Source organism: Exilispira thermophila, assembly GCF_055389015.1.
This window is the reverse complement of record NZ_AP042476.1, coordinates 576714-634384: the sequence shown is the minus strand read 5'-3', so window position 1 is coordinate 634384 and position 57671 is coordinate 576714. Positions and strand designations below refer to the sequence as shown.

58 protein-coding genes (2 of these 58 cut by a window edge) are annotated in these 57671 nt (G+C 24.0%); 16 read left to right on the top strand and 42 right to left on the bottom strand.

The genetic code is table 11. The features are described from left to right. Positions 1–1004, bottom strand: the 5' portion of a protein-coding gene (gene rfbB, locus ACZ5EC_RS02710; protein WP_464303428.1) for a dTDP-glucose 4,6-dehydratase. Its footprint begins 70 nt before the window's first position; only the first 1004 of its 1074 coding nucleotides appear in the window; its start codon is at positions 1002–1004; its stop codon lies beyond the left edge, outside the window. A gap of 94 nt (positions 1005–1098) precedes the next feature. Then, positions 1099–2025 (bottom strand): dTDP-4-dehydrorhamnose reductase, encoded by a 927-nt coding sequence (gene rfbD, locus ACZ5EC_RS02705; protein WP_464303427.1) that lies wholly within the window; start codon positions 2023–2025, stop codon positions 1099–1101. A 282-nt stretch (positions 2026–2307) separates the two neighbouring features. Between rfbD and ACZ5EC_RS02700 the strand changes: the two genes are divergently transcribed. Further along, on the top strand, positions 2308–3546 hold the full coding sequence (locus tag ACZ5EC_RS02700) for an IS110 family RNA-guided transposase (RefSeq protein ID WP_464303426.1): 1239 nt from the start codon (positions 2308–2310) through the stop codon (positions 3544–3546). Between the two features lie 107 nt (positions 3547–3653). Here the strand turns inward: ACZ5EC_RS02700 and rfbC are convergent, their stop codons facing one another. The 28 genes from rfbC to ACZ5EC_RS02560 all read right to left on the bottom strand — a co-directional run bounded on the left by rfbC (position 3654) and on the right by ACZ5EC_RS02560 (position 29711). Further along, positions 3654–4202 (bottom strand): dTDP-4-dehydrorhamnose 3,5-epimerase, encoded by a 549-nt coding sequence (gene rfbC, locus ACZ5EC_RS02695; RefSeq protein ID WP_464303425.1) that lies wholly within the window; start codon positions 4200–4202, stop codon positions 3654–3656. A 26-nt stretch (positions 4203–4228) separates the two neighbouring features. Then, positions 4229–5101 (bottom strand): glucose-1-phosphate thymidylyltransferase RfbA, encoded by an 873-nt coding sequence (gene rfbA, locus ACZ5EC_RS02690; RefSeq protein WP_464303424.1) that lies wholly within the window; start codon positions 5099–5101, stop codon positions 4229–4231. Between the two features lie 240 nt (positions 5102–5341). Continuing rightward, complete coding sequence (locus tag ACZ5EC_RS02685; protein WP_464303423.1) at positions 5342–5905, bottom strand: D-glycero-alpha-D-manno-heptose-1,7-bisphosphate 7-phosphatase; 564 nt, start codon at positions 5903–5905, stop codon at positions 5342–5344. Continuing rightward, positions 5841–6575: a sugar phosphate nucleotidyltransferase gene (locus tag ACZ5EC_RS02680; protein ID WP_464303422.1), complete on the bottom strand. Its 735-nt coding sequence runs from the start codon at positions 6573–6575 to the stop codon at positions 5841–5843. The genes ACZ5EC_RS02685 and ACZ5EC_RS02680 overlap by 65 nt, the downstream gene beginning before the upstream one ends. Beyond that, positions 6568–7161: a D-sedoheptulose-7-phosphate isomerase gene (locus ACZ5EC_RS02675; protein WP_464303421.1), complete on the bottom strand. Its 594-nt coding sequence runs from the start codon at positions 7159–7161 to the stop codon at positions 6568–6570. Before ACZ5EC_RS02675 ends, ACZ5EC_RS02680 begins: the two co-directional genes overlap by 8 nt. Then, complete coding sequence (locus ACZ5EC_RS02670; RefSeq protein WP_464303420.1) at positions 7149–8171, bottom strand: GHMP family kinase ATP-binding protein; 1023 nt, start codon at positions 8169–8171, stop codon at positions 7149–7151. Before ACZ5EC_RS02670 ends, ACZ5EC_RS02675 begins: the two co-directional genes overlap by 13 nt. 20 nt (positions 8172–8191) lie before the next feature. Then, complete coding sequence (locus ACZ5EC_RS02665; protein WP_464303419.1) at positions 8192–8923, bottom strand: WecB/TagA/CpsF family glycosyltransferase; 732 nt, start codon at positions 8921–8923, stop codon at positions 8192–8194. Next, positions 8898–9956 (bottom strand): glycosyltransferase family 2 protein, encoded by a 1059-nt coding sequence (locus ACZ5EC_RS02660; RefSeq protein WP_464303418.1) that lies wholly within the window; start codon positions 9954–9956, stop codon positions 8898–8900. The genes ACZ5EC_RS02665 and ACZ5EC_RS02660 overlap by 26 nt, the downstream gene beginning before the upstream one ends. Continuing rightward, positions 9943–11220, bottom strand: coding sequence for an O-antigen polymerase (locus ACZ5EC_RS02655; protein WP_464303417.1), 1278 nt, complete (start codon positions 11218–11220; stop codon positions 9943–9945). The genes ACZ5EC_RS02660 and ACZ5EC_RS02655 overlap by 14 nt, the downstream gene beginning before the upstream one ends. A gap of 233 nt (positions 11221–11453) precedes the next feature. Beyond that, complete coding sequence (locus tag ACZ5EC_RS02650) at positions 11454–11618, bottom strand: hypothetical protein (protein ID WP_464303416.1); 165 nt, start codon at positions 11616–11618, stop codon at positions 11454–11456. A gap of 233 nt (positions 11619–11851) precedes the next feature. Beyond that, complete coding sequence (locus ACZ5EC_RS02645) at positions 11852–12055, bottom strand: hypothetical protein (protein ID WP_464303415.1); 204 nt, start codon at positions 12053–12055, stop codon at positions 11852–11854. A 195-nt stretch (positions 12056–12250) separates the two neighbouring features. Continuing rightward, positions 12251–13477, bottom strand: coding sequence for a CDP-glycerol glycerophosphotransferase family protein (locus ACZ5EC_RS02640; protein ID WP_464303414.1), 1227 nt, complete (start codon positions 13475–13477; stop codon positions 12251–12253). Positions 13478–13713: 236 nt separating this feature from the next. Continuing rightward, positions 13714–15078 carry a Gfo/Idh/MocA family oxidoreductase gene (locus tag ACZ5EC_RS02635; protein ID WP_464303413.1) on the bottom strand — a complete coding sequence of 455 codons (1365 nt, stop codon included), beginning with the start codon at positions 15076–15078 and terminating at the stop codon, positions 13714–13716. Continuing rightward, positions 15071–16330: an oligosaccharide flippase family protein gene (gene rfbX / locus ACZ5EC_RS02630; RefSeq protein ID WP_464303412.1), complete on the bottom strand. Its 1260-nt coding sequence runs from the start codon at positions 16328–16330 to the stop codon at positions 15071–15073. The genes ACZ5EC_RS02635 and rfbX overlap by 8 nt, the downstream gene beginning before the upstream one ends. Beyond that, positions 16330–17637 carry a nucleotide sugar dehydrogenase gene (locus ACZ5EC_RS02625; RefSeq protein WP_464303411.1) on the bottom strand — a complete coding sequence of 436 codons (1308 nt, stop codon included), beginning with the start codon at positions 17635–17637 and terminating at the stop codon, positions 16330–16332. The genes rfbX and ACZ5EC_RS02625 overlap by 1 nt, the downstream gene beginning before the upstream one ends. Positions 17638–17798: 161 nt before the next feature. Next, positions 17799–18473 carry a hypothetical protein gene (locus ACZ5EC_RS02620; RefSeq protein WP_464303410.1) on the bottom strand — a complete coding sequence of 225 codons (675 nt, stop codon included), beginning with the start codon at positions 18471–18473 and terminating at the stop codon, positions 17799–17801. A 130-nt stretch (positions 18474–18603) separates the two neighbouring features. After that, positions 18604–19764, bottom strand: coding sequence for a DegT/DnrJ/EryC1/StrS family aminotransferase (locus ACZ5EC_RS02615; protein ID WP_464303409.1), 1161 nt, complete (start codon positions 19762–19764; stop codon positions 18604–18606). A 147-nt stretch (positions 19765–19911) separates the two neighbouring features. Beyond that, positions 19912–20634, bottom strand: coding sequence for a hypothetical protein (locus tag ACZ5EC_RS02610; protein WP_464303408.1), 723 nt, complete (start codon positions 20632–20634; stop codon positions 19912–19914). 77 nt (positions 20635–20711) lie between these two features. After that, positions 20712–21374, bottom strand: a complete 663-nt coding sequence (locus tag ACZ5EC_RS02605) for an acyltransferase (RefSeq protein WP_464303407.1) — start codon at positions 21372–21374, stop codon at positions 20712–20714. Positions 21375–21576: 202 nt separating this feature from the next. Further along, the gene (locus ACZ5EC_RS02600; protein WP_464303406.1) at positions 21577–21963 is read right to left on the bottom strand and encodes an HI0074 family nucleotidyltransferase substrate-binding subunit; all 387 of its coding nucleotides are present in this window, start codon (positions 21961–21963) and stop codon (positions 21577–21579) included. Beyond that, positions 21944–22267, bottom strand: coding sequence for a nucleotidyltransferase domain-containing protein (locus ACZ5EC_RS02595; RefSeq protein WP_464303405.1), 324 nt, complete (start codon positions 22265–22267; stop codon positions 21944–21946). The genes ACZ5EC_RS02600 and ACZ5EC_RS02595 overlap by 20 nt, the downstream gene beginning before the upstream one ends. A gap of 167 nt (positions 22268–22434) precedes the next feature. Next, positions 22435–22686 (bottom strand): hypothetical protein, encoded by a 252-nt coding sequence (locus tag ACZ5EC_RS02590; protein ID WP_464303404.1) that lies wholly within the window; start codon positions 22684–22686, stop codon positions 22435–22437. Positions 22687–22878: 192 nt separating this feature from the next. Continuing rightward, positions 22879–23133: a hypothetical protein gene (locus tag ACZ5EC_RS02585; protein ID WP_464303403.1), complete on the bottom strand. Its 255-nt coding sequence runs from the start codon at positions 23131–23133 to the stop codon at positions 22879–22881. 111 nt (positions 23134–23244) lie between these two features. Next, entirely contained in the window at positions 23245–23562 is a 318-nt protein-coding gene (locus tag ACZ5EC_RS02580) for a nucleotidyl transferase AbiEii/AbiGii toxin family protein (protein WP_464303402.1), read from the bottom strand. A gap of 102 nt (positions 23563–23664) precedes the next feature. Then, entirely contained in the window at positions 23665–23820 is a 156-nt protein-coding gene (locus ACZ5EC_RS02575; protein WP_464303401.1) for a hypothetical protein, read from the bottom strand. A 74-nt stretch (positions 23821–23894) separates the two neighbouring features. Beyond that, complete coding sequence (locus ACZ5EC_RS02570; protein WP_464303400.1) at positions 23895–26591, bottom strand: SIS domain-containing protein; 2697 nt, start codon at positions 26589–26591, stop codon at positions 23895–23897. Positions 26592–26719: 128 nt separating this feature from the next. Next, positions 26720–27955 carry a Wzz/FepE/Etk N-terminal domain-containing protein gene (locus ACZ5EC_RS02565; RefSeq protein ID WP_464303399.1) on the bottom strand — a complete coding sequence of 412 codons (1236 nt, stop codon included), beginning with the start codon at positions 27953–27955 and terminating at the stop codon, positions 26720–26722. Between the two features lie 538 nt (positions 27956–28493). After that, positions 28494–29711 (bottom strand): IS256 family transposase, encoded by a 1218-nt coding sequence (locus ACZ5EC_RS02560; RefSeq protein WP_464302547.1) that lies wholly within the window; start codon positions 29709–29711, stop codon positions 28494–28496. Between the two features lie 195 nt (positions 29712–29906). Between ACZ5EC_RS02560 and ACZ5EC_RS02555 the strand changes: the two genes are divergently transcribed. The 12 genes from ACZ5EC_RS02555 (at position 29907) to nuoF (ACZ5EC_RS02500) (ending at position 42071) form a co-directional block, all read left to right on the top strand. Then, positions 29907–30833 carry an ABC transporter substrate-binding protein gene (locus ACZ5EC_RS02555; RefSeq protein WP_464303398.1) on the top strand — a complete coding sequence of 309 codons (927 nt, stop codon included), beginning with the start codon at positions 29907–29909 and terminating at the stop codon, positions 30831–30833. Next, positions 30799–31560: an ABC transporter permease gene (locus ACZ5EC_RS02550; protein WP_464303397.1), complete on the top strand. Its 762-nt coding sequence runs from the start codon at positions 30799–30801 to the stop codon at positions 31558–31560. Before ACZ5EC_RS02555 ends, ACZ5EC_RS02550 begins: the two co-directional genes overlap by 35 nt. A gap of 450 nt (positions 31561–32010) precedes the next feature. Beyond that, positions 32011–32868, top strand: coding sequence for an ATP-binding cassette domain-containing protein (locus tag ACZ5EC_RS02545; RefSeq protein WP_464303396.1), 858 nt, complete (start codon positions 32011–32013; stop codon positions 32866–32868). A 102-nt stretch (positions 32869–32970) separates the two neighbouring features. Then, entirely contained in the window at positions 32971–34722 is a 1752-nt protein-coding gene (locus ACZ5EC_RS02540) for an NADH-dependent [FeFe] hydrogenase, group A6 (protein ID WP_464303395.1), read from the top strand. A gap of 232 nt (positions 34723–34954) precedes the next feature. Further along, positions 34955–35425, top strand: coding sequence for an NADH-quinone oxidoreductase subunit NuoE family protein (locus ACZ5EC_RS02535; protein ID WP_464303394.1), 471 nt, complete (start codon positions 34955–34957; stop codon positions 35423–35425). 29 nt (positions 35426–35454) lie between these two features. After that, complete coding sequence (nuoF, locus tag ACZ5EC_RS02530; protein WP_464303393.1) at positions 35455–37053, top strand: NADH-quinone oxidoreductase subunit NuoF; 1599 nt, start codon at positions 35455–35457, stop codon at positions 37051–37053. A 26-nt stretch (positions 37054–37079) separates the two neighbouring features. Further along, complete coding sequence (locus ACZ5EC_RS02525) at positions 37080–37433, top strand: iron-sulfur binding hydrogenase (protein ID WP_464303392.1); 354 nt, start codon at positions 37080–37082, stop codon at positions 37431–37433. 303 nt (positions 37434–37736) lie between these two features. Next, positions 37737–38492 carry a PHP domain-containing protein gene (locus ACZ5EC_RS02520; RefSeq protein WP_464303391.1) on the top strand — a complete coding sequence of 252 codons (756 nt, stop codon included), beginning with the start codon at positions 37737–37739 and terminating at the stop codon, positions 38490–38492. A 13-nt stretch (positions 38493–38505) separates the two neighbouring features. Next, positions 38506–39003: an NADH-quinone oxidoreductase subunit NuoE gene (nuoE, locus tag ACZ5EC_RS02515; protein WP_464303390.1), complete on the top strand. Its 498-nt coding sequence runs from the start codon at positions 38506–38508 to the stop codon at positions 39001–39003. A 21-nt stretch (positions 39004–39024) separates the two neighbouring features. Further along, positions 39025–39591, top strand: a complete 567-nt coding sequence (locus ACZ5EC_RS02510) for an ATP-binding protein (protein WP_464303389.1) — start codon at positions 39025–39027, stop codon at positions 39589–39591. Positions 39592–39708: 117 nt separating this feature from the next. Then, positions 39709–40071 carry a (2Fe-2S) ferredoxin domain-containing protein gene (locus tag ACZ5EC_RS02505; protein WP_464303388.1) on the top strand — a complete coding sequence of 121 codons (363 nt, stop codon included), beginning with the start codon at positions 39709–39711 and terminating at the stop codon, positions 40069–40071. 128 nt (positions 40072–40199) lie between these two features. Further along, on the top strand, positions 40200–42071 hold the full coding sequence (nuoF, locus tag ACZ5EC_RS02500; protein ID WP_464303387.1) for an NADH-quinone oxidoreductase subunit NuoF: 1872 nt from the start codon (positions 40200–40202) through the stop codon (positions 42069–42071). Positions 42072–42518: 447 nt separating this feature from the next. On the opposite strand, the gene ACZ5EC_RS02495 is transcribed toward nuoF (ACZ5EC_RS02500), so the two are convergent. Further along, the gene (locus tag ACZ5EC_RS02495) at positions 42519–43448 is read right to left on the bottom strand and encodes a CBS domain-containing protein (protein WP_464303386.1); all 930 of its coding nucleotides are present in this window, start codon (positions 43446–43448) and stop codon (positions 42519–42521) included. 22 nt (positions 43449–43470) lie between these two features. Then, positions 43471–43830 carry a DRTGG domain-containing protein gene (locus ACZ5EC_RS02490; RefSeq protein WP_464303385.1) on the bottom strand — a complete coding sequence of 120 codons (360 nt, stop codon included), beginning with the start codon at positions 43828–43830 and terminating at the stop codon, positions 43471–43473. Between the two features lie 203 nt (positions 43831–44033). Between ACZ5EC_RS02490 and mtnA the strand changes: the two genes are divergently transcribed. Beyond that, positions 44034–45167: an S-methyl-5-thioribose-1-phosphate isomerase gene (gene mtnA / locus ACZ5EC_RS02485; RefSeq protein ID WP_464303384.1), complete on the top strand. Its 1134-nt coding sequence runs from the start codon at positions 44034–44036 to the stop codon at positions 45165–45167. Positions 45168–45442: 275 nt separating this feature from the next. Here mtnA and ACZ5EC_RS02480 read toward each other — a convergent pair whose 3' ends face one another. Next, the gene (locus ACZ5EC_RS02480) at positions 45443–45709 is read right to left on the bottom strand and encodes a co-chaperone GroES (protein ID WP_464303383.1); all 267 of its coding nucleotides are present in this window, start codon (positions 45707–45709) and stop codon (positions 45443–45445) included. 55 nt (positions 45710–45764) lie between these two features. Next, on the bottom strand, positions 45765–47906 hold the full coding sequence (locus ACZ5EC_RS02475; RefSeq protein ID WP_464303382.1) for an ATP-binding protein: 2142 nt from the start codon (positions 47904–47906) through the stop codon (positions 45765–45767). Between the two features lie 236 nt (positions 47907–48142). On the opposite strand from ACZ5EC_RS02475, the gene ACZ5EC_RS02470 reads away from it, so the two are divergent. Further along, positions 48143–49507, top strand: a complete 1365-nt coding sequence (locus tag ACZ5EC_RS02470) for an aspartate-alanine antiporter-like transporter (protein WP_464303381.1) — start codon at positions 48143–48145, stop codon at positions 49505–49507. A gap of 70 nt (positions 49508–49577) precedes the next feature. On the opposite strand, the gene ACZ5EC_RS02465 is transcribed toward ACZ5EC_RS02470, so the two are convergent. From ACZ5EC_RS02465 to ACZ5EC_RS02440, 6 genes are all read right to left on the bottom strand, one after another. Then, on the bottom strand, positions 49578–51095 hold the full coding sequence (locus tag ACZ5EC_RS02465) for an endonuclease Q family protein (protein WP_464303380.1): 1518 nt from the start codon (positions 51093–51095) through the stop codon (positions 49578–49580). Positions 51096–51314: 219 nt separating this feature from the next. Continuing rightward, positions 51315–52346 (bottom strand): Holliday junction branch migration DNA helicase RuvB, encoded by a 1032-nt coding sequence (ruvB, locus tag ACZ5EC_RS02460; RefSeq protein WP_464303379.1) that lies wholly within the window; start codon positions 52344–52346, stop codon positions 51315–51317. 100 nt (positions 52347–52446) lie between these two features. Continuing rightward, the gene (ruvA, locus tag ACZ5EC_RS02455) at positions 52447–53025 is read right to left on the bottom strand and encodes a Holliday junction branch migration protein RuvA (protein ID WP_464303378.1); all 579 of its coding nucleotides are present in this window, start codon (positions 53023–53025) and stop codon (positions 52447–52449) included. Further along, positions 53009–53527, bottom strand: a complete 519-nt coding sequence (gene ruvC / locus ACZ5EC_RS02450; RefSeq protein WP_464303377.1) for a crossover junction endodeoxyribonuclease RuvC — start codon at positions 53525–53527, stop codon at positions 53009–53011. Before ruvC ends, ruvA begins: the two co-directional genes overlap by 17 nt. Further along, positions 53520–54266 carry a YebC/PmpR family DNA-binding transcriptional regulator gene (locus ACZ5EC_RS02445; protein ID WP_464303376.1) on the bottom strand — a complete coding sequence of 249 codons (747 nt, stop codon included), beginning with the start codon at positions 54264–54266 and terminating at the stop codon, positions 53520–53522. Before ACZ5EC_RS02445 ends, ruvC begins: the two co-directional genes overlap by 8 nt. A 100-nt stretch (positions 54267–54366) precedes the next feature. Beyond that, on the bottom strand, positions 54367–54873 hold the full coding sequence (locus ACZ5EC_RS02440; RefSeq protein WP_464303375.1) for a chemotaxis protein CheX: 507 nt from the start codon (positions 54871–54873) through the stop codon (positions 54367–54369). Between the two features lie 576 nt (positions 54874–55449). Here ACZ5EC_RS02440 and ACZ5EC_RS02435 point away from each other — a divergent pair. Then, the gene (locus ACZ5EC_RS02435; RefSeq protein WP_464303374.1) at positions 55450–56688 is read left to right on the top strand and encodes an IS110 family RNA-guided transposase; all 1239 of its coding nucleotides are present in this window, start codon (positions 55450–55452) and stop codon (positions 56686–56688) included. Positions 56689–56795: 107 nt separating this feature from the next. On the opposite strand, the gene coaE is transcribed toward ACZ5EC_RS02435, so the two are convergent. Together coaE and ACZ5EC_RS02425 are read right to left on the bottom strand one after the other, a co-directional pair. Next, complete coding sequence (gene coaE, locus ACZ5EC_RS02430) at positions 56796–57371, bottom strand: dephospho-CoA kinase (protein WP_464303373.1); 576 nt, start codon at positions 57369–57371, stop codon at positions 56796–56798. A 178-nt stretch (positions 57372–57549) separates the two neighbouring features. Continuing rightward, on the bottom strand, positions 57550–57671 hold the 3' portion of the coding sequence (locus ACZ5EC_RS02425; protein WP_464303372.1) for a M24 family metallopeptidase. 1036 nt of this gene lie beyond the right edge of the window; the window shows 122 of its 1158 coding nt (coding positions 1037–1158); the start codon falls outside the window, past its right edge — the gene reads right to left on this strand; it ends in the stop codon at positions 57550–57552.

The following is a 57671-nucleotide window of genomic DNA, read 5'->3' as shown; positions in this document are numbered from 1 at the left end:
TTATTATTTATATACCAATCAACTGTTTTTTCAAGCCCCTTTTCAAAGTCCACGCTTTGTGACCAATTTAATTCATTTTTTATTTTATCACAATTAATTGCATATCGTTTATCATGACCAGGTCTATCCCTAACAAATTTTATTAACTCTTTATATGACTTTAAATTTTTTGAAGGGTATTTTTCATCCATAATTTCGCAAAGTTTATTAACAAGATCAATATTTCTCCACTCATTTTCACCACCAATATTATAAGTTTCACCCTTTTTCCCATTATTTATAATAGCCCAGATTCCAGAACAATGGTCCTCAACAAATAACCAATCTCTAATATTTGAACCATCTCCATAAACTGGTAATTTTTTTTCATTTATCATATTTAATATTATTAAAGGAATCAACTTTTCAGGAAATTGATAAGGTCCATAATTATTTGAACAATTACTAATTGTAACTGGTAAATTAAATGTATGAAAATATGCTTTAACTAAATGATCAGAACCTGCTTTTGAAGCAGAATAAGGACTTCTTGGATCATATTTTGTATCCTCAAAAAAATAACCAGTTTCTCCTAAACTACCATAAACTTCATCAGTCGATACATGATGAAATAAAACATCATTTCTATTTTTCCAGTAATTTTTGGCTACATCCAATAAAACAAATGTACCATAAACATTAGTTAAAACAAAATCACCTGGATTTTTAATTGATCTATCTACATGAGACTCAGCTGCAAAATGGATTACAGTATCAATATCATATTTATAGAAGATATCTTTTACTTTATCTCTATCTTTAATATCAACCTTTTCAAAAAAATATCTAGACTTATACTTTTTTTCAATATCTTTTAAAGATACAGGATTTGCTGCATATGTTAATTTATCAATATTTATAATATTTCCTTCAAAAGATGTTTTTTCAAATACAAACCTTATAAAATTTACACCTATAAATCCATAACCACCTGTAACTAAAATATTTTTCAATTTTCCCTCCATATTAATTTAACATTTTTATAAATTTATAATTATCATTTTATAGAATATTTTATTAAAATTAAAAACCCTTTTATTTTATCTATATATTTTAAATTTATTTAAAATCAATTTGTTTCCACTCTTTAAAATAGTTTTCTAAATTTTTATCCCATTTACAAATATTAAACCCTAAAATTTCTTTAATTTTTGTTTTATCAAAAACTGAATAAGATGGCCTTTTTGCTGGTGTTTGATATTCTGATGTTTTTATAGGATTAATTAATTTTTTTTCATTAATAATTCCAAATTTTAAAGTAAATTCCATTATCTTTTCTGCAAAATTAAACCATGATAAAATACCATCATCAGAATAATGATAGATTCCAAATTTTATTTTATTTTCAATTTTTTTGTTATCATTTGAAATAATATTTTTTACTAAATTAACTATATTTTCTGATAAAACTTTAGAATAAGTAGGGGAACCTATTTGATCATTAACAACATTGATTTCTTCTTTTTCCTTTAATAATCTTACTATAGTTTTAACAAAATTATTTCCATAGATTCCATATAACCAACTGATTCTAAATATAAAATATTTCTCAAGTAATTCTTTAATTACTTCTTCGCCTTTTAATTTTGATAATCCATAAATAGACTCAGGATTTGGTTTACAATCCTCCTTAATAGGAGTATTGTAATTGCTACTAAAAACATAGTCAGTTGAAAAATGTATTAAAGTAGCACCAATTTTATTACTAATTATACTTAAATTTTCAACTCCCTTTTCATTTATTAAAAATGCTTTATCTTTTTCTGTTTCTGCTTTATCAACAGCAGTATAAGCAGAACAATTTATAATAACATTAATTTCATCTCCTTTATCTTTTATGTAATTATCAAGGTTTTTAATATCTGTTATATCAATTTCTTTATCTGTGGCAAAAAATAACAAATTCTCAGTTTCTAATTCCTTTTGTATTTGAGAACCCAACATTCCTTTATTACCTACAAGCCATATTGCTTTGTTTTTTCCCATTTGATCTCCTCGTATAATATATTAAAAATAAAAGTACTATTGACAACCTAATAATATTAGGGATAATAAATATGATATGTGTTTAATGGATAAAATACAAATAAAAATCTCCTTGTCTTTTTAAAGACTTAATAAAGAATTTTGATTTTATCCATCTTAAATCTATATATCAGGCTGTTTAGCAAATATTCAGGATGTTACAGGATTCGAAGTTATTCGTCTCACTGTGTATTCGAGGTTGTGCAAATGCCAGATATTAAAAAAATTAAAAGGAGTTGAATTATGTTTTTTGTAGGTATTGATGTAGCAAAAAAATCTTCTGAAGTTTGTATTATCAATGAAAAAAGAAAGATTGTTAAAAAATTTAAATTAATTCATAATTCTAAGAATTTTAAAAAGTTTTTTGAAATTATTAATAAACTGTCAAATAATAAAAATGATTTTGAATTTGCTTTAGAAGCAACTAATGTTTTCTGGAAACCAGTGTTCTTTAGTATTAGAGAAAAAGGATATAAAATTTCTCTTGTTAATCCTTATTCCTCTTCCTATTTCTCTAAATCCTTTAATAAACATACCAAAACTGATAAACAAGATGCTTTAAATCTTGCTATCCAGTTATCTACTGGATTAATTAAAGAATCACTGGTTCCAGAAAATGATGTCTCTAACTTAAGAGAACTCATAAAGGAATACAATTTCCTTATGAAACAAATATACAATCTCAAAAGAAGAATTTCAAGTATTTTACAAAAAACTTTTTATGAGTATGATATTGTTTTTAGAGACCCTTTTAATGTTACATCAAGAACCATTTTAAAAAAATATCCTTCTGCTTTTGCTTTAGCTAAAGCTAACAAAAACGATATTGTTAAAATTTTTAGATCAATTAAAGGTAACAATAATTCTGAGCATAAAGCTAAAAAAATTATTGAATTTGCTAAAAATTCTATTACTTCAGATAATGGCATTAAAGCTAATGAATTTAATCTAAAAAACCAAATTACTGTGTTAGAACTTTTTCTTGAACAAATAAAAAATATAGAAAAAAATATTAATCTTTTGTTAAAAAATTTAGAATTTGATTATTCTGATAATAATAACAAAAATAATATTAACCCTATAAAAGCTGTTTTATCAATCCCAGGTGTTGGTAAAAAAACAGTTGCAACAATAATTGGTTGTTGTGGTGATTTAAACAAATTTAATAATGTAAATAAATTTTTAGGATACATTGGCCTTTACCCTGGTAAAGATCAAAGTGGTTCTAAAGATAGGGCATATCAAAAATCAAAAGGAATCTCTATTGTTAAAAAACAATTATATTGTTGTGCTGTATCTGCTTTAATGCATAATAATGAATTAAAACAGGTTTACCTTAATGAAATTAATAAAGGAGGTAATTCTAAAAAAGCTATTTTTAAAGTTATGGTTAAACTTGCTAAAATTATCTGGCATTTGTATACTTATTCCTCTATTTATGATCCTGTTAAGGTTTTTGTTGCTAAACCTCATTGTGCCTGATATATATAAATGTCAAAGAACACTAATTATATTAGATTGTCAACATCCTATTTTTTTTATTTTTTTGTTGACATATTATAGGATGTCTTTTAACACAATTATATATATTATTCAAATACTTCTGCATTTTTTAGCAAAGGTAGATTCGAGTCTTTTTCAGATAATATTGGATTTTTTACTCCCCAATTAATACTAATATCAGGATCATTCCATATTATACCTCTATCATGATTTTTAGAATATTCTGAAGTTACTTTATAGAATACTTCTGCTTCATCACTTAAAGTAATAAATCCATGTGCAAAACCTGCTGGAATATATAACATTTTTTTATTTTTATCACTTAAAATTTCACCAATCCACATACCAAAAGTTTTTGAATTTTTTCTTAAATCTACTGCTACATCAAATATTTCACCCTTTAAGCATCTAACTAATTTTGCCTGAGCAAATGGAGGTAATTGATAATGCAATCCTCTTAAAACATTTTTAACTGAATAAGAGTGATTATCCTGAATAAAGTTTTCTTTAATTCCATTTTTAACAAAATCACTCTGTTTATAAGTTTCCATAAAAAAACCTCTACTGTCTTTAAAAATTATAGGTTCAATTAAAATTACATCTTTTATTTCTAATCTCTTAAATTCAAAAGGCATTTTTTACTCCATTAATTATATTTTTATTACTTGATTAAATTTTTTAAATATTTTCCATACCCACTTTTAACCAAAGGTTCAGCAATTTTTAACAATTGTTTTTCATTAATCCAACCGTTTTTGTAAGCAATTTCTTCAATACACCCAATTTTTAACCCCTGTCTTTCTTCAATAACCTTAATAAAATTACTTGCTTCTATCATAGAATAATGAGTTCCTGTATCAAGCCATGCATACCCTCTATTCATTAATTTAACATTTAATTTTTTTCTATTTAAATATTCTTGATTAATTGAAGTAATTTCAAGCTCACCTCTCCATGAAGGTTTAATATTTTTTGCTATTTCAATTACATCATTATCATAAAAATATAACCCAACTACAGCATAATTAGATTTAGGTAGTTTAGGTTTTTCTTCTATACTTAATACATTACCGTTTTTATCAAACTCAACAACACCATATCTTTCTGGGTCATTAACATAATAACCAAAAACTATACCACCACCTCCATTTTCTACCTGCTTAACACTATTTTGTAACATATTGGATAAACCATGTCCATAAAAAATATTATCACCTAATATTAAACATACATTATCATCACCAATAAATTGTTCTCCTATTATGAATGCCTGCGCAAGACCTTCAGGCTTAGGTTGTACAGCATAGCTTAATTTTATACCTATTTCTTCTCCATTTCTTAATAATTGTTGAAATTTTGGTGTATCTTCAGGAGTAGATATTATTAAAATATCTTTAATACCTGCAATCATTAAAGTGGATAAAGGATAGTATATCATAGGTTTATCATATATAGGTAATAATTGTTTACTAATAACTTTAGTTACAGGATACAACCTTGTACCTGAACCACCAGCTAAAATGATACCTTTCATAGCAATTAATCTCCTCTTTTTTTTTTTTTTATTCCACCAATTTATAATATTGAGTTCTTTTGTAAATTCTAAATTCAATTATAATTGATTTTAGTTAAATTTAATATTTTTTAAAAAACAAAACTACTAAAATACATACACAAATTAATTAAAAAAAATTACAAAATTAATTTTAGTGATTTTATTTATATTATTAATTATTTGCTTTATTTTTTTATATTTAATTTTTAATCAAATATTTTATTTATTATAAGTAAATACATATTCAGCAAAATTTTTTAAATTTCTGAATGAGATTTGCTCTGAATAGATTTTATTTCCTACATAAATACCAATAGCACCAATATTTTTAGCAAATTCCATATCAATTAAACTATCACCTATAACTATTGATTTCTTAAAATTTATTTCTGGAAATAATTTTTTTGCATTTAAAGCCATTCCTATATTTGGTTTTCTGCAATTACATTTTTGTTTTTCATAATCATGTGGACAATAAAAAATAGCATCAATTCTACCACCATTAGAAGTTATTTCTTTTAACATATAATCATGAATCTTATTCAAATCCTTCTCACTCATCAATCCTTTACCTATACCCCTTTGATTTGTAACTATTATGATTTTATTAAAAATCTTTGCAAGTAAAGATAAACCTTCCAATACACCATTTAGAAACTTAAACATTTCTATATTTAAAACATAACCATTTTCTATTTTTTTATTTATTACTCCATCCCTATCTAAAAAAAGAGTCCATGTTTTGTCTATATCTTGAAGGAAGTTCAATTTTTGCCTTTTCATAATCGTCTGGTACTCCTATATCTATGAAATATCTATTAAAAATTATTCCATAAAAATTATATGCTTTATAATATTTTTGAAGTAAATCCATCTCAAAAGAAAATTTTTCTGGAAAATTTAAATTTTTAAATATTGATTTAGACACTAAATAAATACCACCATTAATAAAACCTTCTTTTTGTTTTCCTTTTTCAAGAAAATTTATAATTTTTCCATTTTCATTAATTTTTATAATTCCATACCTTAATGCGTTTTCAATAAATTTTAATGCTACTGTAATATCAGCCTTTTTTAATTTATGAAATTCAATAATTTTTCTAATCTCAATATCAAAGAAAGTATCTCCATTAAATACAAAAAATTCTTGTTCTTTAATTAATTTACTTGCTTTAACTATAGCACCACCAGTACCTAAAAGATTACTTTCTTCTTCAACAGAATAAACAATTTCAAGATTAGCAAAACTATTTCCAAAATAATTCTCTATAAATTGATGCTTGTATCCCACAGCAAGAACAACTCTTTTAAGTCCATTATTTGAAAGTAAATTTAATAAATAAGCTAAAAATGGTTTATCCCCAATTAAAGCCATTGGTTTAGGATAATTACCTATCTTAATTCTTAATCTTGTACCCAATCCACCAACTAAAATTATAGCTTCATTAATCATAATTTTTAAAAATCTCCTTTTCTACAATTTCACAAATTATATGTCCTATAGTAATATGAATTTCTTGAATTCTTGGAGTATCAGTTGATGGAACGTTTAATAGATAGTCGGATAATTCTTTTATATTCCCTCCTGATTCTCCAGTCATACCAATAGTTATTAATCCTATTTTTTTTGCTTCTTCAAAAGCTTTTATAATATTTTTAGAGTTACCACTGGTTGATATCCCTACTAATATATCCCCTTTTCTACCTTTAGCCTTTATTAATCTTGCAAAGACTTCATCATAGGAATAATCATTAGCTACTGCAGTAATATATGATGTATTAACATGTAAAGCTTCTGCAAAAAGAGGATCTCTTTCTAAGTAAAATTTCCCTGACAATTCTGCTGCTATATGCTGTGCATCTGCTGCTGACCCACCATTACCACAAATTAAAACTTTTTTATCATTTTTATAAGCAGAAATAATCAAATTGGATATTTTTATTATTCTTTTAATTAAATCATCATTTTTTATAATTGTTTTTTTAATATCAATTGTCTCTTTAAACTTTTTTAATATTAATTCTTTTAATTTATCCATGTCTCGACTCCATATTTAGTAAATTGATATCTTCTAAACTCACCACCAAACTTTTGTAAGGCATCTATAACTTTATATCTTGTATTTTTTGGACAATATAATATCATAAATCCCCCTCCTCCTGCACCTGAAATTTTACCTCCTAAAGCTCCTGATTTTTTAGCTGTTTCATATATCTCTTCAATAACAGGATTGGTGATACCTTCAGCCATTTTTTTCTTGTATTTCCACCCATAATCAAGGATTTCACCAATTTCATCTAAATTCCCCTTTAATAAAGCTTCTTTCATTAAAATAGCTTGTTCCTTTAATTTGTGCATAGCTTCTACAGATTTTTCTTTTTTGGTTTCAACATTTTTTATTTGAATATCTATAATCTTTGATGAAAGTCTACTTGTACCAGTATAATAAAGCAATAGATTAAATTGAAGTTCATTTATTACTTCTCTTTTTATTCTTAAAGGATTTACAATAACTCTATCATTATCATAAAATTCCATAAAATTAAATCCACCAAAAGCTGCAGCATATTGATCTTGTTTACCACCAGACATTTTTAAATCTATTCTTTCTATTTCATAAGCTATATGTGCAATATCATAATCACCTAATGGTATTTTTAACCATTCAGTAAATGCTGATAAAATGGATACCACTAAAGTAGAAGAACTACCAAGTCCTGATCCAGCAGGAGCATCTACATATGTAGAAATTTTAAAACTTAATTTATTTCCAATAAAATCTTTTATTATTTTATTATAAACACTTTTAATTAAATCAAGATTTCCATCTATTTCTAAAATTTTACTTGATTCATATTCAATTTTTTGTTTTCTATCTAAAGATTCTATAATAATTTTACCATCTTCTGTTGGCTCAATTGTGGTATAAGCAAACAAACTAATAGTAGCATTAAGAATAGCTCCTCCATAAATATCCGAATAAGGGCTAACATCTGTTCCTCCTCCTGCTAGGCCTAATCTTAAAGGAGCACGTGAACGAATAATCATTATTTTACCTCCCTACTTTTTTATTTTAAAAAAACATATTTAAAGAATTCGAAATTTCTAAGAAATCTTTTAAATCGTTTTGGATTCTGATATAATCTCCATACACTTTCTAATCCTATCTGTTGAATAAATTTAGGAGCTCTTCTTTCTATACCTGATACTAGTTCAAAAGTTCCTCCAACACCTATTGCTAATCTAATTCCTAGTTTTTCTAATGAAATTCGATTATCTTCTATCCAGTACTCCTGTTTAGGAGCACCGAAGGCTACAAATAAAATATCAGGATAAAAATCTTTTAATATTTCTAAAATTTTTTCATTATGTTGTTTTGGAAAAGGATAAGGATAATAAGAAGGAGAATAACCATTTATAATAAGTTCTGGAAAAAGATTTTTTAACTTTTGTTGAGATAATTTATTAGAAATTTCTAATCCTCCCAAAAGAAAAACTTTTAACTTCAATTCAGAAGCTTTTTTACATATATCGAATATTAGGTCTGATCCTGATATTTTCTCAAATTTTAAACATTTATATTTAAACTTTAAGAAAAAATAAGGTATCTGCCCATCTATAGTTGATATATTTTTATTCAAAATTTTTTTAAATCTTTTGTTCTTATTAGCTAACACTATTAATTCAGTATTTACAGGATAAATAATATTAAGTGTATCTTTATTTTTTAATAGTTCAAAAATAAAATCTTTTCTTAAACCTTTAAAAACAATATTATATGCATTTATGTTTGATTCCATCTATTATGCCTCCAATTGTTGCTTTTATATTTCTAATATTTTTAGTAATTCTTAAAGTATTTATTACAATAAAAGGTATAGCTATTAAACTATAAAGTATACTATAATGCTTCTTTAGATAAATCATATTACTTTTATTAATAAGATAGTAATAAAGCCATTTTTTATCCTTGGTACTTGAACTTTCCTTATGATAAACATAGCTATTAAATGCAATAGCTAACTTCCATCCTTTCTTTTTTCCACGAGTTATTAAATCAAGTTCTTCATCATATAAAAAATAGTTTTCATCAAATATCCCTATATCTTCTAAGACTCTTTTTTTAATTAATAAAGAAGCCCCCATTATATAATCTAAATGCCTATTAACTATTTCAGAATTAAGTTTATTAAGAATCGATATATGCTTATTCTTCATATAAAGTTTTCCCACACCTAAAATTGGGTAAAATTTTCCACCTCCAATAGTCTGTATAAAATCAGGATTCTTATAATATCTAATAATTGATCCAACAAATCCTATTTTATCATCCTTTTCTGCTTCTTTAATCATATTAAAAAGTGCATTTCTTTCTATAACTGTGTCATTGTTTAATAACCACACATATTTAAAATCATTACGACTTAATACAAATTTAAATGCAGTATTATTTCCTTTAGCAAATCCATAATTTCTGTTATTTTTAATAATTATAACAGGATAATTGATTCCCTTAGGTAATTTTAGAAACTTTTCTTTTTTTATATCTCCTCCCTTGATAGTTTCTTCCTCTGAATAAACCACATAAGGAATTTTTTCTTTTAAAAAAGGATAAACTAAATTCTTAAGTGTGTTATCATCTGAAATTTTTGGTAACAACTCACAATTTAAATATTTTTTTATATTTTCAACAGAGTTATCTTGAGAATCATTATCAATAATAATAATCTGAAAATTTTTATAATCAGATTTAAATACAGACTCTAGACATTCAATTGTATCATGCCAAGAATTCCAGTTAAGTATTAAAATGTAAATTTTATTTAATTGCATTATAATATTCCTTTAATAGCGCTGGTAAATAAATAAAAGCAATAACTGATGTCATAGTAATTGATTGTAATATTTGAATATTTATTAATGATATTATTAATACAGCAATAGAAAATGATATTAAATGATAAGCTTTAATTTTATTTAGTTGATATATAAGAAAAATATTAATTACTATATAAATAAATAAAGAAATTATACCTCCTTGTAAAAGTATAGTTAATAAAAAAGATTCGGAGTTATAAGCGAATGATGGAATTGTATTCAATGCTCCAAAATCAGCCTTCCCTATACCTATACCCAAAGGATGATTAAAACAAATTTTTAGTGTTTTCAACATTAATAATTTATGTAAATTTGCTGACCCTGATGGATCAGAAATTTTTATTATTGATATTAACAATGTAAAATAATTTTTATTTAAATAACTAAATATTATTAATATAACTACTAAAACAAATAAAATATATATTAAATAAGAAATGAATTTAATTTTCTTTAACAAAATAAAATAAAATACTAAAGACAATATTAATAATAATATAGAAAATCTAGCTCCTGCTAAAATAGTTGCTAAAATACCTAAAAAAAACAAAATTAAATAAATTTTTTTTCGCAAATTTATCCAATAATACATACTCCAAAAAGTAAAAAAAGATGAAAAAAAAGCATTAATATAAGAATTTAACACAATTGAAACAGGTCGTATAATAAAAAAATAATTAATATTTTTATATCCAGCCTTAGACATTAAAAAATGATGCAATTGAGGAAAAAATATTTCAATAATACTAAAAATTACATTTAATAAACTAAAATAAAAAATTGTTTTCTCTATATAATAATATTGTTTAACATTTCTTAAGAAAAAGTAATACATTAATAAAAATATAAATAATACATTGTTATAAAATAATCCATAGAAAAATTGTTTTAAATTTATATATTCTGGAATAATTGGATCTGAATATATTCCAGTTTTAATCTGTGGTAAATCTATATTTAACAAGGAAATAGAAACAAGTATGCAGTTATAAAATAATATTAGAATAAACAATTGTTTTACTCTACTATTTATATTTAATTTTAAATTTAATGAATATATTACCATCAAAAATAATGAAACTAAAATCAAAGGAATACTAAACAACTTAAAGAAAAAGGGAGAAAACAAAATAAATAAAAATGTTAATTTTTTAATAAAAAGTATATAGTTATTTCTATGCTTAACCATATTTAACCTCGTTAAAAATTTTTTTTCCACATAACAATTTCTCCTTATTTCATTATTGATTTCAATATTTCTTTTAAAATATTCTACAAAATAAAATTACAATTAGTTTTATACAATCAAAATATTTTTATGTATTTTTCAAATATAGTTGAATATTTATACTATTTCTTTTAGTCTTTTTTACATAACAAATAATCTAAATATTATTATCTCTCTAAATTAATATTACTATTTATTTATTTTTTTTATTTATTCTTCTTATATCAAATTATATCGATAAAAATTTTTAAATTAGTTATAATTCTAGAATTATAACTAATTTTACCTCCCAATGAAAAATTGAAATTAATCACAAATTTCTTTTCTTTTAGCAATTTATCAATCTCATATTTTAATTGAACAAACCCTTTTGATATTCTTTTTTCCAATATAATCTCATAATATTTTAATATTAAAAATAATAGTTTTTATTCTGGTTCTATTATTGGAAAACTATTCTTTTCCTTACTTCTTCATTTAACCTCTCTATCTAATTTGTTGTATGGATCAGCTTCTTTATTGCTTTCACCAAAATTTATAAAATGTTGACATATAATTTAATATTTCTTCTAAATTTTTAACTAACTTTTTATACTTACAACTCTACCTCTTTTTAAATTATTCAAAATAAAAAAGTGCTTCTTATTTCAGCTTCTGTTTCATTTTTTATTAAACTTTCATATCCATATTTTAATATAGATAACATTAATTCTTTTACTTTGCTAGGATTTTTAATAAATTCTTCTAAAACCACTTGACTTTCTAAAAATTTAGCTAAGTTTTTTATGTTTTTTTCTCCTGATGATTTGTTTTTTTGTATATACATAGTTTTTCATCGGAAGGCAATATTTTTTATTTATTTAAGCAACTTATTCTTTCTTTTACACACTTTTATTTATATCATGTCTTATCATCTATACATCAATATATTTTACATATTTTTAATATTTCATTTTTTATCAAAAAAATGAAATATATATTAAATAGTATCCATTTACCATTACTATTAAAAACATAAATATTAGGATAGTATTTTGATAATCTCATTAAATACCCTCTTGCTATTATTTCCATCATGGTATTTTTGAAACATATTTCTTATATATTCACGTTCTTTTTTGTATTTATCAGGGTTTTCTATAGCTTCTTTTAGATATATTAAAGCTTCATTCCAGTTTTTTGCTTTTGACCCTGGAGTTACTTTATCATAATCATAGTAAAATTCTCTATCTTCTTTTAAATAATTTTCATAATCAAAAGGAGTAAAAATAATAGGCCTATCCAAAAGTAAATAATCGAAGTAAATACTAGAATAATCTGTTAGGAGTACATCTACAAACTTTAATATACTATAAATATCCTGTTCAATTAATTCAGAATTTATCACTTTTATATTTGTAAATTTATTGTCTTTTAAGTATAACCTTTCATTCGTATGATAATAGTGAAGTTTGATTAATAATATACAATTGAATTTCTGTAGCATTCTATTTATAGATTCTATTTTAGAAAATAATAATTCAGTTATATTCATTTTTCCTTCTTTTCTATGTGTAGGCATATATATAGCTAATTTCTTTCCTTGCTGTTTTAGAAATAATAGTTCTTTAACAAATTCTAGATTATTTTCATGATTTTGATAGAAAGAGTCATTACGAGGATACCCAGTTACCTTAACCTGTCTTAAAGGGACTTTAAAAGCTGAACTTATTGTCTTTTGAACTTCTTCAGATGTAGCAATTAACAAAGCATCCAAATAGTATAAATTCTTTTTTAAAAAAGGAAAAATCAAAAATAATATTTTTTTTAAAATCGTTGGATTTTTAAAAGTAATTTTATCATCAAACATTATTTTCTTCAGAGGAATTCCATGCCAAAGCTGTATAATTTGCATATTACCTGTTAAAAACATATTTATATCTTTCATTCCATTTGAAACAATTCCTACCTTAGCTTTTAGTGAATAATACATTCCTTTTAAACTATATGTTTTGTATACTTTATAGCCCTTCTTTTTTATAAGTTCATAAGTATCCTGAGTACAAGTCATCCAAATAGCTTTTATTTCTGGATGATATTTATTCACATATTCAAATAAATATTTACTATTATCAGTATATCTTTTTCCAAACCATGCTCCAAAAATCCAAACATTTTTATTTTTTGGAATAATATAAGAAACCCAATAAAATGGAAGCATTATTGTAAAAATTATAATCTTTTTTAATATTCTAATAAAATCAATCATTTTATATATTTCCCCTTATTATAAAACCCATTAAATTTTAATTATATATTTTTTAATTTTTATTTTATTTATCATAAATTTCATTCTAATTTTCTCTTTATTTTTTCTAATATCTCTAAATTTTTTATTAAATATCTTTCATATTAAAAAAATATCAAAAAATTTTAAATATTTTTAGATTATAATCATATATTCACTTATTCAACTTATTTATTCCCTTTTAAAAATTTTTATTATTAAATTAAGATTAAATTCTCTTTTTTAAGAAATTTTTCTATTACTTTACAAATAGTTATAGATTCTTGTGGTTTTAATTTAAAAGAAATGCTTTTTTTATTATTAATTAACTGGACAAATTCTGCAAGTTCATATCTTAATCCATCTCCATCAAATCTTTCAACAAATTTCCTGATAACTTCAGAATTTTCTCCTCTTACCTCAAAGTATTCTGTTTTCCACCAGGGTGCAGGAACATAAATATATCCTTTTGTTCCAGATATAATTAAATCACCTTCTGATTTTACTCCCAGACCTACTTTAGCTGTAACTATTGCAGAATTATATACAAGGTTAATTTTTGTAAAAATATCAACTCCTTTTTCTTTATCAAAAGCTGAATAGAATGTTATATTAACTGGATTTATCCCTAATATTTTTACAAAGGCTAACAATGGATATGATACCAATTCTGTTACACTACCACCATATAATGTTGGATCTAACTCCCTTATATTACCACTGACAAGTTTTGTAAATGTAGCATCAATATTTTTTATTTTACCGATAATTCCACTTTTTACTATATTTACAAGATTTTGAAATCCTGGTGAATAAGCAGTTTTAATAGCTTCAATAAAAGTAAGTCCTTTTTTATCAGCTAATTCATAAAGTTCTATTGCTTCATTTTCTGATAGAGTTAAAGGCTTTTCACATAAAACATGTTTATCATTAAGAAGTGATAATTTTGAATAATAATAATGGGTATGGTGGGGAGAAGCTATATAAACAGCATCTACTTTATTTAAGAATTCATTAAAATCTGTAGTTGCAAATAAAAGCTCATGTTCTTTAGCAAATTTTTTAGCTTTTCCTTCATTTGGACCAAAAACACCTTCTATATTAACGCCACTAACAAATTTTGATTCTGATACAAATCTTTTTGCGATTCTACCATAACCTACAATACCTAATTTGATTATTCCAAAATGCTTATTTCTTAATTGTGTACTTGATATTCCTTTTGTCCTTTCTAAATATACTACTTTGCAATATTCTTTTAAATAATCAAATTTTCCTTTCCAATCTGAACCTATAGCAAAAATATCTACATTATATTTTTGAATATCAACTATCTTTTGACCTTCATATTCTTCAATAATTATTTTATCTGCAAGACCAGTTTTTTTTACATTTTCTATCCTTTCAATCAAATTTTGATGTACATTAAGTTTTCCTCTATTTCTATCATAATTTTCTGAGGTTATTCCAACAATAAGATAATCTCCTAATTGTTTAGCTCTCTTTAATAAATTCATGTGTCCAATATGAATCATATCGAATGTTCCATAAGTGATAACAACCTTTCTGTTTTTTTTATTCATAAAGAATCCTCCTTGAATAATATAATCTATATAAAAAAACAAAACTTTCAGTTATTACAACAGCAACAGCAACTGAATATATACTTATAAAACCTATAATCATAAAAATAACGAGCATAGAAATATGTAAAACAGAACCATATATAACACTTTTATTAGCATATTTTGGATAACCCATTGCTGCTAAAAAAGGATATCCTGTAATAACAGAAGGAACAACTACACTAGAAGCAATTAAAAATATTCTAAATACAATAATTGATTCATTACTAGACTGATTTGAAAAAAGGAGTTTAAATAAAAAACCAGATGTTATGAATAAAAATATAATAATTAAAATATTAATTAATAAAGTCATTTTAAAAATTTTTTTAATAAATTTTAAGTTTTTAGTTTTGGACATATATGGATATATTACTTGAGTTAATGGAGAATAAATATTTTTTAATGCTAAATATAATTTTTCTGCAATAGAATAATAACCAACCATAATATTATTAGTAAATAATCCTAAAACAAAAGCATTGCTTGAAGTATAAATAGAAACAGATACTCTAGATAAAAAAAATTGAGTACTATCTTTTAAGTAATTTAAAACTACTGAAATTTTTGGTATAACTAATTTTATTCTAAAATTTCTAAAAACAATCCATAAAGATAATATTCCTGCAACTATAAATCCCAAGGAATTTATTAAAGGTACATAGATATAATCTGAAACATTATGAATAAAAATAAAAATAGAAACGGTAAAGATCAGTTTTGCAGTTATATTCAAAAAAGTTATATATTTCATCTTCTCCATACCCTGAAAAAACCAAACAGGGAATAAATTTTGTCCAATAACCATACCAAAAGTCAAAAAGTATATTTCCATATCCTTTTTAAATTTCCCAAAGAAAAAAACTACAATTAACATTATAACAAAAGACAAAATTAAAAGTCCAGCTTTTATAACCATCACAGAGCTAAATATTTCAGAAATTTTTTCTTTATTTTCTCTATTAATAGAAATTTCTCTTGTTGCAGATAAATTAAACCCATAATCAGTAAGAATAATAAAATACTGAATGAATGCCTGAGCAAATGCAATAAGTCCATACTTTTCAGGTCCTAAAACTCTTACAAGATAAGGTAAAGTAATTAAAGGAAGAATATAATTTGCCCCCTGTAAAATAGAAAGAGAAAAAAAATTTTCTAAAAGTCTTTTTTTATCATTACCAAAATTTTTACCTAAACTTTTTAATCCCATTACAAATACCACACTTTATCATTTTTATTTTTAATTAAATGTCTTGTATCAAAAATTGCTTTAGAATTATTAACAATTAAATTTTCATCATATATACTGTGATCTGTTGCAATTAAAACAAGGTCCGCTTTTTTAAGATTTTCCTCATTAAATTCAACTGATTTATATTTAACACCATTATGAGTAAATTCAGGGATAAATGGGTCATTAATCATTATATCAGCATTCTCTCTTTCCAGTATTTCTAGTATTTTTAATACAGGAGATTCTCTTAAATCATCAATATCTTTTTTATATGCAGCACCTAATATAAATATTTTACTTCCATTTAAACATTTTTTAAATTTATTCAATATTTTAGAAGCTTTGTTTACAACATGTTCAGGCATATAATTATTAATTTCACCAGCTAATTCAATTAATCTTGTATGATAATCATACTCTCTTGCTTTCCATGTAAGATAATAAGGGTCAATTGGAATACAATGTCCACCAAGTCCAGGTCCAGGATAAAATGCCATAAATCCATAGGGTTTTGTTTTAGCAGCTTCTATTACTTCCCATATATCAATGTTCATTTTATCACAAAGTATTGCCATTTCATTTACAAGTGCAATATTAATATTTCTAAAAGTATTTTCTAAAATTTTTTCCATTTCAGCAACTTTTGGAGAAGAAACAATAAAAATTTCACCTTCTAAAACTGATTCATATAAAGCTTTTGATACTTCTCTACAATTTTGGGTAACTCCTCCTACAACTTTTGGAGTATTTTTTGTTTTATAAAATTTATTACCAGGATCAACTCTTTCTGGTGAAAATGCTAAAAATAGATCTTCTCCTATTTTAAAACCCTTTTTTTCCAAAATAGGTTTAATAACCTCTTCAGTTGTTCCTGGATAAGTAGTTGATTCTAATACAACAAGAGTTCCTTTTTTAACATATTTTGCAATCTCATTTGTTGAATTCACAACATAAGAAATATCAGGTTGCATATATTTATCAAGTGGTGTAGGTACACAAATAGCAACTGTATCACAATTAGATATTTTAGAATAATCTACAGTTGCTTCAATCTTTTTATTTTTAACAAGATTAGCTAACTCTTCATCAACTACATCACCAATATAGTTTTTACCTTTATTAACCATATCAACTCTTTTTTGTTGAATATCAAATCCAATAACTTTAAATCCAGCTTTTGCTTTTTCAACAGCTAATGGTAAACCAACATATCCAAGGCCTACCACTCCTAATACAGCTTCTTTAGAATTAATTTTTTCTAATAAATTTTCTTTATAACTCATTTTAATTCCTATCAAAAATTTTATATTTTTTTAAATTTACAATTTTCTAATCTTTATAACTTTTTTATTTCCTTGATTTTTTTATTTGTAATTATTTCCCTGTATTTTTAATTTTAATATTCTATTCATTAAAAAATCTTTATTTTCAGATTATTTTATATTTAAATATTTATTAGCTTTACTAAATGAGTTATAGAAATTAATTTTTCATCAATAAATTTATTAAAATTATATCTTTCCTCATCACTAATAAAAGAAACAGATTCACCAATAAAATAAAATATTTTACTTTCATCAAATTCTTTATTTTTATTTTTTAAATAACTAATAATATCATTAAAATTTTTAACATTAACAGTTTTATATTTAAAATTAAACTTATTACAACAATATTCTATAATAAAATCTATATTGGATTGACCAAATAAAATTATACTATCATAACCTTTAGTTTCTAACTTAAAAAATAGGTTACATATAGTATTTTTAAAATTATATGAATTTTTAGCTATCCTTTTAAAATAATTTAATGACCTTTCATATATTTCATTTATCCCTTTACTTGAAAGCATGTAATTTATTTTTTTACCATTTATATGAGAGATTAACACAAAACCTCTTTTTACAACTTTTTTTAAAATATTATTTGTCATACCAAGAGATATTTTTAAAGCTTTTGCTATCTCCCTTTGAGTAAAAGCTTCTTTTTTTTTATTCTTTTCAAGAATAAACTTTAATAATTGATAATCAATTTCGTTAAACTTTAGTTCTTGTATATTACTTTTATAATCTAAATCATTTGATAAAATGTTACTATCTCTATTTTGTTCACTCATTGAACAAAATATGATTTAACAAAATTAATTGTCAAGGAATAATTTTTCAAAAGACTTCAATTAACTATTTTAATTAATAAAACTAAATGTATCTAATATGTTCCGTTATTAATAAACCTTAAATATATCTTCATTTCTTCTCATAAAATTCTTCAATTTTATCACAAACATAATTTATTTCATCATCAGTAAGTTCTGGAAACATAGGCAATGCTATAATTTTTTCAGATATTTTTTCTGCTACAGGAAAATCTCCTTTAGAATATCCAAGATTTTGAAAACATTTTTGTAAATGTAGTGGGACTGGATAATAAATAGCTGTTCCAATACCATTTTCAGATAAAAAATTTTTCAACTTATCTCTATTTTTAGCTAAAATATTATAAACATAATAAACAGTTTTTTGATTCTCAGGCATTTTAAAAAGTTTAATTAAACCTTTATCTTGAAGTTTTTGTAACCGTTTATTATAAAGATTTCCAATTTTATCTCTTTTTGTAATATCATTATCAATATATTTTAATTTAATTCTTAATATTGCAGCTTGAATTGTGTCAAGTCTTGAATTGTACCCCACATATTCATGATGATATTTTTTTGTTGTACCATGTACTCTATAAACTTTAAATAAATTATAAAGTTTTTTATTATTGGTAACAATCATTCCTCCATCACCATATCCACCAAGAGTTTTAGTTGGAAAAAAGGAGAAAATCCCTGCATCACCAATAGTCCCAGAATGCTTCAATTCAAAATCATTGTTGCTATTTTTAAATTTATACTTCATACCAAAACTTTCAGCTCCATCTTCAAGAACTTTCAAATTATATTTTTTAGCTATTTTCATAATCTCATTCATATTTGCCATCTGATTAAAAAGGTGAACTGGTAAAATTCCTGCTAGATTTTCTCTATTTTTCATTTTATCAATTTCCTGCTCAATTTTTTCAGGATCAATCTGTAAAGTTTCTTCATCAATATCAACAAACATAGGAAATCCACCATTTCTAACAATACATGAAGCTGAAGCAAAAAAAGTAAATGGTGTAGTTATTATAAAACTGTCATCTTTAAATCCTAAAACATCAGAAGCAATTGTAAGTGCATCAGTTCCAGATGCAACTCCTATAGCATATTTAGCACCAGTATATTCAGCTATTTCATTTTCTAACTTTTCAACATCATCACCTAAAATAAAATTTCCTTTTTCAAGAATTTTATTAATTGCATTATCAAATTCTTCTTTATGGTTATGATAATTTCTTACAGGTGTAAAAAATGGCACTTTCATTTTGTGTCCTTTCTATTTATCTAGATAAAATTTTTTTATATTACTTTTTACTTATTTATTTTAAAAAATAAATTAAAAAAAATTTAATAAAATTTTAATAAAAAATAAATGAAATATTTTTAATAAAAGAAAACAGATAAATTATAATTATAATATGAATTTAATTAAAGTTACCGATAAAGTTACAGCAATAGTTGTTAATATTCCAATAAACCACATCATAGAGTTAAATCTCTTATCTACTGTTTCAAACCTTTTGTTCATATCTTCTCTTAACTCTTCAAAACGTTTATCAACTATTTCAAATCTCTTATCTATTGCTTCAAACCTTTTGTTCATATCCTCTCGTAATTCTTCAAATCTCTTATCAACTATTTCAAATCTCTTATCTACTGCTTCAAACCTTTTATTCATATTTTGTATTAATTCTTCAAAACGCTTATCAACTGCTTCAAACCTTTTGTCCATATCTTCTCGTAATTCTTCAAATCTCTTATCAACTGCTTCAAACCTTTTGTCCATATCTTCTCGTAATTCTTCAAATCTCTTATCAACTGCTTCAAACCTTTTGTCCATATCTTCTCGTAATTCTTCAAATCTCTTATCAACTGCTTCAAACCTTCTATTCATATCTTCTCTTAACTCTTCAAAACGTTTATCAACTATTTCAAATCTCTTATCTATTGCTTCAAACCTTTTGTTCATACTTTGAATTAATAATTCAATATTTTTATTCTGATTTTTAATCTCTTCTTCAATTCTAATAATTCTTTCAAGAATTGAAAATTTTTCTGAAATAGAATTTATTTTCTCATAAAATTGCTCTTCAGTAAATGTTCTTTTTTTCTTATCTTCAATAACTTTACCCATAACAAATACCCTCTTATATTTTTTAAAAATTATGTTTTACATTACTTAAAATTTTTATAACATTAAATTTTTATTTATCAATTTTCTTTTACAGGTTTCAATTTATTATCAATCTCTATATATTCATTACCACATTCTGGACATTTAAAAAATTTATTTTTTAGATTTTTATTTTCATCATGTATTTCTTTTAAAGTAACTCCACATTTGCAAACCCAACCAATTTGTTTAGCAGGAACTCCAACCATTAAAGCATAATCTTTAACATCTTTATTAACAACAGCTCCAGCACCAATAAAACAGTATTTACCAAGAGTTACTCCACAAACAATAGTCGCATTTGCTCCAATTGCTGCTCCCTTTTTCACAAGTGTTGTTTTATATTGGTCTTTTCTTTCAATAAATGCTCTTGGATTGATAACATTTGTAAAAACCATTGATGGCCCACAAAAAACATCATCTTCTAAAATTACATCATCATAAATGGAAACATTATTCTGAACTTTAACATTATTTCCAATTATTGCTTTTGAACCAACATTAACATTTTGTCCGATAGAGCAATTTTTTCCAATTTGAGCATTTTTCATAATGTGAGTAAAATGCCATATCCTTGTATTTTCTCCAATTTTTACATTTTCATCAATATAAGTAGATTCATGAGCCTGATATCTTTGTTTTGTATCTGCATTTTCAAAAAATAAAATTTCACCTTTTTTTTCTATCAATTTATCTTTCATAAATTAAACCTCCAGATTATATATCTTTTATTTTTTTATCTATTTACTTTTTTATCTATCTTATCTATTTTTTTCTTTTTATCTATTTTTTTTCCATTCTTTTTTTTGGGTTTTCTTTCACTTTATTTTAAAATAATTATTTTATCTGAATTAATTATCTTTGTTTAAATAACTATTTAAATGTATTTTATTAAAACAAAATTTACATTTTTTCAATTTTATTTAATATTTTTTCTATTATTTCTACATAATAGTTCTTAATTCTCATGAATATTTCTTCAGATACTTTCTGGTTATAAATATGAGAACTTCTATTTCTATCTTCTAGCATATCAAGTAAAATTTCATCGTCTTCAATTAATGAATATCTATAACTTTTTTTAATACAATCTCTTGGTGATGTGCAATCAATCTTATTATATTCAAGGACTATTTTTAAAGTTTTCCATAATAATTCTACTGTAAATTCAAATCTCTGTATAACCCCATCTTTATCAAGGTCATCAATAGCTATATCACAGGCTTCTTTTAGTCTTAAAAAAACATCTTTTAATTTATTTATTGCAACTTTAACTTCTATTTTTTTCATATAATATAACTCCTGTAGTTTCAATTAATTTTTTAAAATCCAGATCAGTATTATTAGAAAATATGAGATCAACACTATAGATTCCAGACAAACTATCTACTTTTTCTTTTATATTTCGTATTTTTCTTAAAGAATAATTGTTATTCACTTCTACAAAGATATCAATATCAAAATTATTTTTTTCTTTTATTTCATTTTGAATCATTTTAGCAAGAGAACCAAATAAAATTATTTTGTCAGGATTCAATTCTTCTATCAATAAATTTTTTATAGAATTAATTTTTTCTTCAACTTTTTTTTTCATTTAAAAAATCTTATTAGTTTAATATATTAACATATGTACTCTTTAGAAACACATATTTAATTATATATTTATTTGCTTTATTTTATACACTTTTATTTATATCATATTAATTTTTTTTTATTAAATGTTTTAACAATAAATGCCATACAATTTTATTATTAATTTCCTCAAGTAAAATATCTGTTTCCCAGGGATAGGTATGAGTCTTCTAAAACCATCAAAATCCCTGGAAAAAGTTTATTTCCAATAGTATCCTGAATTTTAGAAAATCGAAATATAAATGAATCAATAATTTCTACTTTATTTTGATCATTAAAAAGATCTTTATTTAATTGCCATAATTTAATTTTATTTTTTGTAATAATCATTCTTTCTATTAACTTATCAAGTTCATCAATAATAACTTTTATATCCTTCATTTTCGTAAAACATCCTTTTCCTTTTCTTTATTTGTTATTTTTATTTGTTATTTTTCTAATTTTTCTAAAATAATATTGGTTTTTACCCTTTCTCTTGTTTAATTATTTTTTTTATAAATTGTTATATAATTCTAACCCCCTTCTCTTTTGCCTCATTAGAAATAAAATCATCACTATTAAATTTTCTGATAATTACATCAATTTTTTGTTCCCCAATTTTTTTTTTAATTCAACCAAAAATTCCAATTTTTTTGATATTACCTCTTCCTTACTGCTGAAATCAGTTTCAATATAAATATCAATATCTCCCCCTTTTAACAAAGGATCAGTTCTTGAACCAAAAATCCATACTCTGCAATTTTCTTTAAATATATTCATAGAAACCTTTTTAATTTGAGAAATTTCAAATTCTGTTAGCCTGATTCTTTTCAATTTTTGGTTTCCCATAATAAAGCTATTATAATTAATAAAGATATTATTTACAAATAATAGTTATTATTTATAAATAATAATAATAAATTTCAAAATCAAATATCTATTTTTAATTTTACATAAATTTTACATCATTTCCTTATAATAAGGTGCAAATTCATTTACAAAATCTATTTGTAAAATATTATTAATAAAAACACGAACAAAGTCTTTACTGTTAACTTCTATCTTGATATCAAAACAAGATAACTTATCAATAAGATACTTAATTTTTAATTTAAAATTGAGAAATTTATCTATAAAAAAATCAAGGTCATCCGAGTATCTTTGTTCCCAATAAAATCTATTAATACATGTACCACCTGTTAAATAAAATTCTTTATCATTTTCAAAAACAATTTTTAACACCTTATCCTGAAGAGAATATAACTGATTGTAATTCATAATTTAATTATACCTTTAATAAATTATTCTCTACTATATCAATTTTTGATAATTAATTAACCTGAATTTGTACTTTTATAATATTTTTTATATATTTTTATTTTAGTTATTTTTTTTATAATTTTTTTCAAATTTAAAAAACTCCCACTCAAGTCCAGGGATATAACTTTTTTTTCCAAAAAATAAATATAACAAAACTTTTTTTCTTTTTTCAAGATAATCTTTATAATAATTTATCTTCAATTTAGAAAAAAGCATCTTTAAAGTTTCTCTATCAAATAATTTTAAATCCCTTATAACATCACTACTATTACCAAATAATTTTTCAAATTTTAATCAACAGTAATTGATTTAGAAACATTTTTTGGAACATCAGGATGAACCCCATGATTACTTATTTTCAAAGTATTTAAATATTTCATTTTTTTTACAGACATTTCAAATGCTAACAATTGTAGGATTATTGTTGTTTGAAAAACAAATACATATTTATCATCGAGAATAGGTAATTTCAAATAATAATATTTATAATCTTTTACATCTGCAGGTGGATTTACAACTGCTTTTTCAAGTTCTTTATCTTCCTGAGCTATTAAAAAAATATCAGCACCTCTAATTTTATGAGTATGAATCTGGGAAATAGTTATTCTTTTATCTCTTTCATCAGGGGGACAAACAAAAACAAGTGGATAATTTGAAAAATGATCTTCTATGTTAATTAATTCAGTATATATTTCATAAAATAGTTTTGAAAAATTATCATTTGAAACATTGTTATCATTATTACCATTCAATAATGCATTATCAACTGGTCTGAAATTTGAAGTTGATAAAACATTTAGTACCTTTGTAATACTTTGAATCATATCATCAAATGTATTTTTGCTTTCACTATCTGATTTAGTTTCAAAATTAGCTTTGAAATGTTTTAAAGTTTTTTTTAAAAATTCAAGATAATTTTTTGATAATATTTCCAGATTTTCAAGGGAAAAAATTGTATTTTTACCCAGAATTGTATTTGGTCCATGCTTAAATTCAGCTGCATCAAACCCTTGCGCATGGTTTAAAACAACCTCTCTAATTTTTAAAGCTCCTTCATTTGCTAATCCTATTAGAGAAGTTGCTAAAATATGAATTGATGGTTTTAGAAAAAGCATATTTGCAATGTTGGTAATATCAATTTTATAATTATCCAATACATACTTGATTGAACTTTTAACTTTATTTATTTTAGCTTTTACTTTTCTATCATCATATTTTAAACTTAAAGCTAACAAATAGAAAAGTAATATCTGGTTGGTAAAAGATTTTGTAGCAGCAACAGCTATTTCTGGTCCACATAAAATTGGGAGATAAAATTCAGATTTCTCCTGTGGTATGGTAGAATTTTCATTATTTACAATTGAAATAACTATAATATTTTTATAACTTTTTTTTACATCATTGATAATATCAACTAAATCTTTTGTTTCACCTGATTGAGAAATAAAGACTAAAATATCATTTTTATTTAAACTATTAATAAATTGAGATCTAAACCCACCTGGATTAACTGCTATTACAGGAATACCTGCTATTTCATTAAAAAAATAACTACCTGTTAATGCTGCATGATATGAAGTTCCTGCTCCAATAAAAAAGATCTTATTATTTCTACTCTGTTTAAAAAGTTCAATTATTTCATTTTTATATTTTAAAATATTCTTTTTCTTTTTCCAGATAAGAATGTTATCAAGTATTATTAAATCTTCAAAATAATTTTCATTAAAACTTAACAACTCTTTTAAAAAAGGTTTTTCATCAGATAAAAAGGATAAAGAAGAATCTGAAAATAATTTATCTTCAGTGATTTCATTAATTTCTTTTTTTAATTCAGAATAATCTTTGTTATTTAAAAATTGACTGAATTTTTCTTTTAATTGTTCTTCATTAATGATACTATTTAATTCAAGAAAATCATAGATTAATTTTTTTGTTTTTTGTTCATTTTTATGAAAAATATTAAAAAGTGAATTTTGTAAATTGTCTTCAAAATAGTATAATAATATTGGATCTATATTTTTTGCTGAATTACTTATTTCCTGCTCCATAAAAAACTGATATGGATAATTTAAACTTACATCTATAACATTTAATTTAGATCTTTTTAAACTTCTTTCATAATCATTGTCTTTATTTAAGGAAAATACATAATATTGATTATGTGTGAAATAAATCCCTTCCCCTTCATTTAAAGGGATTAAAAATCTTGTTTTAGACAAAACGGATGTTAAATCAGATGAAACAACAATAAACTCACCATTATCATCTTTTCCTTTACCTGCATATAAAGATGAACCTGCTTTTAAAGCAAAAACCCCATCAATTCCATCTGCTGTAATACATGCAGCATAAGAGCCTTTCACTTTTTTATGAGATTTTCTAATTGCATTTATAAATAGTTTAACTTTTGTAGTTAAAAAATTTTCTTCTTTCTTTTCTTTGTTATTTAGATTATCTTTGTTATTTAAATTAATATTATTTGATTTAATTTTATTATTATTATACTTAGCATTATAGTTATTTTTAGAATTATCATTATTAATTAAATTTATTTCCTCATAGAAAAAATGCTCAATCATATGTACAAGCATTTCCCCATCATTATCAGATAAAACAGAATGATTATTCTCTATAAGGAATTCTTTTAAACTATCTGTATTTGAAATATTTCCATTATGAGCACCAACACAGTGATATTTACAATTAACTTCATGGGGTTGCGCATTTTCATCTGTAACAGAGCCATAGGTTGCCCATCTAACCTGGCCTATAAATTTATATCCCCCAAATTTATCAAGTTCAAGTTCCTCTGAAACTTTTGTTGGTGAACCTACTTTTTTCTTTAAAATAATTTTTCCATTTTTCCTTATAAAGCTTGCGCCAGTGGAATCATATCCCCTGTATTCAAGTTTTTTTAAAAGTTTAATTGCTTCATTACCAAGTTCTTTATTATCATTTTTATAAACAATTGAAACAACTCCACACACTATTCTATCCTTAAATATTTTTAAAAACACATATTTTTTCAAATAAATACATTAACTTCATTAAAATAATTATTATTAGAAATAAAAATTATAACTTTTAAAATTACGACTATCATTAAAAATAAAATTTATTCTTTTTTAAAAATTTCATCTTTATTTTTTGCAAAAAAATCAATAACAAAAGCTAAAAATAAAGCTATAAAACCAGAAGCAACAAAAATTAAAATCACATATTTATAAATACTTCTGGTTGTAGATATATATTCAAATCCTGCTATTTTAATATTTAAATTTAATTGTTTTGAAATAAAATCTATTTTATCAACAATTCCATTTTTTTCTAATATAAACATATCTTTTAAATCACTGGAAAAACTATTTTTTTCAAAATCATTATATTTTTTGGAAATTTCACCCAATATATTATCAATATTAAAGTTATAATCATTTATCTTCTCTTTAATAAATTGAAAATAATTGTTTAAATTTTTATCATTAGAATATGAATAATTCAAACTTTCTTTTAATAATTCATTATAAAGATTATATTTAAGTAAATCAAAAATATAGTTTTCTAAATTTAAATCGTTTTCACTAATCGAAACTTCAGTATTTAAAATTCTTTGTTCAATTGAGATTCCCTCTTTTGTATTTGTATTATAAATTAAAATATTTTGTACATTCTTGTTATAAAAATCTTTATATTTATTTCTTATTTTTAAAAGTTCATTAAGTTGTTTTTGTAATTTTATTTTATTAATTAAAAAATCTGAAAAATTTTTTTTATTTATATTAATTGAATTAATTTTAGAGCTAAAATAATCTTCTACAATAAATTTTGAAAATTTAAAAATAAAATAGTTATCAATATAAAACCTTAGTATCTTTTCAGCATTATTACTATCATTAACTTGAGACTTAAAGCTAATTATAAAGGAATAAGTAGAAGCAAATACTTTTTTATTATTTAGAATTGTATTTACAGGATCATAATTAAATTCAAATTTTAAATCACGAACTGGAAATATTTTTTTTAATTCATTATCAAGTTTATCATAAAAATCATTAGTATAATTTGTAGTTTCAAGATTTGCTTTAAACGAATTATATTGTTTCCATGTCATAGGAGTAGTTAAAATTTTTAAAGAATATGTATAGACAGTCTTTTGTTTTGATTTAAAATAAAAAAAGCCAATGAGAGTAAAAACTAATGTAAAAATGATTATAAACCATTTTTGTCTCCATAAAATTCTAAAAATATCAACCAAAGAAATCTCATCTTCACTTATAATTTCTTCAGATAAAGGTTTATCATTATTATTGGTATTTAAATTTCCATTTCTTTCATCAACACTGTTCTGCATTTCAACCTCCATATCACAGATTTATTAAAAAAATATAAATTTAAAACAAATTAATTTTTCCTTTTACAATAAATTTTTCTTTTACAAGGTGTATATTAATTTAAATAAAAGGATTTTCAACTTAAATTTAATTTGTGTATTTTTTCACTTTTTGTATTGACTTATTGTACTTTATGAGTTACCTTTAATTGAGGTAATATAACACATATTTGTTATATTTAGTTTATATAAAATTTTTATTAATAATTTAATAAATGTTAATTTTATTACTTTTAATAAAAATATAATAAAAAGTTTTTTATACTATTAAATGAATAAACAATCATGCACTAAATTTGATATTGTTCTTCTTACATAAATATATAACAAAGTTTCTATAATACAAAAAATAGGAAAATAGAAATTTTTAATAATATAAAATAATAATATAAAATAATAATATAAAATAATAAATATAAGGTTATGTCAATAAAAATGTGTAAATTAGTTATAATTCTAGAATTATAACTAATTTCGCCTCCCGATGAAAATATTGACATTAACCATAAATTTTTTTTAGCATTAAGTCAAGCTCATATTTTGCCTGACCAAACCCCCTTAATATTCTTTCTTCCCATCTATTTTCATAATCTTTTAATATTAAAAATAAAAGTTTCTCTGCTGATTCAACTGTTGGAAAACTATTCTTACCTTTTATTCTTTTCCTTACTTCTTCATTTAATCTCTCTATCCAGTTTGTCGTATAGATCTGTCTCCTTATACTTTCCGGAAATTCATAAAATGTTAACATATAATCCAATACTTCTTCTAAATCATTAACTAACTTCTTATACTTCCTTCCCCATTTTATTTTAAATTGTTCAAAATAAACTAGTGCTTCTTCCTTCCTATTTTGACTGTAAACCTTTTTAAAGTCTAATAATATTTCTCCTCTATCTCTTACCCTTACTCTTGTTGATATGTTCCTGCTTAAATGATATATACATCTTTGTATTTTTGATTTAGGGAAATTGTTGCTTATTACTTCTTCTATACCCCTTAAACCATCTGTTACAAACAACAATACCTTTTTTACTCCTCTTGCCTTTATATCTTCAAATATTTCATTGTAAAAACTTGCACTCTCTGTTGGATTTATGTAAAACCCTAATATCTCTCTTTTCCCTTTTACATTTACTCCTAATAAAAAATAGATTGCTTCTTTAGATACTGTATCCCTCCTTATGTTTACATGCATTGCATCTATAAATATTACATAATAACTTTCTTCTAATTTCCTGTTTTTAAATCCTTCTATATCTTTTTTTACTTTCTCTGTTATATTAGATATCGTTTCTTTACTGTACTTCATCCCATATATATCTTTTATATGTTCTGATATATCTTCTGTAGATAATCCTTTTGCATACAATTTTATTATTGTATCATCTATATTTTCAAGCCTTCTCTTATATCTTTCCAATATTGCAGGATAAAACCCATTCCTTGCTCTTGGTACTTCTAAGTTAATAATTTTTCCATGACTTGTGTCTAAATCTCTGTACCTTTTACCATTTCTGTAATTTTCTTTTTCTGTTTCTCTATCATATTTTTTATAACCTAAAACAGTATCTATTTCATTTACCATTAAACTTTCATATCCATATTTCAATATTGATAACATTAATTCTTTTGTTTTGTCAGGATTTTTAATAAAATCTTCTAAAACCCCTTGACTTTCTAAAAATTTAGCTAATTCTTTACCTAAATTGTTCATTTTTTTGCCTCCTGATGGTTTGTTTTTTTGTACATATTTTTTTCATCGGGAGGCAATATTTTTTATTTATTTGCTTTAAGCAAACTTATTCTCTCTTTTACACACTTTTATTTATAGCATGTAATATAAAATAAAAAATTAAATAAAAATCTAAATACAAATAATTTATGAAAAATAAAACAACAGGGGGAAACAATGAAAAAGGCTATATTTAAATTTTTATTAATTATCACTCTAATAATTTCTTTTATATTTATTTCTTCAAATCAAGTGAATGAGAAAATAAAAATCTATGCTCCTTATACCCCAAGCTCTATCCCCTACATTATTGCTTCAAAAAACATGAAAAATATTGAGCTAACAATTTTTTCAAATCATTCACAGGCAAATGCACTTTTTTTAAAAGGTGACATTCAAATATTAACAACTGGATTATCTGTTGGGATGACATTTTTTAAAAAAGAGATCCCTATCAAAATTGTTAATTCTTATGTTTCAGGATTATCTTATCTTGTTACTTATGGTAAAAAGGTAAATAGTTTCTCAGAATTAAAAGGGCAAAAGTTATATTTACCTTTTAAAGGTTCTCCCATAGAAGAAATTACATCTTATTTTATTTCACAAGAAGGGCTGGATCTAAACAAAGATTTTATTCCAACTTATTCAGTTTTTCCATCTTCAGTTGAGCTTTTAAAACAGGGAAAAGCAAAAGCTGTAATTCTGCCCGAACCATTTGTTTCTATTTTAGAAAATAAAAAAAATATTTTTATTTCCCTTTCTTACAAAAAATTATGGGAAAAATATACAGGTATTAAAAATGGATATCCTCAGGTTGGAACATTTGTTAAATCAGATTGGTTAAAAGATCATAAAGAATTTATTAATCAACTTAATTTAGAACTTAAAAAAGCAATAGAACTTATTCAATCCAATCCAGAAAAAGCAGTTGAAATATCTTCATCTTATTTTACATTTCCAGAAAACATACTTTTAAAAGCATTAAATAGAACAAGTTTCCATTTTGAAGATAACAATGACTTAAAAAGTGATATTTTTAATTATTACAAAATTTTAGGTAAACCTTTAAATGACAAATTTGAAAGCTTTTTTTATATCTATTAAAAAACAATTATTGGGCTTATTAGTTTTTATTTTTTTATGGTATATTTTTAGTTTATTTTTCCCATCATATATTATACCATCGCCTGAGATTTTAATTAATAAAAGTAGTATAATGCTTTCTCAGGATTTTATTATAAACCTTTATATAACTATATATAGAATATTTATAGGTTTTTTAATTTCTTTTATAATTGGTACAATAATAGGAATTATTTCATTTATTTTAAAACATCATGAATTAATTAATTTAACACTGCAAATATTTCAAATTATTCCAGGAACAATATTAGGTGTTATTTTATTATTAATATTTGGTATAAGTAGTATGGTACCAATTAGCTTAATAATAATTTTATCTACACCTTTAATTTCTACAAATACATCAAATGCTTTAATTAAAAAAAATCAAAAATTTGAACAACTAATTATAGGGATGAATGGAACTAAGGGAGATATAATAAAAGATGTATATATCCCTACCCTAATGCCAATATTTAAAACTAACCTTATTATAGGATTTAACTTTTCATTAAAAATTGTAATTTTAGGAGAATTTATAGGAACACAGAGTGGAATAGGATACCTACTAAATGTTGCTAAAATCTATTTTGATATGGATAAAGTTTTCTATTATCTATTTGTAATTATATCATTAATGATAATCTATCAAATTTTTATTAATTTGATTTTCCACATATTCTTTAAAAAATACTTTTTCTCAGAATAAATATTTAAAATTAAAATATTAAAATAAATAAAATAGAAAAAAATTAGATAAAGCTTTAAGTAAAATTTAAAAAAAGAAAGCATTAATTATTTTTTAAAGATAAATAAGTTTATAAGAAACTTTATATAAATAAAAAAAATTAAATTATAAAAAAATTATAAAACATAAGAATGCAAAAATAACTATAAAGAAAAAAACATAAATAAAATAAAATAAAAGAAAAGAATATATAATCAAACTAAATAGATTAAAATTAAACTAAAAAAATTTTAGGTAAATTGTTTTATAGATAAATTGTTATAACAAGGTTATATAAATTCAATAAAAAAGAAATAATAATAAAGAGAAGTAAACAATAAAAAGAAACAGTAAAAAGAAATAATAATAAAAAAATAAGTAATAAGTAATAAATAACAAATAATAGTAAAAAATAAGAATAAAAGAAAAAATATGATTAAAATAACCAATCTTACAAAAAAATTTGATTCAGATATAATTATTGATAATCTTAGCTTGATAATAGATAAATATGAAAAAGTAACCATCTTTGCACCTTCAGGGTCAGGTAAAACCACATTGCTAAATCTTATTCTTGGAATAGATAAAAACTATACTGGAAAAATAGAACTTTTTACAGAGAATTATTCAGTTATTTATCAAGATCCCCTGCTTTTTCCTTATAAGACAATTAAAGAAAACATTTTTTATTTTTTAAAACTAAAAAAAAGATTTAATATTAAAAAATATAAAAAAGTTGAAGATATTATCAACCTAACTGAATTCAATATTCATAGTAATAAAAAGATACTTAATACTAAAACCACATTAAATAATAAAATAAAAAATAATAAAACAAAATTAAATAAAAGTAGTTATCATAAATTCTCAAACAATAATTATATAATTAAATGTAACTGTAAAAAAATTTATGATGATTATAAAAGCTGGTTAAATGTAACCGAATTGAATGGATTTGAAAATTATTACCCCTATCAGATTTCTGGTGGAATGAAACAAAAGGTAGCTATAATTAGAGCTTTTTTAATAAATCCTGATCTTATTTTAATGGATGAACCTTTTAAATCAATCGACTTTGAATCAAAATCAAAAATCATAAAATTCATAAATAGTAATTATAAAAATTCAACTATAGTTTTTACAACTCACAATATTGATGAAATACCAGAGATTACACATAAAATATTATTTTTCACAAAAAAACCTCTTAAAAGTCCTCAAATAATAAATATAACATCTGATATAAAATCATGCAAAAATCTTTTAACATTACTACAAAAAATATGTTGACAAACCTTTTTGATATGTTAATATATTAACAATAAGTATAATTTTCAAGAATTGTTTACATATGCAATATTTTTGCATAACAACTTTTATCAGGAGGTTATAGTGAAAAATTTAACTGAAACATTAGTTAAAATCAAAATTGACGGCATAGAAAGAGAAGTACCTTCAAATTCTTCAGTTTTAGAAGCTGCAAAAGCTGCAGGTATTCAAATTCCAACATTGTGTTACCATGAGGATTTAGAACCAACAGGTAATTGTGGTGTTTGTCTTGTACAGGTAAAAGGGCAAAAAGGATTAAAAAGATCGTGTACAACTCCTGTTTATGAAGGGATGGAAATTATTACACATAATAAAGAGATCCTTGATACAAGAAAAGGGGTTTTAGAACTTATACTTGCAAACCACCCTGACGATTGTTTACAATGTATTAAAAACTCAAAATGTGAATTAAGACAATTAGCTGATAAACTTGGTGTTGAAAAATCAACTTATGAAAAAGTTTTAAAACACAAACCAATTGATGACTCTTCATTATCAATTGTTAGAGAACCTGACAAATGTATTTTATGTGGTAGATGTACACAGGTTTGTCAACAGGTACAAACTGTATTTGCTCTGGAAACAATAAACAGAGGATTTGATACAGTTGTTTCTGTTGCTTCTGGAGAAATTGGAAATTCTGTTTGTGTAAATTGCGGACAATGTATATCAGTGTGTCCTGTTGGTGCACTCTATGAAGTTTCAGAAGAAGAAAAAGTATGGGCTGCTTTAGAAGATCCGGATAAAATTGTTATTGTTCAGGAAGCTCCAGCTGTTAGAGTATCACTTGCAGAAGAATACGGCTTACCTGCTGGAACAAATATGGCAAACAAAATGTATACAGCTTTGAAAATGCTTGGTTTTGATCATGTATTTGACACAAATTTCTCAGCTGATTTAACAATTATGGAAGAAGGTTCAGAATTACTGGAAAGATTATCAAAAAATGAAAACTTACCTTTAATAACTTCTTGTTCCCCTGGATGGATTAAATTTTTAGAAACATTTTTCCATGACCTTCTTGAAAATGTTTCTTCATGCAAATCTCCTCAACAAATGTTTGGTGCATTAGCAAAAACCTATTTTGCAAAAGAATATAATATTGACCCTTCAAAAATTGTTTCAGTTTCTATTATGCCCTGTACAGCTAAAAAGTTTGAAGCTAAACGACCTGAAATGAAAGATTCTGGTTATACAGATGTTGATCATGTTATTACAACCAGAGAATTTATTAGAATGCTTAAAAAAGCTGGAATTGATTTAAGAGAAATACCTGATGGAAAAGCTGAAGATCTAATGGGACAATATTCAGGTGCAGCTACAATTTTTGGAGCAACAGGTGGTGTAATGGAAGCTGCATTAAGAACTGCTTATGAATTAGCTACTGGTAAAAAATTGGATATAGTTGATTTTGAACCATGTATAGGATTGGAAGGTATAAAAGAATTATCTGTAAATATTAATGGTACTGAAATTAGAGGTGCTGTTGCTCATGGATTGGGGAATGCCAGGGAACTCTTAAACAAAGTAGTTGAAGCAAAAAAGAAAGGGGAAATTGCATATCATTTTATCGAAATAATGGCATGTCCTGGTGGATGTGTTGGTGGTGGTGGACAACCCTATGGCTCTACTTTAAAAAGAAGACTTGAAAGAGCTTGTGGATTATATATGGAAGATAAAAATTTACCAATTAGAAAATCTCATGAAAATCCAGCAATTAAAAAGATATATGAAGACTTTTTAGGAAAACCATTATCACATAAATCTCATGAACTTTTACATACTGAATATGTAAAAAGAGATGCACATATTTAAGCTTGTAACAAAATAAAATAGATAAATAATTTAAAAGTTTGAAAAATTGATATTACAATTTATAATTAAAACATATAAATAGAGTAAAAGTATTAAACATGATATACTTAAAAGTGTGTAAAAGATAGAAAATGTTGCTTAAAGTAATTAAATAAAAAAATATAAATAAGCAACATTAAATTTAAATATTAATTATGGGCAATAGTTTTAATGCCAATTTAAGGAGTCATTTATGATCCAGAAAATTTTAGAAAAATATGATAAAAATGAAGAAAATATATTATTCGCCCTGCATGATATTCAAGATTCAAAAAATGAAAAATATATAACAATGGAAGAATTAAAAAAAGTTGCAAAATATTTTAATGTACCGCTATCAAGAGTCACTGGAGTTGCAACTTTTTACACAATGTTTTCTTTAAGAAAAAGGGGAAAATACATAATTCGTGTTTGTGAATCTGCACCATGTCATGTCTCAGGTGCATTAGATGTAATTAAAACTTTTAAGGAAGTTTTAAACCTTGAAAAAATCGGTGATACTACTTCTGATGGACTTTTTACATTAGAAACTACAAGTTGTTTAGGAGTATGTGGACTTGGTCCAGTTTGCCAGATAAATGAGGAGGTTTATGGAAATTTAACTTCTGATAAAGTAAAAGAAATTATTGAAAATATTAGAGAAAATGAAAAAATTAAAAGTTAATGATTTAAAATTACTTTAAGGAGCTAAAAATGATTTATAGAATGCATGCTCTTTTTGTTATAGATGAAAACACAATTGATGCTGGTGCATATGATGTAAAGGAAGAATTAAAAAAGAAAGTTAGAAATGCTAATTTACATACTGAAATAAATATAGGTGAAACAGGTTCTATCAACCTTATTGGTAAAGGTGTTCTTTTAATTATTTTTCCTGACAATGTCATATATACCAATGTAAAAGTTGAAGACCTTGATGAAATTATATCTGAACATTTTCTTAAAGGAAGACCTGTAAAAAGATTAATGCTTAAAGAAAAATTCAATCTTCCAAACATTAATTTTGAAATCCAATCACCTTTAATGAAAAAGCAGTTTAGAAATGTTTTAGAACGATCAGGAACTATTGATCCTGAATCAATAGAAGAATATATTGCTACTTATGGTTATGAAGCTTTAGGGAAAGCATTAACTGAAATGACTCCTCAAGAAGTTCTTGAAGAGGTTAAAAAATCTGGACTTAGAGGAAGAGGAGGAGCTGGTTTTCCAACAGGATTAAAATGGAGTTTTACTGCTCCATTAAAAGGGGAAAAATATATTGTTTGTAATGCAGATGAAGGTGAACCCGGTACTTTTAAAGATAGACTTATATTAGAGGGGGATCCACATAAATTAATAGAAGGTATGATATTAGCAGGTTTTGCAGTTGGTGCAAATAGAGGATTTGTATATATCAGAGGTGAATATTATTTATCAATTAAAAGACTTTCAAAAGCTATTGAACAAGCCAGAGAATATGGCATATTGGGAGATAATATCTTTAATTCTGGTTTCTCATTCGATATAGAAATTAGAAAAGGTGCTGGTGCTTATGTTTGTGGAGAAGAAACTGCTCTTATTGAATCAATGGAAGGTAAAAGAGGACATCCAAGAAAAAAACCTCCTTTCCCTGGACAGGTTGGATTTAGAGGAAAACCCACTGTAGTAAATAATGTTGAAACACTTGCAAATGTACCAAATATTATTCTTAAAGGTGCTGATTGGTTTAGAAGTATTGGTACTGAAAAATCTCCAGGAACTAAAGTTTATACAATTTTAGGAAAAGTAAATCAACCTGGATTAATAGAAGTACCTATGGGTACAACTTTAAGAGAGATTATTAATGATTATGCTGGAGGAATGTTAAAAGGTAAAAAGTTTAAAGCTGCTCAAATTGGTGGCTCTGCTGGAGCTTTAATAAATGAAGAGATGTTAGATACACCTCTAGATTTTGACTCCCTTGGACAATATTCTGCAGTTTTAGGTTCTGGAGCAATTTTAATACTTGATGAAGAAACAGAAATTGTTGATTTTTTAAGAGCTGTAATGAAGTTTTTTAAACATGAATCATGTGGTAAATGTTCCCCTTGTAGGGTTGGAACACAATTTCTATTCATGAAATCAATTGAACTTTATAAAAGAAATTTAACTGTTAAAGAATGGCAAAAAATGATAGAAACAGCAGAAATTATGCAAAAAGCTTCTTTCTGTGCTCTAGGACAATCTCCTATATTACCATTATCATCTGCAAATAAATATTTTTATGATGAAATTGCATCATACTTTGTAAAAGAAAATACAAAAGTAAAATAATTGTAAAACAATATGTTGAGGATATAATGAAACTTAGTAAAATAATTGAAGAATTAAATTTTGTAAATTTAACAACCTCAATTAAAACTGACTCAATAAATGTAAAAAATGGGTATACATCAGATTTATTATCTGATGTAATAGCCAATGCAAAATCTGAGTCAATTTTAATAACTATTCAAAAACATTTAAATGTACTGGCTGTTGCAAAACTTAAAGAATTATCTGCAATTTTAATAACCAACAATAATATACCTGATGATAGTACAATTAAAAAAGCTATAAATGAAAATATAATAATACTTAAAACAGAAGATAATTCATTTGTTGCATCAGCTAAATTGTATAATTTATTAAAAAAAAATGGAGATATTGAGTAATATTTAGGAGTTAAATTTAATATATTTAATATCAAATAATGTTAAATATTTATTTATTGAATGCAATGATTATAATTATTTTGAGTAATTTTTTACAATTTATTATTATTAATACTTGATAATCATTACATGAAAAATTATCAAAGTGTAAAAATAATTATTTTTTTATTAATTAATATAATTATTAATATTATAATAAATAATAAAATTTTAAAAATAATTATTTTTTTTAAAAATTAATAATTATTCTTTATAGATTTTAAAAATAGAAAATATTAGAACAAAATTAAGGAACATTGATTAATGTTAAAGCAATTTAAAGCTGATTTACACATTCATTCTACACTTTCTCCATGTGGTAGTTTAGAAATGTCTCCAAAAGCTATTGTAAAAAAAGCTCATGAACTTGAATTAACATTAATCACAATTAGTGACCATAATCAAGTTGAAAATTGTAAATATCTTGAGGAATTAGCCTCTGAATATAATATTAAAGTGTTATTTGGAATGGAAGCTCAAACAATTGAAGAATTTCATACTTTAGTACTTTTTGATAACTATAAAAATGCTTACAATATGTGGTTGGAATTTTATAATTTTTTACCTGATATAGAAAACAATCCAGATCTTTTTGGTGATCAGGTTGTGGTTGATAAAAATGAAAATATAGAAAAATTTGAAAAAAAATTACTTTTAAACTCAGCAAATATTGATTTTGATACTCTTATAAATATGGTAAAAAAAAATAATGGTATATGTATTCCTGCTCATGTAGATGCCGAATCATATAGCATAATTTCTCAACTTGGTTTTGTTCCAGATAATCCAGAAATTTTTGCTCTGGAAGTATGTCATCCTGAAAAACTAGATGAATTTTTAACATACTATCCAGAATTAAAAAAATACAGATTTGTTACCTTTTCCGATGCACATTATTTAAAAGATATGGGAAAAAAATATTCAATTCTATTAATGGAAGAACCAACAATAGAAGGATTAAAAAAAACTCTAAAAAATAAAGATTATATAAAATTATGTTATGAAACTATAAAGAATTAATATGGAGGTTTTAATGATTAACCTAAAAAATGAAAGTCATGTAAAATATGAAGAATTAAAAAATTATATCGATTCAGTAAAAGATACTAAAGGGCCTCTAATAAATGTTCTTCATAAAGCTCAGGAAATTTTTGGTTACATACCAATTGAAGTTCAAAAATTTGTGGCTAAAGAGTTAAATATTGCTCTTTCTGAAGTATATGGAGTTGTAACTTTTTATAACTTCTTTTCTATGAAACCCAGAGGGAAATATGAAATAAATGTATGTTTAGGTACTGCATGTTATGTTAAAGGAGCAAATAAAGTTATTGAATATTTTGAAGAAGAACTTGGTATTAAACATGGAGAAACTACACAGGATAATTTATTTACTCTTTCATCTGCAAGATGTTTTGGAGCGTGTGGTTTAGCTCCTGTAATTATGGTTAACGAAGATGTCTATGGTTATGTTGATAGAAAAAAAGTTAAAGAAGTAATAAAAAAATATAAAAAAAGTGAAGAAAATAATTAATAACTAATCAAAGGGAAAAATTTGGAAGAATTATCTCAGCATATAATGGATATTATTGAAAACTCTGTTTGTGCTGGATCAACTTTAATTTATATTGAACTTGAAATTGATGATATAAAAGATATTGTCAGATTTTTAATTAAAGATGATGGAAAAGGAATTGACAAAGAACTTTTAGAGGAAATCCAATCCCCATTTTTTACTACAAGAGTAAAACATGGAAAAAATGTAGGATTGGGAATTCCACTTTTTAAAATGAATGCATTAATATGTGATGGGAAATTTAATATTGATTCAGAAATTGGAAAAGGAACAATTATTGAAGCTACTTTTAAAAAATCCCATATAGATAGACAACCTGTAGGAAATTTTAAAGATACTATTATTACAAGTATTATAGGTCATACTGAAATAAATTTTGAATTTAAAGTAATTAATAATAAAAAAGTTTTTGAATTAAAAACTTCTGAAATTAAAAAGGAATTGCAGGATATACCAATAAATTATCCAGAAGTTATTAATTTTATAAATGATTATATAGAGGAAGGATTTAGTAAAATAGGTATTAATACTGATTTTATAAATTAATTAAAACTAAATTTTTATAAAGTAAAAATTAAATAAAATATTTAAAATTAAAAATTAAAAAAAATTAAACTAAATGTTTAAAGCTTAAATGTTTTAAAACAAAAATTAGGAGGAACTATGAAATCTTTAGAAGAATTAAGAAAAATCAGAGAAAAAGCTCAAAAAGACCTTTCTTTAAGAAATAAAGATGCAAAAATTAAAATTATAGTTAGCATGGGTACTGCTGGAATTGCTGCTGGTGCTAGAGAAGTCTTAAAGACTTTTTTAGATGAAATTTCAAAAAAAGATCTTAAAGATGTAATCGTAACTCAAACAGGAGAAAAAGGGTTAACTTCTGCTGAACCTGTTGTTGATGTAGAAATTGAAGGTAAAGAAAAAGTCACTTACGGTTATGTTAATCCTGATAAAGCTATTAAAATAGTTGAACAGCATATTGTTAATGGTAAACCTGTTGAAGAATATATTATTGCAAAAAAATAAATTAAATAAAATAAATTAAATAAAATAAATTAAATAAAATAAATTAAATAAAATAAATTAAATAAAATAAATTAAATAAAATAAAATAAATTATTAAAAAATATGTAAAAATTTTTTAGGAGAAACATATGACAATTCGATTGAATGTTCTGGTTTGTGCTGGAGCTTCATGTATCTCATCTGGTTCTAAATCTGTAAAAGGTGAATTGGAAAAAGAAATAAAAGAACACAATCTTAACGATGAAATTAGAATTATTGAAACCGGTTGTATTGGTCCCTGTCAATTGGGTCCTGTAGTTTTAGTATATCCTGATTCAGTATTCTATAAACAGGTAAAACCTGAAGATGCAAAAGACATTGTAGAAGAACACTTTCTAAAAGGTAGAGCTGTACCACGATTACTTTATGAAACTCCTGAAACAAGAAAAATTGTTGAATCCTATAAAGAAATTAAATTTTTTGAAAAACAAAACAAGGTTGTACTATCCAATTGTGGATTAATTGATCCTGAATCAATTGAAGAATATATTGCACAAAATGGTTATGAAGCCTTAGGTAAAGTTTTAACAGAAAAAAAACCAATTGAAGTTATTGAAGTAATCAAAAAATCTGGATTAAGAGGTAGAGGTGGTGGTGGTTTTCCAACAGGATTAAAATGGAATTTTGTATATAATGCAAAATCTGACACTAAATATGTAGTATGCAATGCTGATGAAGGGGACCCTGGAGCATTTATGGATAGATCAATTCTGGAAGGTGATCCTCACACACTAATAGAAGGAATGAGTATTGCAGCATATGCAGTTGGTGCAAAAAAAGGTTATGTTTATGTTCGTGCTGAGTATCCTCTTGCAATAAAAAGGCTTACAAAAGCTTTAGATGATGCTAGAAAATATGGTTTTTTAGGGGAAAATATTTTTGAAACAGGTTTCTCTTTTGATATTGAAATCAGAATGGGAGCAGGAGCTTTTGTATGTGGTGAAGAAACTGCTTTAATCCACTCTATTGAAGGGAAAAGAGGACACCCAAGACCAAGACCTCCATTCCCTGCTAATGAAGGTTTATGGGGAAAACCAACTTTAGTAAATAATGTTGAAACTTATTCAAATGTAAGACATATAATTTTAAACGGCGCTGATTGGTTTGCATCAATTGGAACTGAAAAATCAAAAGGTACTAAAATTTTTGCACTTTCAGGTAAGATAAAAAATGCTGGTCTTGCTGAGGTTCCAATGGGTACAACTATTAGAGAGTTGATTTTTGATATTGGTGGTGGAATTCCTGATGGAAAAAAATTCAAAGCAGTTCAATTTGGAGGACCATCAGGTGGTTGTATCCCGGCAGATTATTTAGATACACCAATTGATTATGAATCTCTAATTGAACTAGGTGCTATGATGGGTTCTGGTGGTTGTATTGTAATGGATGAAGATAATTGTATGGTTAATACTGCAAAATTCTTTTTAGAATTTACCTCATTTGAATCCTGTGGTAAATGTGCTCCATGTAGAATTGGCCTTAAAGAGATGTTAAAAATTTTAGATAAAATTACATCTGGCAAAGGTACAATGGATGACCTTGATAAACTTGAAAAATTAGGAAACTATATTAAAAAAGCATCCTTGTGTGGTTTAGGACAAACTGCCCCAAATCCTGTTTTATCAACATTAAAATACTTTAGAAATGAATATGAAGCACATATTAAAGAAAAAAAATGCGAAGCTAAAATTTGTACTGATCTTTATCATTATAATATTGATGCTGATAGATGTAAAAAATGTGGAATTTGTGCTAAAAACTGCCCTGTTAATTGTATTTCCGGTGAAATTAGAAAAACACCTTTTGTTATATCACAAAATGAATGTATAAAATGTGGAAACTGTTTTGATGTTTGCCCATTTGATGCAATTGATAAATTACCTGGAATGGTTATTACTGAAACTGTTGAACAGGGCACACATAAAGAAAAAAATATTGAAGATGAATATTATGAAATTTAATCATTATTAATAAATCATTTATTTAAGAAGAAAACTAATAAAAGATGTGCAATAATGATATAAATAAAAGTGTATAAAAAAGCATAAAAAATTGCTTAAAGCAAATAAATAAAATTAGTAAAAATTTATTTAAAGTTTAAAGTCTAAAAGTTAAAAAAAGTGGCTACTTAAATGAAGCCACTTTTTTTTTAATAAATGATTATTAAAATTAGTTATTAAAATATATCAATAAATAAATTTAAAAATATATATAAATTATCATATTCTTTATCATTAATTTTACATAAATTTAATTGATAAACTATAATTTTATTTGTATGCTGTTTTCATAATTATTTTTTATTTCCATAATATATAAACTATAATATATAAACTATAATATATAAATTATAATATATAAATTTTAATATATAAATTATCTTTTTACTATTTTATGAATTATTTGAATTATTTAGTTTTTCTATAGTACATCAGTTCTACTGTTGTACCCACATTTTTCTCAGATAATATTACCATTTTGTCAGTATATCTTTTCATATTTGACAAACCCATACCAGCTCCAAATCCATATTCTCTAACATAATCAGGAGCAGTTGAATACCCTTCTTGCATTGCTTTATCAATATCATCAATCCCAATACCGCAATCAACTATTCTTACCACTATAACATCATCCTGTAAATGACAATAAATAAATCCATTGCTTTTACTATGAATAATTACATTAGTTTCTGCTTCATAAGTTGCAATACTTACCTTTCTAGAAAGCTCAGGTTCAACTTTTTTTTCTAATAAAAATTTTTTTAATAAAGCAGCCCCTATTCCTGCATTAACAACATCATGGCTTAATATTTGATATTTGAAATCAGCAGTAGCTGGATTAAAATTTCTACCTAACTCTAATTTTTCACTATCTATGTTAAGTTTGTCATTTCTTTCTTTGTTATGCAAAAACATTAGTTCAAATCTTTCAAGTATCCCATGTACTATATCGTTTCTCGAAATGATCCCAACTAATTTTTTTTCATCATCAATAACAGGAAACCTTCCAAATCTGTAGTTGTCAAATTTATCAATAATATCCAATATTTTATCTTCTTCATTAAGTGTAACTACATCTTTTGTCATGACCTCTTTTAAAAGTGAATTAATTTTATTTTCTTCAAGTGCAATAATTATATCTTCTATACTAATAATACCAATAACATTCCTTTCATCATCAATTATAGGTATTCCTGAAATTTTTTTAACTCTCATCATCTCTTTAGCCTGAATAACTTTTTTATCTTCAGTAAGGGCTATAACAGTTTTTGTCATAATATCTTTTGCCTTGATACCAGTAAATATTTTTGCATATTTTTTTAATTGTATTTCCATATTTTTTTAATTACCCTTTGAATTATTTAATTTGCTTATCACAATCAATATTTAAATATTTATAAATAAGACCACAGGCATTAAACATATAATATTTTGTTCTTAATAATAAAAAATTGTTTTCTTTTGCAAGTTTAATTGTTTGTTCTGGAATATCCTTGTTCATAACAATAATAACACCAGCAAGATCTGTTACTATTCCAGTTCTAATAATTTGTGGTGATACATGAGAAGTTAAAATTAAAGTTCCAGGTTTTGCAAAAGCAAGTATATCACTCATCATATCAGCAGCACCAACCTGTTTTATCTCCTGTTCCATAGTTATTTTATTATCAACAATTATTTCACACTTAAGAAGTTTTACAATATCCTTTATTTTCATATCACCCTTCCCATTTTATTTTCATTTATCGTTAATATATTGACATATTATATTTTTTTATCAAATCAAAATCTTAAAAAATTATCTTTATTAACAAAATTATAATTTACTTTAACCATTTTACAAAGAGTTTTTAAAAGTTATCTCAAATATTTTGAATTTTTTTATAAATCTGGTATCCTGTAAAAAAATAAGGAGTTCTAATGGTATTTGAAACTATTAGATGGTTAGATAATAAAAATGTTGCAAAAATAATAGATCAAACTCTTTTACCTGTTGAAAAGAAATTTAAAATTATTTCAAATGTTAATGAGATGTGGGAAGCTATTAAAATGTTAAGGGTTAGAGGTGCTCCTTTAATTGGGGTTTCTGCAGCCTATGGTGTTGCTTTAGCAGTAATTGAAGCTAATAGTAAAATTTCTATTTCTTCTGAAGATTATGAAGAATTTGAAATTGTTTTAAATGAATATTTTGATTATATTTTAAAACAGATTGATTATCTTTCTACATCTCGTCCAACAGCTGTTAACCTTTTCTGGGCTTTAGAAAGAATGAAAAAAACTTTATTGTCTATAAAAAAAGATGTAAAACCATCTAAATCTCAATGTGTTTCAATAAAAGATTTTGAAATAATAAAAAAAATAACTTTAAAAAAAATACTTAATGAAGCGAAAGCAATTCATAATGAAGATGCTAATATGTGTGAAATGATTGGAATTCATGGAGAAAAATTAATAAATGATGGTGATTCAATTTTAACTCATTGTAATGCAGGTTCAATGGCAACTTCAGCATGGGGAACAGCATTAGCTCCTATTTACAAAGCATTTGAAAATGGGAAAAAAATTACTGTGTACTCAGATGAAACCAGGCCATTATTACAGGGATCTAGAATTACAGCATATGAATTACTTGATAAAGGGATAGAAACCTATACAATTACTGACAATATGGCTGGATTTGTTATGAAATTAAAGAAGGTAAATAAAATTATTGTGGGAGCTGATAGAATTTGTTCTAATGGAGATTTTGCAAATAAAATTGGAACATATTCTGTAGCAATTCTTGCAAAATTTCATAATATTCCATTTTATGTAGCTGCACCTTCATCAAGTTTTGATTTTTCATTAAAAAATGGTTCACAAATACCAATCGAAGAAAGAGGGAGAGAAGAGATAATAAATGGCTTTGGCAAACAAACTGCACCAAATAATGTAAAAATTTTTAATCCAGCATTTGATGTTACAGAAGCTTCTTTAGTTACTGCCTTCATTACTGAAAAAGGAATAATTTATCCCCCTTTTGATAAAAATTTTGAAATTTTAAAAAAAAGTTAAAATGAAAATATCAGTAATGTAATAGTTAAAAAAAATAAGGTAAAGTAATGACATTAATAAGATAAACAAAAAATATTGTGGGTAAATAAATATTTAATATAATATCAAAGTAAAGATAAATTAAGATTATAATAGAGTATAAATAAAAACATAACATTAAAATATGATATAAAAATAGAACTTAAAAGTACAATAAAAAAACACCACCCGCAATGAGTGGTGTTTTTTTATTTTTAATATATCTAGTTTATATTAAAATATTTTTTAACATAAAATTATCTTTCTACAATTGCTAATATATCAGTTATTCTCAACAATAGATGTTCTTCTTCATCTATTTTGATTGATGTACCAGCATATTTGTCATAAATAACTCTATCACCAACTTTTACATTAATTGATTCAGAATCACCTATTTCAACAACAATACCTTCTTGAGTTTTTTCTTGAGCAGTTTGAGGTAAATAAATACCTCCTTTAGTTTTTTCTTCAGGTGGAGCAACTTTCAATAATACTCTGTCATCTAAAGGTTTTACTTTCATATCATTAGCCTCCTGGATATTCTATTTTTTTTACATAATTTAATATAATAAAATCTTAAGAAAGCGTCAATTTAATTTTATAATCTTTTACAAAATAAATTGCTTCATCTATATTTTCCTTTGTAATATCTACATTTCCCTCGATATCTGCAATAGTTCTTGCAACTCTTATGATTTTTTCAATTTTTCTAAATGAGATTTGCATATTTCTAGTTTGTAATTTTAAATAACTTTCAAGTTCATCTGAAAGAAATACATTTTTATAAAATATTTCTTTATTTACCTTCCCATTAAAATAATCAAGATTGCTATTATACCTTTTTATTTGAATGTTTTGAACCTGTTTAACTATTTCATACATGTTTTTTGTAGTATAAACTTTTATATCACTTGTAACATATTTTTTATTAATTTTTTCAAAATGTTCTTCTTTTACACAATATTTCGTATTGTTCACATTACCATCTTTTTTTTTATATAAATGCATTTTTTGAATATCGATAACTTTATTATTATTAATATTATCATTATAATTTATATTATATGTTTTAATACCTTTTTCTTTAATATTACCATTGTTTTCTTCTTCTACTTTATCTTTACTACTTACAAATTCAAAATCAATATCTTCAACATTTAATATTATATCAAATCTATCTATTATTGTATTTGACAATTTTTTATTAAACATAAGAATTTCATGAGGGGTACAATAACATGTCCTTTTCCTGCTACCCAAATTACCACAGGGGCATAAATTCTGAATCATTACATTTAAAAACATTGCAGGTAACACAATCTTGTTCTTATGTTTCGAGATAACAACACATTTTTCTGATATTGCTTCTCTTAATGATTCTATCACATCCCTTTTAAACAAATTCACTTCATCCAATATCAAAACACCCCTATGAGCAAGGGTAACTTCACCAGGTACAAGTATTGTACCACCTCCAACCATAGAACTCATCGACATAGTATGATGTGGTGTTCTAACAGGTCTTGAATCAATAAGTTTATTTTTTTTTAACATATTAAACATTGCATAAAGATTTGTTAATTCAATTTTCTCTTCATAAGTCAATGGTGGAAGAATTTCTATTAAACATTTAGAAAGAAAGGTCTTCCCTACCCCGGAAGGTCCTTTTATTAAGACATTATGAAAACCTGCTGCAGCAATTAACAATCCCTGTTTTAAATTATATCCACCAATATAGTTTTCAAATTTATTACGAAAAATTTTATTATTATCACTTATGAATAATGAATTGTAAGTAGAATTACGATTTTTTTCTATTGTGTTATTTTTTAACTCACCTCTTACATTACAGCTTATTTTATTATTTTTATTATTTCTTATTTTATTTTCTATATCATTTTCTATATCATTTTTGATATTATTGTCTATTTTCTTTTCTATTTTTTTATCAATAAATTTATTAATTTCTTTTATAAGTTCTATAATTTTTTCCCGGATAAAATTTTCATTGCAAAAATTTTCATCATTCCATTTATCAATAACAAATTTGTAAAATTTTGATTCAAATATTTTAATTGTATATTTAAAAATACTTTCAAAAAAAACATATGCATCTTTAATATTTCCAAAAGGAAAAAGAAACAAATTATCATTTTTAACTATACTTTCAAAATCATCATAATTATCTTCAGGAAATATAAGATACTTAAAACCATATTTTTTAGCATTTAAACAAAATGAGAAAAGATTACTATTTTTTTTAATTACACCATCCAGTCCTATTTCTCCAAGAATTAGAAACTGGTTAAAAACATTTAAAATTATTTTATTAAAAAGATTAAAAATTAAATCCAAATTTGCAAAATTAGAAATACTATTTGATTTTTTCCCATTATCTTTAAAAATAGATCCATTTTTAAACTTCTTTCTATAGTTTTCAACTAAATTATTTATTAAAATAATAAAAGTTATAGGAAAATCAAACAAAGATGATTTTTTTATTATATTTGCTGGAGAAAGATTAATAATAATTTTAAATTCTGGATATTCCAACCCCATATTCAGTATACTTTCCTTTATTCTGGTAATTGATTCTTCAACTACTTTTCCAGGAAGTCCTACAATATATACACCAGGTAAACCTCTTGAAAAAGAAACCTCAAGGTCAACCTTTTCTATTTTATGTTCTAATATATATAATGTAGATATTTTGAACATATTATCCCTCTTTATTCTATTTACTTTAACTTAACACTTGATAAGATTTAATGTTTTAGTTTTAGTTTTAGTGTTAATTTTAGTTTTAGTTTAAGATTATGTATTGTTTATTATATATAGACAAATAATTGTAAAAAAAAGATTCACTTTTAAAGAAAAAAATGTTCGAAATTTAAATAATTTTTGATATTTTAATTCAAATAATACCCTAAATATAAAAACAAGATATAATTGATATGTTTATAATTAAAATAATTACTAATGAATTTTTTCTTTTAACTGTAACTGGAATTTTAGGTATATTAACAGGAAAAGTAAAAATAAAAAATTTTAAGTTAGGAACATCCGCCTGTCTATTTGTAGGTTTGGTCATAGGTTATTTTATTATAGATTATATTAAAGGTCATAATTCTTTATTTAATCAAACTACAATAATAAAAACAACCTTAATCAATATTATTATCAAAAATCACCTTATTTCTCATAATATATTTACCCTATCTTTAATACTTTTTATTTCAGCTGTTGGATTAATTGCTTCAAAAGAAATATTTATAATACTAAAAAAATATAGTATAAAATTTATAATTTTAGCTTTAATTATAACTTTAACTGGTGCGGTTTCCTCATACTTATTTATATCATTTTTTGGATTGGATAAACTTTATACAAATGGAATTTTTACTGGTGCATTGACAAGTTCGCCAGGATTTGCTTCAGCATTAGAATCATCAAAACATTTATCATATCAAAATAAAATTGGGGTTGGATATTCTTTTGGATATATCCCTGGAGTTTTATCAGTTATATTTGCTATGTATTTATTACCTATTATTTTTAAAATTAATATAAAAAAAGAGTTACACCAGTTTGTAAATAATATTTCAATAGAGGACAAATTTGTAAAAAATAGCAAAAAAAATAAAAATTACACCAAAGATAAAATGATTAATGAAAAAAATAATTATAACAAAATCAATGAGAAAAATAATAAAATTAAAGAGGAGAATAATTATAGCAAGATTAATAACAATAACAAATCTTATAATCAATCTTTAGAGAATAATTTCAGCATAATTAGTTACTTTTTAGTTATTTCATCTGGGATTTTAATAGGAGTAATAAATTTTCATATTTTTTCAAAAGATTTTAAATTAGGAATAACTGGAGGAGTTTTAATTGCTTCCTTAATTTCAGGAAATATAAAACCATTTTTAATTTTTAATTTTGATTTTAATAAAAAAATTCTCTCATTTTTAAAAGAAATTGGTCTTGTATTATTTCTTTCAACAATTGGATTGAATTATGGGTATTCAACCTTTTCTTCATTAACTATTTCCAATATTTATTTAATTTTAATTTCTACAACTGTTGCATTTATTTCAATTTTTACTGGATTTGTTATTGGAAGATATGTTTTTAAATTTAACTGGATTGTATTAGCTGGAAGTATTTGTGGAGGTATGACAAGTACTCCAGGTCTTGGAGCTTCAATAGATGCAACTTCTACTGAGCACACAATAACTGGTTATGGAGCAACCTATCCATTTGCTCTAATTTTTATGGTAATTTTAACTAATTTAATAAATCAGATTATATAAAATTTTTAAATATAATTTGATATTTTATTTTAAATATAACTAATATTATATTTTATATATAATTGATATTTTAAAACAAAATCTCACCAAATTTCCCATCAAAACCTTCAACAAGAGTAATTTCCTTATTTCTTATTTTTAATATGTTTTTAATAATTTGTAGAATTAAGCTTTTGTTTAAAATAGTGTTATTTTTAAAATTCATTAAATTTTTGTTAAAATTAAGAAAATCTTTTTCAATATTAAATAAATCTTTAGTAAAATTAAATAAATCATTTTCAGAACTAAATTGATCCTTTTCAAAATTAAATAAATCTTTATTTTTAAAAAAGATATTATCAAGTCTACCAATATCTTCTAAAATTGGTTTAAAATCATAATCAATCAATATTTTTAATTCTGGTCCAAATAAAAAAATAAATAAAGTGTAAATATCATCAACGGTTTTTGTATTCTCACCTTTTTTTATAGTTTTTGCAATAATTTCTTTTAATGTTACAAAATGATAAAATTTTTGTTGAATTTTTTTCTCTTCAGGATTACTTCTATCTGCAAGTTCAAGTACCCTTGATAAAACCCCTTTTGTAACCTTTTTTTTACATACAGGACAAATATCATTATATTTCTCTTTACTTTCAACTGGAGAAATTCTAAAATTACATTTTCTGTGGCCATCAAAATAATATTTACCTAACTGTGGAAAAGTGTCTAAAGTGCCTTTAAATATTTTTAAATTTTTAGTTTTAATAGGTTCAATTAAACCATTATAGCTAATCTGATTTTTATCTAACTCATAAATATTTGCATTTCTCCCCAATTTTTCAGGAGAATGAGCATCGGAATTAGAAAGTAAAATTACTTCATCAAGAAATGAACATAAAAAATTCATCTGGGGATCAGAAGATAATCCAGTTTCAATTGCATAAATTTTACTTTTGTATTCATTAAAAGCTTCACCTATAGAATTAAATCCAGATTTTGAACCTAACATAGAAAACCAGGGGGTCCATATGTGTGCAGGTACAAATAAATTTTTTTCATTTGTATCATATGTAAGTTTTAACAATATTTCACTATCAATACCAACTATTGGACGTCCATCACTTTTAAGGTTCCCTCCTAATTTTTCTATCTCTTTTTGCATTTTTTCAACAGATTCAAAATCAGGAAAAAAAATCAAATTATGATTTTTTCTTACTTTATTGTTTTTTTTATAAATACTACTAATCTCTCCATTTAAAATAAAATAAATCGATGAGTCAAAATCTTTTTTTCTCTTTATCAAAGATTTTATTAAAAAATATAAATTTTTAAATTTTTTAATATCAAGTTTATTTTTCTGAATAAATTCTAAAAAATTATTATTATATAAAAAGGAAAATTCTTTTCTAAGTTTAAAAAGCCCATTTCCACAATCTTTAAGTTTTGTTCTAAGTTCTTTATTATATATTGGATGCAATATATCACCTGTTGCAACTATCTTTAATCCTTTTATAATAGCATATATTTCAATCATTTCTGGAATTAAAAACTTACTTGTAGCAATGGAATAATGAGAGTGTATATGATAATCTGTATAAATTTTCAAAAAATATTTCCTCTATACATATTGTATATGCTAATTATATAAATAAAACCTTTAAGGACTTAATAAGGAATAAATAATTTAAATTTCAAACTAACATACTATAAAAACTGTTTAAATAAATCTTAAGATATTCAAGAAAGTAATAGCCAATAAATAAATAAATAAACCAATAAATAAACAAATAAATAAATCAATAAATTAATTAATTAAACAAATAATTTAGAATAAAGTTGTTCTATCATCTTTTATATTAAGGTATTGATAGGCTTTTTGAGTTGCAACTCTACCCTTTGGAGTTCTTTTTAAAAACCCTTTCTGGATAAGGAATGGTTCATAATAATCTTCTATAGTTCTGGTATCCTCACCTAAACTAATTGCTAAAGTCTGAAGTCCAACTGGACCTCCATCATAATGTTCAATTATAATATCAAGTAATTTTCTATCCATTTTATCAAGTCCATTTTCATCTATTCCAAGTTTATCTAAAGCTATATTAACTATATTCTCATCCACTATATTTTTATTATGAACTACAGCATAATCATAAATTCTTTTTAATAATCTTAATGCTATTCTTGGAGTTCCTCTTGCTCTTTTAGCTAATATAATTGTTGCTGCTTTATCCATCTTTATATTTAATAATTTACTTGCTCTTTCAATAATTTTCGCAAGGTCTTTATCTTCATAATAGTCTAGTTTTAAAATTATCCCGAATCTTGTTCTTAGAGGTTGAGAAATATTCCCCGCTTTTGTTGTAGCACCAATTAATGTAAATTTTGGCAAATTCAATCTTATACTTTGAGCTGTAGGCCCTTTCCCTAACAAAATATCAAGTTTAAAATCTTCCATAGCAAGAAATAAAATTTCTTCTAATGAAATCTTTAATCTATGAATTTCATCTATAAATAAAAAATCTCCAGGTTTTAAAGAAGATAGAACAGCAGCAAGGTCTCCTGTTTTTTCAAAAACAGGAGCTGATACAATTTTTATATTTCCACCCATTTCATTTGAAATAATAGAAGCTAATGTTGTTTTTCCAAGACCAGCAGGTCCATATAGTAAAATATGGTCTAAAACTTTTTTTCTGCTTAAAGCAGAGCTAATATATGTTCTTAATTGATTTTTAAGTTCATCCTGTCCTATAAAATCATCTAAAGTTTTTGGTCTTAAACTTATTGCAGATTTATCTCTTGATAATATTTGTAAAGGTTCATCATCAGATTTTTTTTGAAATTTATTCTCTTCTATCATAAAACAACTTCTTTATTAATTTAATGTATATTTAAAATTTATTTTTTTATAAAAATTGTTAATTGTTTAATCTACTAAAAATATTAAAATTTATACTTTATTAAACTTTTGAACAATATGATAAAATTATTTTAAATTTTTCTTCAAAAGTAATATCATTTTTATTATTTTTATAGTATTTATCAAGTGCTCTCTGTATATCCTGATCAGAAAAACCAAGATTTTTTAATCCTTCAAATATCTGTTTATCAGTTTTTTCATATTTTTTTGTATTCAAAGCTAATTTTCCAGACAATTCAAGTATAATTTTTTGTGCTTGTTTTTTCCCAATCCCTTTAACCTTTTCAAAAGGTTTCTGATTTCCATTATTTATAGCTTTTATATATGTTTCAATGTCATTAAAATTCAATATCTCCATTGCTTTTTTAGCACCAATTCCCTGTACCTGTAAAAGTTTTAAAAAAAAATCTTTTTCTTCAAGATTATCAAAACCATAAAGTTCCTGAACATTTTCTTTAACATTAAAAAAAGTATACAAAAATATATTATTATTTAATTCATTTTTATACTTTTCAAAAGTTTTTAGACTTATATTTACTTCATAAAAAATACCATTAGTACTAATTATAGCTTTTGATGGATAAATATTAAACAAAATCCCTTTAATTCCCCAGAACATTATTATGACTCCATATATGCGTTAATCCACAAGCAATTGCATCAGCAGCATCATCTGGTTCAGGTATTTTATCAAGATTGAATAATTTTTTTATCATATTTTGAACCTGTATTTTTGTAGCTCTACCATAAGATGTTATTGCCATTTTTATTTGTAAAGGGGTATATTCAAAAACTGGAATATTATTTTGCATAGCAAGAAGGATAATCGCTCCTCTAATTTCAGATACATGCATAATTGTTTTTTTGTTTTTAAAATAGAATAATTTTTCAATTGCAAGAATATCAGGTTGGTATTTATTAAACAACGATTGTAAATTATTTGCAATCTCTTCTATTCTTTCAAAATATTGTTTCTCTTTTGATGTAGTAATAACACCATATGATACTAATTCAATACCGATATCCCCCTTAATATTCCTATTTTTACCCTTGTATTTTAATATAGAAAACCCAACAATAGCATAACCGGGATCGATTCCAATTACAACATTATTATGCATATTTATTCATTATCTCATCGTCAATATCAAAATTACCATATACTTCCTGAACATCATCATTATCATCAAGGGCATCAAGTAATTTAATCATCTTTTCAGCATCTTTCTCATTTAGTTTAACATAAGTATTTGGAACCAATGTAACTTCAGCTGATTCATATTTTATATTATTTTCATCAAGATATTCTTTAGCTTTATCAAAATCCTCAGGTTCTAAAGTGATTTCCCATACATCCCCTTTTAATTGATAATCTTCAGCATCTATTTCAAGAGCAAGATTTGTTACCTTATCTTCATCAAAATCTTCCCCATTTAATACAATAACTCCTTTTTGCTTAAACATCCAGCTAACACAACCATTTTCACCAAGGTTTCCACCATGTTTTGTTAAAATCGATCTAACAGCAGCTGCAGTCCTATTTCTATTATCAGTTAAAGTTTTTATAATTAAAGCAACACCTGCAGGTCCATATCCCTCATATGTAATATCTTCATAGTTTACACCTTTTAGTTCACCAGTACCTTTTTTTATAGCTTTTTCAATATTATCTTTAGGCATATTAGCAGCTCTGGCTTTATCTACTACTGCTCTTAATCTTGGATTCGCATTAATATCACCACCACCAATTTTTGCAGCAACAACAATTTCCCTGATTATTTTAGTAAACATTTTTCCTCTTTTTGCATCAACTGCTGCTTTTTTTCTTTTAATTGTACTCCATTTATTATGACCTGACATTTTAACCTCCAATTTTTCTAAAAATATCTAATTTTAAGTTTTTTTCAACCATAGTCTAATATTGTATTTATTAAAAAACTATAATATAAATTAAAAGTTTTTACAAAAGTTTTGAATTTGATTTAATTGAAACATAAACAAAAATTTCATATTTAGCGAATTTATAAGATAAACAATAAACAATTTGACTTTTTGAAATAAACTTCATTTTTTCACCATAAAAAATTGTTGGTGGTGTTATATTACTAAAAATATCAAACTCCTGAAATTTTGTAATTGCTTTTCCACCAATCATATTAATGATCTCTCCTATTGTTGCTTCAACAAGTTCATCTTTTTCTTCAGGATTATCCATGTCATTAATATTAAATCCATTCATTTTTTCAGTTATTATTTTTGCAACTTCATCGGAGAAATTAATTATAATTGTGCCATTGATTTCTTCAGTAAGACCCAATACGACAGAATAACCATTAATTTCAATAGGACTTATACCAGGTTTGAACTCATTTTTCTCAACTTTAAGCTGGAGAATCTCTTCAAATAATTCTCGATTTGATTCATGCATAATTTCAACTAATTTTTTTCTATTAATTTTTTGGGGCATACCATACTCCTTGTCTAACCTATATATACTTTTTTTAATATTAAGCTTTTAATATATAATGTACTTTTATTTTACTTATTGTTTAATATAATTTATATTTAATTTTAATTTAATTTAATTTAATTTTTATTTACTATGATTTTAATTAATACAATTTTATACAATCTTAAATCTGTATTATTTTTTATCTAAATAAAATAATTAACATATAATAAATAATATATAATTTTCATTTAAAACGGTACATAATATAAAGTACAATATATATTTTATTGATAAAATAAAATTGTATATAAATATCTCTCGTATAATATATTAAAAATAAAAGTACTATTGACAACCTAATAATATTAGGGATAATAAATATGATATGTGTTTAATGGATAAAATACAAATAAAAATCTCCTTGTCTTTTTAAAGACTTAATAAAGAATTTTGATTTTATCCATCTTAAATCTATATATCAGGCTGTTTAGCAAATATTCAGGATGTTACAGGATTCGAAGTTATTCGTCTCACTGTGTATTCGAGGTTGTGCAAATGCCAGATATTAAAAAAATTAAAAGGAGTTGAATTATGTTTTTTGTAGGTATTGATGTAGCAAAAAAATCTTCTGAAGTTTGTATTATCAATGAAAAAAGAAAGATTGTTAAAAAATTTAAATTAATTCATAATTCTAAGAATTTTAAAAAGTTTTTTGAAATTATTAATAAACTGTCAAATAATAAAAATGATTTTGAATTTGCTTTAGAAGCAACTAATGTTTTCTGGAAACCAGTGTTCTTTAGTATTAGAGAAAAAGGATATAAAATTTCTCTTGTTAATCCTTATTCCTCTTCCTATTTCTCTAAATCCTTTAATAAACATACCAAAACTGATAAACAAGATGATTTAAATCTTGCTATCCAGTTATCTACTGGATTAATTAAAGAATCACTGGTTCCAGAAAATGATGTCTCTAACCTAAGAGAACTCATAAAGGAATACAATTTCCTTATGAAACAAATATACAATCTCAAAAGAAGAATTTCAAGTATTTTACAAAAAACTTTTTATGAGTATGATATTGTTTTTAGAGACCCTTTTAATGTTACATCAAGAACCATTTTAAAAAAATATCCTTCTGCTTTTGCTTTAGCCAAAGCTAACAAAAACGATATTGTTAAAATTTTTAGATCAATTAAAGGTAACAATAATTCTGAACATAAAGCTAAAAAAATTATTGAATTTGCTAAAATTTCTATTACTCCAAATAATGGCATTAAAGCTAATGAATTTAATCTAAGAAATCAAATTACTGTGTTAGAACTTCTTCTTGAACAAATAAAAAATATAGAAAAAAATATTAACCTTATATTAAAAAATTTAGAATTTAATTATTCTGATAATAATAACAAAAATAGTATTAACCCTATAAAAGCTGTTTTATCAATCCCTGGTGTTGGTAAAAAAACAGTTGCAACAATCATTGGTTGTTGTGGTGATTTAAATAAATTTAATAATGTAAATAAATTTTTAGGATACATTGGCCTTTACCCTGGTAAAGATCAAAGTGGTTCTAAAGATAGAACATATCAAAAATCAAAAGGAATCTCTATTGTTAAAAAACAATTATATTGTTGTGCTGTATCTGCTTTAATGCATAATAATGAATTAAAACAGGTTTACCTTAATGAAATTAACAAAGGAGGTAATTCTAAAAAAGCTATTTTTAAAGTTATGGTTAAGCTTGCTAAAATTATCTGGCATTTGTATACTTATTCCTCTATTTATGATCCTGTTAAGGTTTTTGTTGCTAAACCTCATTGTGCCTGATATATATAAATGTCAAAGAACACTAATTATATTAGATTGTCAACATCCTATTTTTTTTATTTTTTTTGTTGACATATTATAGGATGTCTTTTTTAATATAATTACTTTTAAATATCTTTTTTTATGCATCTTTGTATTATCTCATCTAATTGATAAAACATATAATTTTTATCATTATTATTATCCACAATAAAATCTAAATTTTTGCTAAAATCCTTTATATCTCTTTGTATTTTAATTGCATTGATAGCTTTATTTTTATCAAATCCTCTGTATTTAATTAATCTTTTTAATCTAATATCCTCATTAGAATCAATTCCAATAATATAATCACAAAAAAATTCTAATCTTAACTTAAAGATTATTGCACAATTAATTAATATATTTTTTATATATTTATTTCTGGTAATTTGAATACTATTAACTATGTTAATAATCATATTTCTAAGAACAGGATGAATTATCCTTTCAAGTTCATACATTTTATTTTTATCTTTAAATGCTATTTCTCCAATAATACTTCTATCATCTGTCTTAAAAATATCCTTTATTATTTTAGTTTTATTATAAAAAATCTGTTTTGCAATTTTGTCGACATCAAGATATAAATCAAAATATTTTTTTATATAATTAGAAGCTAAATCTTTACCTGAAGCAATATTTCCAGTAATACAAACAACCATTTTTTCCCTGACAATAAATTATTAATTTTTAATTTATATTTATTTTACTTCATATTCATTTTGCTTTATAATTACAAATTCTAAAGATAATTTAAATCTAGATCTATCTCCATATATGAATCTAAAGATTATTATTTAATAAAATATTTTATTTAAATTTAAAAAATGGATTTACATTTTAATCAATATAGTTTTTTGGAAAATGGTAGAATCTTGAATTTGTTAATTTAACAGTACCTTTATCTGTTATTAAAATATCGTCTTCAAGTCTACACCCTCCAAAAGATTCATCATAAGTTC

Excerpts from the sequence above, each read along its gene's own strand:
- rfbD (WP_464303427.1), bottom strand. The coding sequence starts at position 2,025 with ATGGGAAAAAACAAAGCAATATGGCTTGTAGGTAATAAAGGAATGTTG.
- ACZ5EC_RS02700 (WP_464303426.1), top strand. The coding sequence starts at position 2,308 with ATGTTTTTTGTAGGTATTGATGTAGCAAAAAAATCTTCTGAAGTTTGT.
- rfbC (WP_464303425.1), bottom strand. The coding sequence starts at position 4,202 with ATGCCTTTTGAATTTAAGAGATTAGAAATAAAAGATGTAATTTTAATT.
- rfbA (WP_464303424.1), bottom strand. The coding sequence starts at position 5,101 with ATGAAAGGTATCATTTTAGCTGGTGGTTCAGGTACAAGGTTGTATCCT.
- ACZ5EC_RS02685 (WP_464303423.1), bottom strand. The coding sequence starts at position 5,905 with ATGAAAAGGCAAAAATTGAACTTCCTTCAAGATATAGACAAAACATGG.
- ACZ5EC_RS02680 (WP_464303422.1), bottom strand. The coding sequence starts at position 6,575 with ATGATTAATGAAGCTATAATTTTAGTTGGTGGATTGGGTACAAGATTA.
- ACZ5EC_RS02675 (WP_464303421.1), bottom strand. The coding sequence starts at position 7,161 with ATGGATAAATTAAAAGAATTAATATTAAAAAAGTTTAAAGAGACAATT.
- ACZ5EC_RS02670 (WP_464303420.1), bottom strand. The coding sequence starts at position 8,171 with ATGATTATTCGTTCACGTGCTCCTTTAAGATTAGGCCTAGCAGGAGGA.
- ACZ5EC_RS02665 (WP_464303419.1), bottom strand. The coding sequence starts at position 8,923 with ATGGAATCAAACATAAATGCATATAATATTGTTTTTAAAGGTTTAAGA.
- ACZ5EC_RS02660 (WP_464303418.1), bottom strand. The coding sequence starts at position 9,956 with ATGCAATTAAATAAAATTTACATTTTAATACTTAACTGGAATTCTTGG.
- ACZ5EC_RS02645 (WP_464303415.1), bottom strand. The coding sequence starts at position 12,055 with ATGTATATACAAAAAAACAAATCATCAGGAGAAAAAAACATAAAAAAC.
- ACZ5EC_RS02640 (WP_464303414.1), bottom strand. The coding sequence starts at position 13,477 with ATGATTGATTTTATTAGAATATTAAAAAAGATTATAATTTTTACAATA.
- ACZ5EC_RS02635 (WP_464303413.1), bottom strand. The coding sequence starts at position 15,078 with ATGAATAAAAAAAACAGAAAGGTTGTTATCACTTATGGAACATTCGAT.
- rfbX (WP_464303412.1), bottom strand. The coding sequence starts at position 16,330 with ATGGGATTAAAAAGTTTAGGTAAAAATTTTGGTAATGATAAAAAAAGA.
- ACZ5EC_RS02625 (WP_464303411.1), bottom strand. The coding sequence starts at position 17,637 with ATGAGTTATAAAGAAAATTTATTAGAAAAAATTAATTCTAAAGAAGCT.
- ACZ5EC_RS02620 (WP_464303410.1), bottom strand. The coding sequence starts at position 18,473 with ATGAGTGAACAAAATAGAGATAGTAACATTTTATCAAATGATTTAGAT.
- ACZ5EC_RS02615 (WP_464303409.1), bottom strand. The coding sequence starts at position 19,764 with ATGAAAGTGCCATTTTTTACACCTGTAAGAAATTATCATAACCATAAA.
- ACZ5EC_RS02610 (WP_464303408.1), bottom strand. The coding sequence starts at position 20,634 with ATGGGTAAAGTTATTGAAGATAAGAAAAAAAGAACATTTACTGAAGAG.
- ACZ5EC_RS02605 (WP_464303407.1), bottom strand. The coding sequence starts at position 21,374 with ATGAAAGATAAATTGATAGAAAAAAAAGGTGAAATTTTATTTTTTGAA.
- ACZ5EC_RS02600 (WP_464303406.1), bottom strand. The coding sequence starts at position 21,963 with ATGAAAAAAATAGAAGTTAAAGTTGCAATAAATAAATTAAAAGATGTT.
- ACZ5EC_RS02595 (WP_464303405.1), bottom strand. The coding sequence starts at position 22,267 with ATGAAAAAAAAAGTTGAAGAAAAAATTAATTCTATAAAAAATTTATTG.
- ACZ5EC_RS02590 (WP_464303404.1), bottom strand. The coding sequence starts at position 22,686 with ATGAAGGATATAAAAGTTATTATTGATGAACTTGATAAGTTAATAGAA.
- ACZ5EC_RS02585 (WP_464303403.1), bottom strand. The coding sequence starts at position 23,133 with ATGGGAAACCAAAAATTGAAAAGAATCAGGCTAACAGAATTTGAAATT.
- ACZ5EC_RS02580 (WP_464303402.1), bottom strand. The coding sequence starts at position 23,562 with ATGAATTACAATCAGTTATATTCTCTTCAGGATAAGGTGTTAAAAATT.
- ACZ5EC_RS02575 (WP_464303401.1), bottom strand. The coding sequence starts at position 23,820 with ATGCTTTTTTCTAAATTGAAGATAAATTATTATAAAGATTATCTTGAA.
- ACZ5EC_RS02565 (WP_464303399.1), bottom strand. The coding sequence starts at position 27,955 with ATGCAGAACAGTGTTGATGAAAGAAATGGAAATTTAAATACCAATAAT.
- ACZ5EC_RS02560 (WP_464302547.1), bottom strand. The coding sequence starts at position 29,711 with ATGAACAATTTAGGTAAAGAATTAGCTAAATTTTTAGAAAGTCAAGGG.
- ACZ5EC_RS02555 (WP_464303398.1), top strand. The coding sequence starts at position 29,907 with ATGAAAAAGGCTATATTTAAATTTTTATTAATTATCACTCTAATAATT.
- ACZ5EC_RS02550 (WP_464303397.1), top strand. The coding sequence starts at position 30,799 with ATGACAAATTTGAAAGCTTTTTTTATATCTATTAAAAAACAATTATTG.
- ACZ5EC_RS02545 (WP_464303396.1), top strand. The coding sequence starts at position 32,011 with ATGATTAAAATAACCAATCTTACAAAAAAATTTGATTCAGATATAATT.
- ACZ5EC_RS02535 (WP_464303394.1), top strand. The coding sequence starts at position 34,955 with ATGATCCAGAAAATTTTAGAAAAATATGATAAAAATGAAGAAAATATA.
- nuoF (WP_464303393.1), top strand. The coding sequence starts at position 35,455 with ATGATTTATAGAATGCATGCTCTTTTTGTTATAGATGAAAACACAATT.
- ACZ5EC_RS02525 (WP_464303392.1), top strand. The coding sequence starts at position 37,080 with ATGAAACTTAGTAAAATAATTGAAGAATTAAATTTTGTAAATTTAACA.
- ACZ5EC_RS02520 (WP_464303391.1), top strand. The coding sequence starts at position 37,737 with ATGTTAAAGCAATTTAAAGCTGATTTACACATTCATTCTACACTTTCT.
- nuoE (WP_464303390.1), top strand. The coding sequence starts at position 38,506 with ATGATTAACCTAAAAAATGAAAGTCATGTAAAATATGAAGAATTAAAA.
- ACZ5EC_RS02505 (WP_464303388.1), top strand. The coding sequence starts at position 39,709 with ATGAAATCTTTAGAAGAATTAAGAAAAATCAGAGAAAAAGCTCAAAAA.
- nuoF (WP_464303387.1), top strand. The coding sequence starts at position 40,200 with ATGACAATTCGATTGAATGTTCTGGTTTGTGCTGGAGCTTCATGTATC.
- ACZ5EC_RS02495 (WP_464303386.1), bottom strand. The coding sequence starts at position 43,448 with ATGGAAATACAATTAAAAAAATATGCAAAAATATTTACTGGTATCAAG.
- ACZ5EC_RS02490 (WP_464303385.1), bottom strand. The coding sequence starts at position 43,830 with ATGAAAATAAAGGATATTGTAAAACTTCTTAAGTGTGAAATAATTGTT.
- mtnA (WP_464303384.1), top strand. The coding sequence starts at position 44,034 with ATGGTATTTGAAACTATTAGATGGTTAGATAATAAAAATGTTGCAAAA.
- ACZ5EC_RS02480 (WP_464303383.1), bottom strand. The coding sequence starts at position 45,709 with ATGAAAGTAAAACCTTTAGATGACAGAGTATTATTGAAAGTTGCTCCA.
- ACZ5EC_RS02475 (WP_464303382.1), bottom strand. The coding sequence starts at position 47,906 with ATGTTCAAAATATCTACATTATATATATTAGAACATAAAATAGAAAAG.
- ACZ5EC_RS02470 (WP_464303381.1), top strand. The coding sequence starts at position 48,143 with ATGTTTATAATTAAAATAATTACTAATGAATTTTTTCTTTTAACTGTA.
- ruvB (WP_464303379.1), bottom strand. The coding sequence starts at position 52,346 with ATGATAGAAGAGAATAAATTTCAAAAAAAATCTGATGATGAACCTTTA.
- ruvA (WP_464303378.1), bottom strand. The coding sequence starts at position 53,025 with ATGTTCTGGGGAATTAAAGGGATTTTGTTTAATATTTATCCATCAAAA.
- ruvC (WP_464303377.1), bottom strand. The coding sequence starts at position 53,527 with ATGCATAATAATGTTGTAATTGGAATCGATCCCGGTTATGCTATTGTT.
- ACZ5EC_RS02445 (WP_464303376.1), bottom strand. The coding sequence starts at position 54,266 with ATGTCAGGTCATAATAAATGGAGTACAATTAAAAGAAAAAAAGCAGCA.
- ACZ5EC_RS02440 (WP_464303375.1), bottom strand. The coding sequence starts at position 54,873 with ATGCCCCAAAAAATTAATAGAAAAAAATTAGTTGAAATTATGCATGAA.
- ACZ5EC_RS02435 (WP_464303374.1), top strand. The coding sequence starts at position 55,450 with ATGTTTTTTGTAGGTATTGATGTAGCAAAAAAATCTTCTGAAGTTTGT.
- coaE (WP_464303373.1), bottom strand. The coding sequence starts at position 57,371 with ATGGTTGTTTGTATTACTGGAAATATTGCTTCAGGTAAAGATTTAGCT.